General features: G+C 74.0%; 50 protein-coding genes and 1 tRNA gene (1 of these 51 running past the window's edge). 19 read left to right on the top strand and 32 right to left on the bottom strand.

Annotated features, from left to right (window positions below):
* The 3 genes in view from AW16_RS0107105 to AW16_RS0107095 are tightly spaced (each overlapping or abutting the next) and all read right to left on the bottom strand, a layout consistent with a single transcriptional unit that may run on beyond the window.
* On the bottom strand, window positions 1-1,396 hold the 5' portion of the coding sequence (locus tag AW16_RS0107105) for a glycosyl hydrolase (RefSeq protein ID WP_051681744.1). Its footprint begins 680 nt before the window's first position; 1,396 of the gene's 2,076 nt are visible here — the first part of the coding sequence; the start codon lies at window positions 1,394-1,396; the stop codon falls past the left edge of the window.
* Window positions 1,393-2,118: an HlyD family secretion protein gene (locus tag AW16_RS0107100; protein ID WP_029289265.1), complete on the bottom strand. Its 726-nt coding sequence runs from the start codon at window positions 2,116-2,118 to the stop codon at window positions 1,393-1,395. The genes AW16_RS0107105 and AW16_RS0107100 overlap by 4 nt, the downstream gene beginning before the upstream one ends.
* Window positions 2,115-3,797 carry a glycosyltransferase gene (locus AW16_RS0107095; RefSeq protein WP_029289264.1) on the bottom strand — a complete coding sequence of 561 codons (1,683 nt, stop codon included), beginning with the start codon at window positions 3,795-3,797 and terminating at the stop codon, window positions 2,115-2,117. The genes AW16_RS0107100 and AW16_RS0107095 overlap by 4 nt, the downstream gene beginning before the upstream one ends.
* 234 nt (window positions 3,798-4,031) lie before the next feature.
* On the opposite strand from AW16_RS0107095, the gene AW16_RS0107090 reads away from it, so the two are divergent.
* Both AW16_RS0107090 and AW16_RS0107085 read left to right on the top strand, forming a co-directional pair.
* Window positions 4,032-4,952: an LLM class F420-dependent oxidoreductase gene (locus AW16_RS0107090; RefSeq protein WP_029289263.1), complete on the top strand. Its 921-nt coding sequence runs from the start codon at window positions 4,032-4,034 to the stop codon at window positions 4,950-4,952.
* Between the two features lie 49 nt (window positions 4,953-5,001).
* Entirely contained in the window at window positions 5,002-5,610 is a 609-nt protein-coding gene (locus AW16_RS0107085; RefSeq protein WP_029289262.1) for a DUF1684 domain-containing protein, read from the top strand.
* Between the two features lie 15 nt (window positions 5,611-5,625).
* Here AW16_RS0107085 and AW16_RS0107080 read toward each other — a convergent pair whose 3' ends face one another.
* The 3 genes from AW16_RS0107080 to AW16_RS0107070 all read right to left on the bottom strand — a co-directional run bounded on the left by AW16_RS0107080 (window position 5,626) and on the right by AW16_RS0107070 (window position 9,311).
* Complete coding sequence (locus AW16_RS0107080) at window positions 5,626-6,552, bottom strand: Fpg/Nei family DNA glycosylase (protein WP_029289261.1); 927 nt, start codon at window positions 6,550-6,552, stop codon at window positions 5,626-5,628.
* A gap of 45 nt (window positions 6,553-6,597) precedes the next feature.
* On the bottom strand, window positions 6,598-8,433 hold the full coding sequence (locus tag AW16_RS0107075) for an AAA family ATPase (protein WP_051681743.1): 1,836 nt from the start codon (window positions 8,431-8,433) through the stop codon (window positions 6,598-6,600).
* 95 nt (window positions 8,434-8,528) lie between these two features.
* A complete protein-coding gene (locus AW16_RS0107070) occupies window positions 8,529-9,311 on the bottom strand; it encodes a tyrosine-protein phosphatase (protein WP_029289259.1) in 783 nt (260 codons plus the stop codon).
* 575 nt (window positions 9,312-9,886) lie between these two features.
* Here AW16_RS0107070 and AW16_RS0107065 point away from each other — a divergent pair.
* Window positions 9,887-10,789: a L,D-transpeptidase gene (locus AW16_RS0107065; protein WP_029289258.1), complete on the top strand. Its 903-nt coding sequence runs from the start codon at window positions 9,887-9,889 to the stop codon at window positions 10,787-10,789.
* A 1-nt stretch (window position 10,790) separates the two neighbouring features.
* On the opposite strand, the gene AW16_RS0107060 is transcribed toward AW16_RS0107065, so the two are convergent.
* The 3 genes from AW16_RS0107060 to AW16_RS0107050 all read right to left on the bottom strand — a co-directional run bounded on the left by AW16_RS0107060 (window position 10,791) and on the right by AW16_RS0107050 (window position 14,799).
* A complete protein-coding gene (locus AW16_RS0107060) occupies window positions 10,791-13,334 on the bottom strand; it encodes an FtsX-like permease family protein (protein ID WP_156044092.1) in 2,544 nt (847 codons plus the stop codon).
* Window positions 13,335-13,477: 143 nt separating this feature from the next.
* Window positions 13,478-14,215 (bottom strand): ABC transporter ATP-binding protein, encoded by a 738-nt coding sequence (locus AW16_RS0107055; protein ID WP_029289256.1) that lies wholly within the window; start codon window positions 14,213-14,215, stop codon window positions 13,478-13,480.
* Window positions 14,212-14,799 carry a PadR family transcriptional regulator gene (locus tag AW16_RS0107050; RefSeq protein ID WP_369794766.1) on the bottom strand — a complete coding sequence of 196 codons (588 nt, stop codon included), beginning with the start codon at window positions 14,797-14,799 and terminating at the stop codon, window positions 14,212-14,214. Before AW16_RS0107050 ends, AW16_RS0107055 begins: the two co-directional genes overlap by 4 nt.
* Before the next feature lie 116 nt (window positions 14,800-14,915).
* Here AW16_RS0107050 and AW16_RS0107045 point away from each other — a divergent pair, with 116 nt between their 5' ends.
* From AW16_RS0107045 to AW16_RS0107035, 3 genes are read left to right on the top strand one after another with little or no spacing between them, the layout of a single operon-like run.
* A complete protein-coding gene (locus AW16_RS0107045) occupies window positions 14,916-15,518 on the top strand; it encodes a hypothetical protein (protein WP_156044091.1) in 603 nt (200 codons plus the stop codon).
* Window positions 15,519-15,564: 46 nt separating this feature from the next.
* Window positions 15,565-16,245, top strand: a complete 681-nt coding sequence (locus AW16_RS0107040; protein ID WP_029289253.1) for a phosphatase PAP2 family protein — start codon at window positions 15,565-15,567, stop codon at window positions 16,243-16,245.
* Complete coding sequence (locus tag AW16_RS0107035) at window positions 16,242-16,952, top strand: phosphatase PAP2 family protein (RefSeq protein WP_029289252.1); 711 nt, start codon at window positions 16,242-16,244, stop codon at window positions 16,950-16,952. The genes AW16_RS0107040 and AW16_RS0107035 overlap by 4 nt, the downstream gene beginning before the upstream one ends.
* On the opposite strand, the gene AW16_RS0107030 is transcribed toward AW16_RS0107035, so the two are convergent.
* A complete protein-coding gene (locus AW16_RS0107030) occupies window positions 16,936-17,697 on the bottom strand; it encodes an HAD-IIB family hydrolase (RefSeq protein WP_231495973.1) in 762 nt (253 codons plus the stop codon). The two genes, AW16_RS0107035 and AW16_RS0107030, sit on opposite strands and share 17 nt — an antisense overlap.
* 139 nt (window positions 17,698-17,836) lie before the next feature.
* On the opposite strand from AW16_RS0107030, the gene AW16_RS0107025 reads away from it, so the two are divergent.
* Window positions 17,837-18,265 carry an ATP-binding protein gene (locus AW16_RS0107025; RefSeq protein WP_156044090.1) on the top strand — a complete coding sequence of 143 codons (429 nt, stop codon included), beginning with the start codon at window positions 17,837-17,839 and terminating at the stop codon, window positions 18,263-18,265.
* A gap of 37 nt (window positions 18,266-18,302) precedes the next feature.
* Here AW16_RS0107025 and AW16_RS0107020 read toward each other — a convergent pair whose 3' ends face one another.
* A complete protein-coding gene (locus AW16_RS0107020; protein WP_029289249.1) occupies window positions 18,303-18,998 on the bottom strand; it encodes a DUF4352 domain-containing protein in 696 nt (231 codons plus the stop codon).
* 220 nt (window positions 18,999-19,218) lie between these two features.
* On the opposite strand from AW16_RS0107020, the gene AW16_RS0107015 reads away from it, so the two are divergent.
* From AW16_RS0107015 to AW16_RS17620, 3 genes are read left to right on the top strand one after another with little or no spacing between them, the layout of a single operon-like run.
* Window positions 19,219-20,487: a sensor histidine kinase gene (locus tag AW16_RS0107015; protein WP_156044089.1), complete on the top strand. Its 1,269-nt coding sequence runs from the start codon at window positions 19,219-19,221 to the stop codon at window positions 20,485-20,487.
* 15 nt (window positions 20,488-20,502) lie between these two features.
* Entirely contained in the window at window positions 20,503-21,174 is a 672-nt protein-coding gene (locus AW16_RS0107010) for a response regulator transcription factor (RefSeq protein WP_029289247.1), read from the top strand.
* A 9-nt stretch (window positions 21,175-21,183) separates the two neighbouring features.
* Window positions 21,184-22,365 (top strand): hypothetical protein, encoded by a 1,182-nt coding sequence (locus AW16_RS17620; RefSeq protein ID WP_051681742.1) that lies wholly within the window; start codon window positions 21,184-21,186, stop codon window positions 22,363-22,365.
* 11 nt (window positions 22,366-22,376) lie between these two features.
* Here the strand turns inward: AW16_RS17620 and AW16_RS0107000 are convergent, their stop codons facing one another.
* From AW16_RS0107000 to AW16_RS0106970, 7 genes are read right to left on the bottom strand one after another with little or no spacing between them, the layout of a single operon-like run.
* Window positions 22,377-24,467: a transketolase gene (locus AW16_RS0107000; protein ID WP_034648307.1), complete on the bottom strand. Its 2,091-nt coding sequence runs from the start codon at window positions 24,465-24,467 to the stop codon at window positions 22,377-22,379.
* A gap of 31 nt (window positions 24,468-24,498) precedes the next feature.
* Window positions 24,499-25,518, bottom strand: a complete 1,020-nt coding sequence (locus AW16_RS0106995; protein ID WP_029289244.1) for a class I mannose-6-phosphate isomerase — start codon at window positions 25,516-25,518, stop codon at window positions 24,499-24,501.
* On the bottom strand, window positions 25,515-26,282 hold the full coding sequence (locus AW16_RS0106990) for an SDR family NAD(P)-dependent oxidoreductase (protein WP_029289243.1): 768 nt from the start codon (window positions 26,280-26,282) through the stop codon (window positions 25,515-25,517). Before AW16_RS0106990 ends, AW16_RS0106995 begins: the two co-directional genes overlap by 4 nt.
* Window positions 26,279-26,932: a nucleoside/nucleotide kinase family protein gene (locus AW16_RS0106985; protein ID WP_051681741.1), complete on the bottom strand. Its 654-nt coding sequence runs from the start codon at window positions 26,930-26,932 to the stop codon at window positions 26,279-26,281. Before AW16_RS0106985 ends, AW16_RS0106990 begins: the two co-directional genes overlap by 4 nt.
* Complete coding sequence (locus AW16_RS0106980; RefSeq protein WP_034648303.1) at window positions 26,929-27,756, bottom strand: ATP-binding cassette domain-containing protein; 828 nt, start codon at window positions 27,754-27,756, stop codon at window positions 26,929-26,931. Before AW16_RS0106980 ends, AW16_RS0106985 begins: the two co-directional genes overlap by 4 nt.
* A complete protein-coding gene (locus tag AW16_RS0106975) occupies window positions 27,753-28,766 on the bottom strand; it encodes an ABC transporter permease (protein WP_197021581.1) in 1,014 nt (337 codons plus the stop codon). The genes AW16_RS0106980 and AW16_RS0106975 overlap by 4 nt, the downstream gene beginning before the upstream one ends.
* Window positions 28,763-29,806 (bottom strand): substrate-binding domain-containing protein, encoded by a 1,044-nt coding sequence (locus AW16_RS0106970; RefSeq protein ID WP_029289240.1) that lies wholly within the window; start codon window positions 29,804-29,806, stop codon window positions 28,763-28,765. Before AW16_RS0106970 ends, AW16_RS0106975 begins: the two co-directional genes overlap by 4 nt.
* A 185-nt stretch (window positions 29,807-29,991) precedes the next feature.
* Between AW16_RS0106970 and AW16_RS0106965 the strand changes: the two genes are divergently transcribed.
* On the top strand, window positions 29,992-31,218 hold the full coding sequence (locus tag AW16_RS0106965; RefSeq protein WP_034648301.1) for an ROK family transcriptional regulator: 1,227 nt from the start codon (window positions 29,992-29,994) through the stop codon (window positions 31,216-31,218).
* Between the two features lie 4 nt (window positions 31,219-31,222).
* On the opposite strand, the gene AW16_RS0106960 is transcribed toward AW16_RS0106965, so the two are convergent.
* Window positions 31,223-32,662 (bottom strand): MDR family MFS transporter, encoded by a 1,440-nt coding sequence (locus AW16_RS0106960; RefSeq protein ID WP_029289238.1) that lies wholly within the window; start codon window positions 32,660-32,662, stop codon window positions 31,223-31,225.
* Window positions 32,663-32,732: 70 nt separating this feature from the next.
* On the opposite strand from AW16_RS0106960, the gene AW16_RS0106955 reads away from it, so the two are divergent.
* The 3 genes from AW16_RS0106955 to AW16_RS17615 all read left to right on the top strand — a co-directional run bounded on the left by AW16_RS0106955 (window position 32,733) and on the right by AW16_RS17615 (window position 37,485).
* Window positions 32,733-33,341, top strand: a complete 609-nt coding sequence (locus AW16_RS0106955; protein ID WP_029289237.1) for a TetR/AcrR family transcriptional regulator — start codon at window positions 32,733-32,735, stop codon at window positions 33,339-33,341.
* A 76-nt stretch (window positions 33,342-33,417) separates the two neighbouring features.
* Window positions 33,418-33,942 carry a DUF3592 domain-containing protein gene (locus AW16_RS0106950; protein ID WP_029289236.1) on the top strand — a complete coding sequence of 175 codons (525 nt, stop codon included), beginning with the start codon at window positions 33,418-33,420 and terminating at the stop codon, window positions 33,940-33,942.
* A 189-nt stretch (window positions 33,943-34,131) separates the two neighbouring features.
* Window positions 34,132-37,485 carry a hypothetical protein gene (locus AW16_RS17615; RefSeq protein WP_051681740.1) on the top strand — a complete coding sequence of 1,118 codons (3,354 nt, stop codon included), beginning with the start codon at window positions 34,132-34,134 and terminating at the stop codon, window positions 37,483-37,485.
* Between the two features lie 517 nt (window positions 37,486-38,002).
* On the opposite strand, the gene AW16_RS0106930 is transcribed toward AW16_RS17615, so the two are convergent.
* From AW16_RS0106930 to AW16_RS0106890, 9 genes are all read right to left on the bottom strand, one after another.
* Window positions 38,003-39,160 carry an alpha/beta fold hydrolase gene (locus tag AW16_RS0106930; RefSeq protein WP_197021580.1) on the bottom strand — a complete coding sequence of 386 codons (1,158 nt, stop codon included), beginning with the start codon at window positions 39,158-39,160 and terminating at the stop codon, window positions 38,003-38,005.
* 68 nt (window positions 39,161-39,228) lie between these two features.
* Window positions 39,229-40,041 (bottom strand): ABC transporter ATP-binding protein, encoded by an 813-nt coding sequence (locus AW16_RS0106925; RefSeq protein WP_029289234.1) that lies wholly within the window; start codon window positions 40,039-40,041, stop codon window positions 39,229-39,231.
* The gene (locus AW16_RS0106920) at window positions 40,038-41,138 is read right to left on the bottom strand and encodes an iron chelate uptake ABC transporter family permease subunit (RefSeq protein WP_231495972.1); all 1,101 of its coding nucleotides are present in this window, start codon (window positions 41,136-41,138) and stop codon (window positions 40,038-40,040) included. The genes AW16_RS0106925 and AW16_RS0106920 overlap by 4 nt, the downstream gene beginning before the upstream one ends.
* Entirely contained in the window at window positions 41,135-42,199 is a 1,065-nt protein-coding gene (locus AW16_RS0106915; RefSeq protein ID WP_034648333.1) for an iron ABC transporter permease, read from the bottom strand. Before AW16_RS0106915 ends, AW16_RS0106920 begins: the two co-directional genes overlap by 4 nt.
* Window positions 42,196-43,152, bottom strand: coding sequence for a hypothetical protein (locus AW16_RS0106910; protein ID WP_051681739.1), 957 nt, complete (start codon window positions 43,150-43,152; stop codon window positions 42,196-42,198). Before AW16_RS0106910 ends, AW16_RS0106915 begins: the two co-directional genes overlap by 4 nt.
* The gene (locus AW16_RS0106905) at window positions 43,149-45,593 is read right to left on the bottom strand and encodes a hypothetical protein (protein WP_156044088.1); all 2,445 of its coding nucleotides are present in this window, start codon (window positions 45,591-45,593) and stop codon (window positions 43,149-43,151) included. The genes AW16_RS0106910 and AW16_RS0106905 overlap by 4 nt, the downstream gene beginning before the upstream one ends.
* Window positions 45,594-45,621: 28 nt before the next feature.
* Entirely contained in the window at window positions 45,622-46,662 is a 1,041-nt protein-coding gene (locus tag AW16_RS0106900) for an iron-siderophore ABC transporter substrate-binding protein (protein WP_029289229.1), read from the bottom strand.
* 91 nt (window positions 46,663-46,753) lie between these two features.
* Window positions 46,754-47,437 carry a FadR/GntR family transcriptional regulator gene (locus tag AW16_RS0106895; protein WP_051681737.1) on the bottom strand — a complete coding sequence of 228 codons (684 nt, stop codon included), beginning with the start codon at window positions 47,435-47,437 and terminating at the stop codon, window positions 46,754-46,756.
* Window positions 47,438-47,570: 133 nt separating this feature from the next.
* Window positions 47,571-47,660 (bottom strand) — tRNA-Ser (locus AW16_RS0106890).
* A gap of 94 nt (window positions 47,661-47,754) precedes the next feature.
* Between AW16_RS0106890 and AW16_RS0106885 the strand changes: the two genes are divergently transcribed.
* On the top strand, window positions 47,755-48,573 hold the full coding sequence (locus AW16_RS0106885) for an NAD-dependent protein deacetylase (RefSeq protein WP_029289227.1): 819 nt from the start codon (window positions 47,755-47,757) through the stop codon (window positions 48,571-48,573).
* Between the two features lie 78 nt (window positions 48,574-48,651).
* On the opposite strand, the gene AW16_RS0106880 is transcribed toward AW16_RS0106885, so the two are convergent.
* A complete protein-coding gene (locus AW16_RS0106880) occupies window positions 48,652-49,122 on the bottom strand; it encodes a nucleoside deaminase (protein ID WP_051681754.1) in 471 nt (156 codons plus the stop codon).
* A gap of 230 nt (window positions 49,123-49,352) precedes the next feature.
* Here AW16_RS0106880 and upp point away from each other — a divergent pair, with 230 nt between their 5' ends.
* Window positions 49,353-49,988 (top strand): uracil phosphoribosyltransferase, encoded by a 636-nt coding sequence (gene upp, locus AW16_RS0106875; RefSeq protein ID WP_029289225.1) that lies wholly within the window; start codon window positions 49,353-49,355, stop codon window positions 49,986-49,988.
* A gap of 372 nt (window positions 49,989-50,360) precedes the next feature.
* On the top strand, window positions 50,361-50,720 hold the full coding sequence (locus AW16_RS0106870; protein WP_029289224.1) for a hypothetical protein: 360 nt from the start codon (window positions 50,361-50,363) through the stop codon (window positions 50,718-50,720).
* Here the strand turns inward: AW16_RS0106870 and AW16_RS17610 are convergent.
* On the bottom strand, window positions 50,717-54,703 hold the full coding sequence (locus tag AW16_RS17610; protein WP_051681736.1) for a sigma-70 family RNA polymerase sigma factor: 3,987 nt from the start codon (window positions 54,701-54,703) through the stop codon (window positions 50,717-50,719). The two genes, AW16_RS0106870 and AW16_RS17610, sit on opposite strands and share 4 nt — an antisense overlap.
* A 156-nt stretch (window positions 54,704-54,859) precedes the next feature.
* On the opposite strand from AW16_RS17610, the gene AW16_RS0106860 reads away from it, so the two are divergent.
* Entirely contained in the window at window positions 54,860-55,624 is a 765-nt protein-coding gene (locus AW16_RS0106860) for a hypothetical protein (RefSeq protein ID WP_029289222.1), read from the top strand.
* 206 nt (window positions 55,625-55,830) lie between these two features.
* Window positions 55,831-56,598 carry a phosphotransferase gene (locus AW16_RS0106855; protein WP_231495971.1) on the top strand — a complete coding sequence of 256 codons (768 nt, stop codon included), beginning with the start codon at window positions 55,831-55,833 and terminating at the stop codon, window positions 56,596-56,598.
* Window positions 56,599-56,701: 103 nt separating this feature from the next.
* Here AW16_RS0106855 and AW16_RS0106850 read toward each other — a convergent pair whose 3' ends face one another.
* Window positions 56,702-57,001, bottom strand: a complete 300-nt coding sequence (locus tag AW16_RS0106850; RefSeq protein ID WP_029289220.1) for a DUF1540 domain-containing protein — start codon at window positions 56,999-57,001, stop codon at window positions 56,702-56,704.
* Window positions 57,002-57,140: 139 nt separating this feature from the next.
* Window positions 57,141-57,671, bottom strand: a 531-nt coding sequence (locus AW16_RS18740) for a hypothetical protein (RefSeq protein ID WP_231495970.1), incomplete at its 5' end; no start/stop codon positions are given.

Genomic DNA, 57,671 nt, shown 5'->3' with positions numbered 1-57,671 from the left:
CGTCGGCCGCCAGCACGCCCGCCGCGGACAGCAGGTAGCCGTAGTGGAAATGGTGGTCGTTGAGCTCGTCGGAGCCGAACGACGCCGTGAGGCCGAGGGCCGTGCGCGCCTTCTCGTCGTACACGACGCACCGGGCGTCGCGGCTCTCGCACCCGTCCGGCTGCGCCCACTCGCGCAGCGCCGCCACGGTCCTCGCGCGCAGGTCCGCCACCGCGGAGGACTGCCCGAGCGCGTCGCCGATCGTCACGAGGTCGGCCGCGCGCAGCAGCGACTTGCCGCCGAAGTAGGTGTCGGACGGGAACGCGGGCGTCGCCGCGACGTCCTGGGTCAGCGACGCCGTCATGGTCGCGCGCTGCGCCTTCGTCAGGCCCGACAGGTCGAACGTGCCCGCCGGTCGCTGCGTCGGGGCATACGACGACAGGGCCGATCCGGCGCACAGCTCGAGGTCCCCGTACACGCTCGCGTACGTGCCCAGCCCGCAGCCCGTGCGCGCGGGCTGGGTGCCCGTGCGGTGGTGTGGCATGAGGACGTAGGCGCTCGCCCCGCCGTCGGTGCGGTAGGTGAGCGTGGTGCGGGCGACGTGGTCGTCGACGCCGTAGGTGATGCCGACGCCGGTCACCGGGTGCGCCGCGGCCGTCGCGAGCGTGGCCGCGGCCGTGGGTGCCGGGTCGTCGGGGAGCGCGTACCAGGTGGCGGTCGCGCCCGCGTGCAGCTGCGTCGCCCCGTCGTCGTACCCCGGGCCGACGAACGCCCAGCGCTCCCCCGCCGCGGTCGCCGGGCCGCCTGCGGTCGCGGCGAGCGGGCCGTCGGTGCGGACCGAGACGTCGCGCGTGGCCGTGAACGACACGAACGGCGAGCCCTCCGCCAGCACCACGTGTCCCAGGACGGCGCTCCCGTCCAGCAGGTCGACCGTCACGCTCACGGGGTCGGCCTCGCTCACGCGCGCGCTCGTCGCGCCCACGTCCACCGTCACGGCGGGCACGTGAGGGGCGGCGATCGTCGTGTCGCTCGTCGTCGGCGTGGGCAGGCCCAGCGTGAAGCCCGACGGGGTGAGCGCGAACGAGAGCGGTTCCGCGAAGACCGGCTGCGGCTGGTCGCCGAACACGAGGCCCGAGTACCAGCGGTTGGTCGGCGGGACGACGCCCGGGGCGAGGCGAACCGGGTCGATCTTGGCGGCCTCGCGGTGCGGGACCGCGGCGACGAGGGCCGCGGTGTCGACCTGCGGGAGCGTGGCGTCGGGCGGGCCGGGGGCGACGGCCGGCGATGCCTCGCCCGTCGCACCCGCGCCGCTGGTCGTACCCGCGCCGTCCCAGGGCGCCGCGAGCGCGAGCGCCGCACCACCCCCGACGACGAGCGCCGCGGCGACCCCCGCACCGACCCACCGGCGGCCCGTCACCCGACCACCCCCCGCACGTAGCTCTTCACCGCGTCGGAGACGGTCGTCACCACCCCGTCGTTCTCGAGGTGCAGCTGCGCCTCGACGGGCGTGCCGGCGGACACGAGCCCGTCGTCGTCGCCCTGCACCAGCCCGTCGCCGACGATCGTCATCACGGCCTGCGCGGTTCCGGCGACGGTCTCGACCTTCACACGGTCCACCGTGCCGTCGATCGTGCGCTTGTCCGGCAGCGTGATCGTCACCTTCGCGTGCGCCGGGACGCGCGCGTACTCCTTCGGCGACAGCGTGTACTCCGCCTGCACGTACAGCGTGCCGTCGCGCTGGACCGTCGCGAGGTCGGCGGCGGACTGCACGAACGTCCCCTGCGTGCCGTCGACCTGCGTGACGACGCCGTCGCCCGCGGCCGTGATGACCAGGCGGCCCTCGTCGTCCAGGTGCGTCGTCTCCGGGACCGCCTTCTCGATGCCGTTGCCCTGTCGCAGCGCGGCGGCGTCGACGACGAACAGCGACTGCCCCTCGTGCACCTCGTCGCCCACCTCGACGTACTGATTGACGACGAGCCCCGCGTACGGCGTCCCCACGGCGTACGACCTGGCGAGGATCTGCGCCGAGTCGCTCGTCGCCTGCCCGCGCCGCTCGTTGAGCGCGTACGTGGCGAGCGCCGCGACGACGAGCACCACCAGCAGGCCTGCGACCAGTCGCAGCCTGCCCGCCCACGTCATGCCGCACCTGCCAGTGCCGGGGCGGCGGTTCGTCGGCCGCGGACGGGTCGCGTCGCCTGCTTCGCCGCGCGTCCCTCGCGCCATGCCGTGAGCACGAAGCCGCCGAGGATCAGCGTGTTGGTCGCGTTCCACGCGAGCGCGAGGCTCGGGTAGCCGTTGCTCAGGTCCTTCCAGGTCCCGACGACCGTCGTCAGCGCGAGCAGCGCGAAGACGAGCACCTGCGGCTGGATGAACGCGAACGGCGAGCGGTACGCACCCTTCGAGCCGGTCACGTGCCAGGCCTGCTCGCGCTTGAGCGCGGCGTTGACCAGCGCGCGCACGTAGATGGGGAACGACACGGCCGCGAGGAGCAGCGTCTGCCAGCGGAACGAGCCGAGCGTGTAGAACGCGACCAGCACCTGCAGGCCGTAGAACCCGAGGTAGTACAGCGCCCACGTCCACACCGTGATGTGCAGGTTCATCGGCGTCAGGTCGAAGTAGATCTGCAGCGGCGGTACCAGGATGAGCAGCCCCGGCGCGATGCCCGTGAGGTAGAAGGTGGCGGTCACCAGGTACTGCAGGCGCTGGTCGAGCGTCAGGTTCCTCCGCGGGGACATCGGGTTGTGGGTCAGCATGATCTCGAAGCCGCCGGTCGCCCAGCGCAGCTGCTGCTTGGTGTACGCCTCGACCGTCTCCGGGGTGTCGCCCACCGCGAGCACCTTCGGGATGTAGATCGTGCGCCAGCCCTTCTCGTGCAGCATGAGCGAGGTCCACACGTCCTCCGACTTCGAGTCCGAGCAGATGCCGCCCACGTCGTCGATCGCCGCGCGACGGAAGATGACGTTGGTGCCCACGCAGAACGCCGCGTTGAACCGGTTCCGGCCCGGCTGGATGAAGCGGTAGAACACCGCCTGCATGTACCCGGCGCCCTTGCTGACCACCGTGTGCAGGTTCCCGTAGGCCTGCGGGGTCTGCACGAACGCGACGTCGTCGGACGCGAAGAACGGCACCGTCTCGTGCAGGAACTCCGGGCGTGGCACGAAGTCCGCGTCGAAGACGACGAACAGCTCGCCGCGGGTCAACGACAGCGCGTGGTTGAGGTTGCCCGCCTTGGCGCCGTTGCTCGACAGCCGCCGCACGTAGCGCGCGCCCAGCTCGGCGGCGAGGTCGCGGACGGCGTCGGACCGCCCGTCGTCGAGCACCCACGTCTCGTGCCGACCCGTCATCGCGACGGCGGCCTCGACGGTCGCGCGGATCGTCGCGAGGTCCTCGCCGTACGTCGTGACGAAGACGTCGATCGAGACGGGCCAGTCGTCGAGGTGCATCTGCCAGTCCTGCGGCCGGTCCTCGGCGCGCTCCCCGATGATCTCGCCGATGCCGTACAGCCGGTCCTGCGCGTGGTGGAACGCGAACCCGCGCGGGTCGTACCCGGCCGACAGGACGGTCCACATGGCCAGCAGCGCATGCACCACGAGCACGGTCTCCGCGGCGATGACCATGCCGTACGGCAGCCAGTCACCGCGGTTGGCCGGGTTGAGCAGGAAGATCGCGTAGACGACGATCCCCGCGCTGGCGAGCAGCACCAGCATCACCATCGAGGGGCTCTGCGCCGCCTCGGTCTCCTTGGTGCGGGCCGGCTTGGCCTGCGGCTGGTCGGTCCTGCGTGGCTCGAGCACGAGCCTGTCGAACGTGGTGGTCATCGTCTGGCCCCCGTCGCCGTGCGGTACGCGGACCGCTCGGAGCGGGCCCACGTCTGCCGTGGTGACGGCGTCGGTGGCGCCAGGTGCGTCGCGCGTCCCTGGCTGGGCCGGCGGCGGATGTCTTCGACGGTAGGGAGCGTCGCGCGGGGCTGTCCACCAACTCGCGGTGTGGGGCAGGTCACACCGGGGTGAACTCGCGCCGCTCGTCGTCGTCGCCGTGTGAGGGTGGTCCGCATGGACCTGCGCATCTTCACCGAGCCCCAGCAGGGGGCCACGTACGACGACCTGCTCGCGGTCGCGCGCGCCACCGAGGACCTCGGCTTCGACGCGTTCTTCCGCTCCGACCACTACCTGTCGATGAGCGGCGACGGCCTGCCCGGACCGACGGACGCGTGGACGACGCTCGCCGGCCTCGCGCGCGAGACCTCCCGGATCCGGCTCGGCACGCTCGTCTCGTCCGTGACCTACCGGGTCCCCGGGATCCTCGCGATCCAGGTCGCGCAGGTGGACCAGATGTCCGGCGGGCGTGTCGAGCTGGGGCTCGGGACCGGGTGGTTCGAGAGGGAGCACGAGGCGTACGGCATCCCGTTCCCCGCCAAGCGGTTCGGGATCCTCGAGGAGCAGCTCGAGATCGTCACGGGGCTGTGGTCGACGCCGCTCGGGTCCACGTACTCGTTCTCCGGCTCGCACTACTCGCTGGTCGACAGCCCGGCGCTGCCCAAGCCGGTCCAGCCTCGGATCCCGGTGATCGTCGGCGGGTCCGGTCCCGTGCGGACGCCCGCGCTCGCGGCGCGGTTCGCCGACGAGTTCAACCTCGTGTTCCCCGACGCCGACGCGGTGGACGGGCGGATCGCGACGATGCACGCGGCGCTCGACGCCGCGGGGCGCGAGCGGTCGTCGCTCGTGCTGTCGATGGCGCACATCCTGTGCGTGGGGACGACGGAGGCCGAGGTGGCGCGGCGGGCTTCGGCGATCGGGAGGGATGCCGCGCAGATGCGTGCGCACGGGTTCGCCGGGACGGTCTCCGAGGTGGTCGACCGGTTGGGCGCGCTGCGCGAGAAGGGGATCACACGGGTGTACCTGCAGGTCCTCGACCTGCAGGACCTCGAGCACCTCGACCTCGTGGCGCGCGAGGTGGTGCCGCAGCTGGGGTGAGCTGCGGGGTGAGCGGGCGCGTGTCGGGCCCGGCTGGTTGGGTGAACGGATGACGGAGGCGCAGCAGGCATTCTCGACCCTCGATCTCGTCGACTGGCGGCGGCGGGTGGCCGCGATCTACGCGGACGTCCGTCGCGCCGCGGACCCCGCCCGGGCGCACGCCGGATGGGTTGCCGCGCGCGAGTCGCTCATGCAGACGCACCCGGCGTCGCCGCTGCGCTCGCCGGCTCCCGTGCGCGTGCGGCCGTACGATCCCGCGTTCCGGTTCGTCGTCGACCTCGAGCCGGCGGAGCCGACGACGATCCAGGTGCCGACCGGCACCGACGGGACCGTGCCGTTCTCGCAGGTCGGCGTCGTCACCCTGCCCGGGCTCGGGTCGCTCGCGGTGTGGGCGCTGCGGTCCTACGGCGGCGGGCTGTTCCTGCCCGTCCGGGACGCCACGTGCTCGTCGGGGGACTCCTACGGCGGCGGCCGGTACCTGCTGGACACCGTCAAGGGAGCGGACCTCGGGGAGGCCGACGGGCGGCTCGTCGTCGACCTCAACTTCGCCTACAACCCGTCCTGCGCGTACGACCCGGCGTGGGCCTGCCCGCTGCCGCGGCCCGAGAACACTCTCGACGTCGCCGTCACCGTAGGCGAGGTGGCGTTCGAGGGGTGACGGCTGCGTCGTGGCTCAGCGCTGGCAGCTCGGGCAGCGGTACAGCTTGCGCGACGCCATGTCCTCCACCAGCACGGGCGTCCCGCACACCCGGCACGGCAGGCCGGTGCGGCGGTACACCCAGTGCCGCTGCTCGGGGTCGACGAGCGCCGCGGCCCGCCCCTCCGCGTCGAGGTCCTCGCGCGTGATCATCACGCCGTCGCGGATGCCGTCGGCGAGCAGCCCGGCCCAGTCGTGCCACAGCGCGCGCACGACGTCGCGCGGGACCCGCTTACCGGGCGTCCACGGGTCGAGGCGCGCGCGGAACAACAGCTCGGCGCGGTAGATGTTGCCGATGCCGGCGACCACCGACTGGTCCATGAGCAGCTGCCCCACGGGGACACCGCGCGCGGTGACCCGGTCGGCGACCACGTCGGCCGCGGCGTCGAGGTCGTCGGTGCTCGCCGGGTCCGGGCCGAGGCGGTCGACGACGGCCTGCACCTCGTCGGGGCCCAGCACCTCGCACGCCGAGGGCCCGCGGAGGTCCGCGACCGACTGGCTCGTCGCGAGCCGCACCCGCACCGCGCCGACGGGCGGCGGTGGGAACACGAGGCCACCCTCGTCGGCCGGCTGCTCGCGCTCGTCCTCGCCCATGCGTACCGCGCGCCGCAGCCGCGGGGCGCCCATGCTGCCGCGCGCCGCCTGACCCTCGACGATCGGGGTGATGCGGCCGTAGAAGTCCCACGCGCCGTACAGCCCCAGGTGCACGCGCAGCACGTCACCGGACGTGAACTCGCAGAACAGCTGCTTGCCGACGGCTGTCGCGCGCTCCATGACCTGCCCGTCGAGCCGGGCCGCACCGGCGGCGAACCGTCCCTGCGGCGAGCTCACGGCGAGGGGCTCCCCGACGAGGTCGGCGCTCAGCTGCCGCGCGATGCGGTGGACGGTATGACCCTCGGGCACCGCGCCACGCTACCGGCCGCGACCAGCGCTCGCCCGCGCGTGCGGTCAGGCGACGTACAGCGTCGCCGCGGGGGTGCCGGCCGGCGGGGTCGCGGGAGCGGGGGTCGGGGTCTGGGCCGCCGCCTCGAGCACGTCGGTGATCTCCGGGCCGATGAGCTCGTGGCGCTCGAGCAGCGCGTCGCGCAGGGCCTCGACGAGGTGCCGGTTGCGCGAGAGCAGCCGGCGCACGTGGCTGCGCGCCTCGTCGAGCACGGTCTCGAGCTGCTCGCGCGCCGAGGCGTCCGCGAGCACCGACTGCACGAAGTCGCCGCCGGCCGCCATGAACGACACGAGGGAGCCGGTCATGCCCGCCGCACCGACCATCTGCGCGGCGGTGCGCGTCGCGGCCGCGAGGTCGGAGGCCGGACCGGTCGACGTCTGCCCGAAGAACAGCTCCTCGGCCACCCAGCCGCCCATCGCGATCTGCACGAGCGCCTGCAGGTCGTAGTGCGAGTGGGTCCAGACCTCCTCGCAGTCGTCGTGCGCGAGCAGGCCCAGCGCGTCGCCGCGCCGCACGATCGTCAGCACCTCGAGCGTGCGGTTGGGGGCGACGAGCCACGCGACCGTGGCGTGGCCCGCCTCGTGCGTCGCGATGAGCTCCTGCTCCGCCGCGGTGTACCGGACAGGCTGGCCGATGCCGACCATCTCGGTGATGCGCGCGTGCTCGATGTCCGCGAAGGACATGGTCAGGGCCCCGCGACGCAGCGCGTTGACCAGCGCCTCGTCGAGCAGGTGCTCGATCATCACGGGGGTCCAGCCGTTGGTCGCGGCGGCGATCCGGTCGCGGGCCGTGGCGTCGTCGAGCTCCTCGTCGTGCGCGCGGCGCGTCAGGAAGTGGTCGACGAGCTCGCGGCGGCCCAGCGCGTCGGGGGTCGCGAACGTGAGGTGCCGGTCGAAGCGGCCGGGCCGCAGCAGCGCGGGGTCGAGCTGGTCCGCACGGTTGGTCGCCGCGATGAGCAGGATCGGCGCGCGCCCGGGCCGGCGCTGGCGGATCTGCCGGTGCGCGGGGAGCAGCAGGTTCATGCGCGAGACGACGCGGTTGTAGAGCTTGTCGCCGCCCGTCGGCTCGTCGAACGACTGCATCTGCACGAGCAGCTCGTTGACCACGCCGCCGGTCCCCTCGGACACCACGGCGTTGGTGACCAGCCCGGGGACGCGGCTCGCGAACGGCGAGACCGTCGCCGCCGACACCATGCCGCCGCGGCGCATCGCGATCGCGTCGATCTCCTCGATGAACCCGATCGCCCCGCCCTCGGCACGCGCGGCCTTGCGCAGCGCCTTGAAGTACGCACGGATCTTCTTGGCCGTCGCGCCGTAGTACATCGACTGGAACGACGTCGCGGAGACGAACAGGAACGGCACGCCCGCCTCGGCCGCCATCGCCTTCGCGGTCATCGTCTTGCCCGTGCCCGGCAGGCCCTCGAACAGCAGGCCGCGCCGAGGCGTCCCACCCATCTGGTCCGCGAAGCGGCGGTGCGTCTGGAACAGGTCGATGGACCGGCGCACGTCCTCCTTCACGGGGTCGATGCCGACGACGTCGTCGAGCCCCACGTCCACCTGCTCGGGCCGGTACACGACGTGCGGCGAGCGGCCGGAGCCCAGCTGCGTGCCGGCGACGAGGAGCAGCATGAGCCCGAAGAACAGCACGATCGTCAGCAGGAAGGGGTCGACGTGCGGCACCGGGAGCACCCGCCAGCCCTGCACCGCCGCCAGCACCACCCACGCCTCGAGCGCGATGACGACGGCCGCCGCGCGGTACACCCGCCGACGGCGGACACGTTCACGCTCGAGGGCGATGTCGTGGGCTCCCTGGCGGATCGGGGAGGCGAGGTCGTCGGGCATGCGGGGGCCCCTTCCGGCTGGTCAGGCGGTCCCTGCCATCGTCGGGCCGGTCCGCCTCACCCGCAAGATCGGACATATCGGACCACCCGAACGGGCTAATCCCCGCGCATCGTCCGACGAAGCGCGCCGATCTCGAGATCGCTCAGGCCGAGGCCGTCACCGAGGTACGCGTCGAACGACCCGTACGACTCGCTCACCTGCGCGAGGGCTGCGGCGAGGTAGTCGGCCCGCACCTCCAGCATGGGCGCGACGAGGTCCGCGTGCTCGCCGAGCTGCGCGAGCAGCGGTGCGAACGTCGCGCGCACCGCGGGGTTCACGGCGAGGAACTCCTCCGCCACCGCCGCCTCGTCGGCCCCCGCCGCGAGCAGCAGGATCGTCGCGGCCCAGCCCGTGCGGTCCTTGCCCGCGGTGCAGTGGAACAGCACCGGCGTGCGGTCGGGGTCGACGACGACGCGCACGAACGCCGCATACGCCCGTCGGGCCGAGTCGCTGACGACGAGCTGGCGGTACGTCTCGCGCATCTGCTCGGCGAGGTCCACCCCGCCGAGCGCCCGCGCGAGGCCGCCCGGGTCGCCGAACAGGGCGTTGACCCGTCCCGCGGCACTGGTCGGCATGTCCGCGAGCACGTCGAGCACGACGTGGTCCGCGCCCGCGGGGACGTGGTCGGGCCGGGTGTCGCGCTCGGCCGCGGTGCGCAGGTCGACCACGGTGCGGACCGCGAGCCGCGCGAGGTCGGGATCGTCGACGATGCGCTCGTCGGCCAGCTCCGCGGACCGGTACGCCACCCCGCGCGCGACCGTCCCCCCGTCGCTCGTCGGCCCGCCCCCGACGTCCCGCAGGTTCCCGAGGTGCGCGTTGGCGATGGCATGCAGATCCATGCGCCCGAGCCTCCCACGCCTCCCGGCGAGCGGGCTGCCCGTGCTGCTGGCCTTCGCCTGCCGCCCGCCCGTGCCCCACCGGCCACCTTCTCCCGAGCGCAACCCTTCGGCCCGAGAGTCGAACGTCAACGGCGCGCTCTCGCCCCGAAGGCGCGCTCTCGCGAGCGAGACGCGGCCCGCCGAGAGGACCCGGCCCGCGAGTGCGCGGATTTCCGACGAGAGACGAGGTCTGGACTGGCGCGCTCGTCCGAAACTGGCGCGCTCGTCCGGAACGAACGCGCGACGGCTGGATCTCGCTCGAGCGCGACCCTTTGGCCCGAGAGTCGAACGTCAACGGCGCGCTCTCACCCCGAAGGCGCGCTCTCGCGAGCGAGACGCGGCCCGCCGGGCGCCTCGCGCCGCGGACCCGGCCCGCGAGTGCGCCGGTTTCCGACGAGAGACGAGGTCTGGACTGGCGCGCTCGTCCGAAACTGGCGCGCTCGTCCGGAGCCGGCGCCCGTCAGGAGCTGGCACGCTCGTCCGGGGGAGGTGCGGCGCGCGATGATGGGGGCCGGGCCGACGAGCGGAGGTGGACCGTGGCGCGATCGCTGCCCCGCGGCGCGGTGGCGATCGCGTGCCTCGTCGGGATCGCCGGCGGGCTCGTGGGGTGCTCCGCGGCGCAGGCCGAGGCCCCGGCCGCGAGCGGGCCGACGAGTCCCGAGCCGGTCGTCGTCCACGCCCCCGTCGACGCCACCAAGCGCCCCGCGCCACTGCCGGACGCACCCGACCTCGACGGCCTGACACCCCTCGACCCGCTGCACGTCGTCCCCGGCCTGCCCGGGCTCGACGGTCGCACCCAGCTGCGCAGCGACGACCAGTCGCTCGGACGCTGGCGCACGGCGGTGCTCACCGCGGACACCGCCGCGTACGACTCGCCCGACGGTCGCGTCGTCGGCGTCCTGCCCCTGACGACGCTCGGCATCCCGACCACCGTCCCCGTCGTGCAGGCCACCCCGAGCGGCTGGCTGCGCGTGATGCCCGCGGTCCGCGGCGCGCTCCCGAGCGACGACCGCGCGCAGGTCAACGGCCGGACGGTGTGGATCCGCGCGACGGACACGCGCACGGCGGGCACCGACTGGCGCATCGTCGTCGACCGCAAGAAGCAGACGATCACGGTCGACGAGGGCGACCGCACGCGCACGTTCCCGGTCCTGGCGACCGGCTCGCGCGCGACGCCGACGCCGGTCGGCGCGCAGTTCGTCGTCGGCACGTTCTGGGACGAGCCGGGGACGACGACACCGCGCGTCGTGCTCCTGTCCACGCAGAGCGAGGCGCTCGACGACTACGACAAGCGCACCGGCACCTCCGTGACGGCGATCCACACCACGACGCTGCGCGGACGCGGCGAGGTGTCGACCGGGTGCGTGCGCGTGTCCGACGAGGTGATGGACGAGCTGTGGCACCGCGTACCCGCGGGGACGGTGGTGGTGGTGCGGTAGGTCAGGCGTCGACCCGGCGGGTCATGGGGAGCCTGGAGCGGGTCAGCAGGTAGGCGCCGGCCATCGTCAGCGCGGGGACGCCGACGAGCACCGCCACGACCTGCGTCCACGGGACCCACATGCCGTGCAGCAGGGGGTCCAGCTGCCGCTTCTGGAGCCACAGCACGCCGCCGAGCACGAGCCCGGCCGCCGTCCCGACCGTGACCCCGAGCACCGAGATCACGCCTGCCTGCGCCGCACCCACCCGTCGCCGGACCGAGGGTGCCGCGCCGACCGCCGCGAGCGTCGCCAGATCGGGCCGGAGCTCGTTCGCCGCGAGCGCCACGGCGAGCCCCGCGGACCCGAGACCGACCACGAGGGCGACCAGGACGAGTACCCACAGCGTCGACGAGACCGAGCGCTCGTAGCCACGTTCGACCTGGGCGTAGGCGCCCGTCCCGAGGGCCTTCGCCAGCCGCGCCTCCTGGGCGTCGTCCAACGCCCGGGCGGGGAGCGCGACGGCCCCGATCGGCGTGGACCCGATGCCGAGCTCGGCCGCGCGGGACGGCGGGACGACGAACCCGAACTGCGAACCCGGGGCGACGAGCGTCGCCGGCATCGTGACGGTCACCGGATCGCGCTTCACGGTCAGGGTGGTGAGGCGCACGGTGCCGTCGGCCGCGACCATCCTGGGGTCGTCGACGACGATCCGGCCCTGCCGTAGCGCCGTCGTGGCCGCAGCCGGGAAGCCGAGCAGGGGCGCGACGGTGCCGTTGTCGACGAGCACGTTCGGCACCATGTCCCCATTCCCGCGGAAGAACGACTGGCGGTCGACGATCCGGCACCGCGGGTCGGACTGCTTGCCTCCGTCGGGGCACACGTTGCCGGCCGTTCGAGCACCGTCGAGCCACAACGCGGTGCTGCCGTCGACGCTCGCCGCGCGGACGAGGGCGACGTCGGCACCCGTCGCCTCGCGCACCCGGTCTGCCACGTCGGCGACCGTGAGGTGCTCGCTCAGCTCCTCGTCGTCGTCCTGCCCGGGCTGGGCGACGACCGCCCCCACCGCGGCGACGGGGACGTAGGACTCGCGTCCGTCGTGGTTCTCCGAGCTCATGAAGACGATCCCCGCGACGATGCCGGCGACGCCCGCGAGCACCGCCGCGACCGCCGGAGCCGTCCGCCCGCGCTGCCGTGCGGCGTCCCGCACGGCGATCCGCCCCGCGACCGGGAGGAACGGCGCCGCCAGCCCCGCGAGCTGGACGAGGCCTCCCGACGCCGCCACGGCCCCGACCTGCAGCGCGACCACCCCGCCGACGAGCATCGCGGTGTGCCCCGTCGCCGCACCGGCCACCGCCGCAGCGACGCCGGCGAGTGCGAGGACCGTCCCGACCACGGGCACTCTGCGGCGGGGCGCGGCCTCTGAGCGACGGCCCGACAGCACCGCGACCGGGTCGATGCGACCGGCGCGCCGGGCCGGCAGCCACGCGGCGCCGACGGCGACGACGAGACCGAGGACCGCGACAGCCGCGACAGCCGCCCAGGGGAACCGGAGCTCCGGGAACCCTCGTGACCCGGCGGCGACCAGCACCGCCCTCAGCGCCACAGCACCGACGAGCCCGACGACGACACCGACCGACGACGCGAGCACGCCCACCACGGCGCCACCGAGGAGCGTGATCCGGCGCAGCGTCCGACCGTCGCCCCCGGCCACGGCGACGAGCGCCAGAGCTCGGGACGACCTACGCGCGCCCACCGCGAACGCGGGACCGACGAGCAGGACGATCTCGAGCACACCCATCGCGCACACGGCCGCGACCAGGGCCGCCGTGGACGCGGTGGGCCCGCTCTCGGCCGGCAGCCCGCGCGGTCTGGGCGGCGGGTCCGCGACGACCGCCCTGCTCGTGGCCATCAGGCCGGAGTGGTTGAGCTTCTGCACGTCGGTCCACGACACCGGCTCGGGACCCGTCACGAACCAGCGGCTCAGATCCGACGGCGTCGTCGGGACCGACCCGTCGGCGACCACGATCGCGTGGGACGACCCGTCCGCCACCGCGGTGAGCGCCGTGACGGTGACGTCGTCGGTCCGCGTCGGGGACGTGCGGACCTCGAGCCGGTCCCCGATCCGGACGCCGAGCGCGCGCGCCACGTCCTGGCCGACCACGGCCTGCCCGGCCGTCGTCGGCAGCGCACCCTCGACGACCTGGCCTTGGGGCAGGGCACCGATGCCGTCCGCCGGCACCGACCAGACCCTCCCGCGGACGGAGCCGGACTCGCTGGTGGTCCGCGCGTCGAGGAAGTGCGCCGGGACGACGCTGTCGGCCACCGGGACGGCAGCGGCGATGGCCTCGGTCACGCCCGAGAGCAGCGGCGGCGCGTCGGGCGTCCCCGGGAGCAGGCGGTCCTCCATCCCGAGGCCGTCCTGCACGATGGGTCCGGCCGCGACGGCTCGGACGACCGCCTGCGCCTGAGGTCCGATCCGTTCGCGCGCCTGGTGCTCGAGCGACGGCAGGGACGACTGGAGCAGGACGCCACCGCCGACACCCATCGCCACCGGGAGCGCGATCATCGCGACCACCAACGCCGTCCGGCCCCTGCTCCGGACGGCGTCCCGCCACGCGATGCGCGCCGCCGCCGACCAACGCGGCCAACGGCTCCTCGGTCGGTCGACGACAGGCTCGTCGTCGAGTGCCACGGGGCGCATCGTGGCCATCACCGCGTCCCGGTCAGCAGCGACTCCGGCTCGGCGCGCCGCCCGGTCCCGTCCACCACGACCCCGTCTCGCAGGAACACGGTCCGGTCTGCCCAGGCGGCGAACCGCGGCTCGTGCGTGACCAGCAGCCCCGCGGCGCCGGCGTCGATGCGTGCGCGCAGCACCCGCATCACGTCCTCGCCCGTGGTGGAGTCGAGCGCGCCGGTCGGCTCGTCGGCCAGGACCAGGCGGCGCGGGCCGACGAGCGCACGCGCGATCGCGACGCGCTGACGCTGGCCGCCCGACATCTCGTCGGGGAACCGGTCCGCGAGATCCTCGATGCCGACCTCCCGCAGCGCGGCGCGGGCCTCCCCGCGGGCAGCCCGGCCACCGACGCCGTCGAGCTCGCGCGGCAGGGAGACGTTCTCCGCGGCGGTGAGCGCGGGGATGAGGTTGAAGTCCTGGAACACGTACCCGACGGACCGGCGGCGCAGCCGGGCGCGTGCCCTGGCGTCGAGCCCGCTGAGCTCCTCGCCCGCGAGCGTGATCGTGCCGCTCGTCGGGACGTCGAGCCCGCCGACGATGTTGAGCAGCGTCGACTTGCCCGAGCCCGAGGCGCCCATCACGGCGACGAGCTCCCCGAGCCGCACGTCGAGGTCCACGCCGTCGAGCGCGCGCACAGCAGAAGGCCCCTCGCCGTGCACCCGGGTCACGCCGCGGGCGGACAGCAGCACGGGACCGACGGCCCGCGGGCTCACCGGGTCACGTCCGCACGGGTGTCGACGGGCGACGGGGCCGACGACGGCGTGGCCGGCCGCAGCGCGGCGCGGGCGACCCGCACCTCCACGTGGTCGAGCCAGCGCACCTCGGCCTCCGCCGAGAACACCAGGTTGTCGAGCACGAGCGACCACGCGAGGTCGTCCGCGCTCTCGACCTGGGCGGGGAGATCGGCCTTGAGCCGCGTGAGGTCGGTGAGCGCGCGCATCGTCTCGGTGCGCTGCGCCTGCACGATCTCGCGCACGTCGACACCCGGGGCGGTCACCGCGAGCGCGAGCTTGATGCTCAGCTCGTCGCGCTGCGGCGCCGAGCGCACCACGGGGGTCGACCACCAGTGCGCGAGCTCGGCGCGTCCGTCGGCCGTCAGGCGGTAGGCGGCCGGGTCCGACGACGGCACCTGCTCGACGAGCCCGTCACGCACCAGCCGGTCGAGCGTCGTCGAGACCTGGCCCATGTTCAGCGGCCAGGTCCCGCCGGTGCGCTGCTCGAACTGCTGGCGCAACTGGTAGGCGTGCATGGGCTCGCTGGCGAGCAGCGCGAGCATGCCTTGACGGACGGACATCATGACCCCCGATAATGGTTACGCGGTAACCGGTTGCCATTGAAGTTACTCAGTAACCTCCTGCGCGTCAATCCCTCGTCCGCTACGTTCGGGCTCAGTGGACGAACGAGGGGGACGGGATGGCAGTCATCGAGGCAGCGCCGCAGGTCGCGCCGCCGGCGAGAAGACCACGGAGGATTCGAACGGCGATCGTCGCCGCGCTCCTCGTCGTGGTCGTCGGCCTTCTCGCGACGTGGCTCCGGATCGGTCTGACGAACCACCTCGCCACGGGCTCGACCTTCGCGACGGATCCGCAGGCCGAGACCGTGCCCATCGGCTTCGACGTGGGCGAGCACACCCCCGTCGTCGTGGTCGATCCGGCCGACCGGTCCAACGACGGCCTGTGGTCGTTCCGCAACACCGCGCGCGTCCCCGTCACCGTACGGGCGGGGGACATCACCGAGATCGAGGGGCTGCAGCACCTGCAGCTCTTCACCAGCCCGCTGGGTGACGCTGCCGACCCCGTCGACGCCGCCACGCTCGCCCCGGGCGACAAGGTCACCGTCGGCTATTCCTACGGCCCCGGGTGCGCCCCGTACGCCGACGCGGAATCGATCTCCATCGACCACCTGCCGCTGCGGGTCACGACCCTCGGACTGAGCCGGACGTTCGACGTCCCGGTCCGGCCCATCGTCTACGCGTTCCGCTCCGACTACACGCCCCCCGCCACCTGCACCGACTGACCCGTTCGCCGCGCGCAACCGCGCGCGGCCCCCTAGCCTCGCGGGGATGCGCCGCACCCCGCTCCCCTGGCGCGCCCTGCTGCGCGCGGGCGCGCTCGCTCTCGGCGTGGGCATCCCTGTCGCCGCGCTGGCTTATGTCGTGCGCGCGGACGTCGGGCCGGTCGCCGGCTGGGACGAGCACGCGATCCGCGAGACCACCGACTGGACCCGCGCGCACCCGGCGGTGCACCAGGCCGCGCTCGTGTGGCAGGAGCTCTCGCAGCCGCGGTGGGTGTACCTCGCCGGGTCGCTCGTGTGCGTGTGGGTGTGGCGTTCGCGGCGGGCTCCCGGGCGGGCGGCGTGGGGGTTCGGGACGCTCATGGCGTCGTGGCTCGTCGCGAACCTGTCCAAGGAGGCCGTGCAGCGCGCGCGGCCCGTGGTCCAGGACGCGCTCGTGCACGCCGGTGGCACGAGCTTCCCGTCGGGCCACGCGTTCGCGTCCGCCGCGACCGGCACCACGGTGACGCTCCTGCTGTGGCCGTGGCTCGGTCGCCGCGCGCGGGTCGCGGTCCCGGCAGGAGCCGCGGCGTTCACCCTCGTCACCGGTGCGGACCGGGTGCTGCTCGGCGCGCACTACCCGTCCGACGTCGTCGGCGGCATCCTGCTCGGCGCGACCGTCGCAGGCGCGTCCTACCTCGGCTACCACGGCTTCACGAGCCGATCGGCGACACCCCTGGAGACCGCGTGAGCACCTTCGTCCACCGCTACGAGCTGGACACCACCCGCCCGACGTTCGGCTCCGCGCTGCGCGACGTCGCGCTGCGCGGGCTGGTGCCCGCGGCGGTCGTGTGGTGCGTCGTCGTCGGCCTCGGCCTGCTCATCACCGGGCCGCTCGACGACCTGCCGCGCGAGAAGGCGGTCAACGACTGGTTCGTCTCGGTGCGGACGCCGACGATGAACGACGTCACGGCCGTGGTGTGCGAGATCGGGAACACGCCGATCGTCGTCGCGCTCGCGGTGCTGACGTTCCTGCTGCTGTGGTGGCGCACGCGGCAGTGGTGGTTCGCGGTGGTGCCGCCGCTCGCGATCGGGCTGCAGGCGGCGGTGTTCCTGACGTCGTCGCTCCTCGTCGGCCGCGAGCGCCCCGACGTCGACCACCTCGACGACGCCCCGCCCACCTCCAGCTACCCGAGCGGGCACACGGGCGCGTCGACAGCGCTCTACACGACGCTGCTGCTCGTCGCGCAGCGCGTGCGCACGCCGTGGCTGCGCGTGCTGCTGTCGACGCTGTGCGTGCTCGCACCGATCGCGATGGGATCGGCGCGCCTGTACCGCGGCATGCACGCGCTGTCGGACGTGCTCGTCGGCCTCGCCAACGGCGTGGTCTGCGCGCTCATCGCGTGGGGCTACCTGCGCCGCGACGTGAGCCGGGGCGAGGTCACGCCTCGGGCGTGAACGCCTCCGGGACCGCGGCCCGCACCTTGCCCGGCGTGTCGGTCCACCCGGTCACCGCGATGCACGGGACACCCGTCGAGATCACCGGGTAGTCGTTGCCGCCCTCGTCGAGCCTGTCGCCGAAGAACACGGCGTCACCCGGCTCGAGGCCCAGCCGGTCGAGCAGGCGGTTCACGCCGTACGCCTTGTCGATGCCCTTGCGCGTGATGTCCACGGACGTCGAGCCGCCCGAGCGCACCTCGAGCTCGGGCAGGTCGGCGGCGACGAGCGACCGCAGCCGCTCCTTCTTCGACCCGTCCGGGTCCCACGCCGCCTTCGCCGCGACCGGCGCCTCCTGCCCCAGCGCCGAGAACGTCACCTGGCTGCCGCGCCGCTCGATCCGCTCGCCCCACGTGTCCGCCTCCCACAGCCCGAGCTCGCGCGCACGCGTCTCGAGCGCGGCGACGGCCGCCTCGGTCTCGTCGGCGCTCAGCGGCTCGGAGTAGACCTCCGTCCACGCGGTGCCGTCGTGCACCAGGTACCGCGTGCCGCAGGTCGGCAGCACGTGCAGGCGTGCGAGAGCCGCGGAGTCGTCGATCGACGACAGGAGCTGCGTGTCGAACTGCTCGAAGATGCCGCCCGAGATGATCCCCACCTGCGCGACCCGCGTGAGCGCGACGATCATGTCGACGATCTCGGGCGCGACCTTGCTCTTCGACGGCGCGAGCGTGTCGTCGAGGTCGAACAGGGCGAGCTGGTAGGTCACGGGCTCCTCCGATGGCTGCTCGTGCATGGGCGTGGGCGCGGGCGCGCGCCACGACGCCGACGACCGTACCGCCTCGCGCCGGCGTCCCGGTCTGCGTGCCGCGCGGCGCCGGACGAGACACCCCGCGTAGGTTGCGCACGTGCACGCTCCCCCGCCCGACGACGCGCACCGGCCCACGCCGGAGCCCGTCGTGCGCGAGGTGCGCTCGTGGACGCTGTCGACGCTCGACGAGCTGACCGGTCTGCGCGCCGCGGTGCGCGACGACCCGCTGGTGCGCCCCCTGCCCGCGGAGACGAGCGACGCGGTGCTCCTGGTCACCACGGAGCTTGCGACGAACGCGCTGCGGCACGGTGCACCGCCCGCCGTGGTCCGCGTCGCCCTGCTCGACGAGCTGCTGCTCGTGGACGTCGCCGACCAGGACCCCGGCTCGCGGCCCGTCGTCGCCGGCACGCGTGCACCCGGCGCCGGCGGGTTCGGGCTGCGACTCGCCTACCGGCTCGCGACCGACGTCGGCTGGTACCGCATCGGCGGGTCGAAGCACGTGTGGGCGACGTTCGCGCGCTCGTGACGACGCGGGCGAACGTCGCCCTGGGTCGGCTCAGACGTCAGAGCCGGACCTTCACACCACCCGAGAACACCGAGTCGTGCAGCTCGAGGCTCGTCAGGTCGACGCTCTTCGGGACGTCGAACACCACGGTCCCCTTGACCGTGTTCCCCGGGTTGATGTCGTTGAGGAACGAGTTGGAGTCGTCGAGGTAGATCGCGGCGCCCGAGTCGGCCGAGAACTCGCGGTCGTCGGCGTCGAACGCCTTCTGCGACGAGCCGTCGAACATCTGGGCCTCGTCGCCGATGTTCGTCACCTTGAGGTGGACGAGCACGAACTGACCCTGAGCCTTCTGCTCCAGCCCGGCGGAGCCGACCTTCTTCACGCCCGGCTCGACCTTCGTCACGACGAACTCGAACTTGCCGTCGCGGACCTTGTCGCCGACGCCAGGCTGCTTCTTGTCGGACTTCGCGTCGTCGGCCTTCTTCTCGTCGGACTTCGCGTCGTCAGCCTTCTTGTCGTCGGCCTTCTTGTCGTCGACGTCCTGCGTGCCGCTCGTCGCCGTCGTCCCGGCGGCGGGCGTGTCGCTGCCGCCTGACGACAGCGCCGACACCACGACCACGAGCACCACGACCGCGCCGAGCGCGGTGAGCACCTTGTGCCGTGCGAACCAGCTGCGCCGCGCGGGCACGTCCTGGGGCACGGGCTGTCCGGGGTACGGGCCCTGCGTCCCGTCGGGGCCTGCCTGCGTGGTCATCGCCGATCTCCTGTCGTCTCGAGGTGCACCGCCCGCTCTCCTCGCGGGCCGGTGCGGCGCCCGCTACCGGGCGGCACCGGGGACGACGATGGCGCCCGGGAGCCGGCGCGCGGATCGCCCGGGCGGGCACGGACGGCTGCCCGATCGGGCGATCCCCGGGCCTCGGCGCCGACCGATCGGCCGAGGCGCCGTGTCGGTGGCCGGCGCTACCGTCCTGCGCATGTCGACCACCACCGGGCCCGGGTACCCCGCGCCCACGCAGGTGGCGCACGCACCGGCGTCTCGGCCCGGGCCGCAGCGCGCCGAGTCCTGGCGCCGCGCGGGGAACCTCGCTGCGGTGACGACGGCGGTGCTGACCTCGCTCGTGGCGACCAGCTTCGCGGCACCGTCGCCCGACGACGACGCGGGCATGGCGTACGCGATCCTCGGGACGCTCGTCGGCCTCGGCGTGGCGGTCTCGCTCGTGTGGCGGCGCCGCTACCCGGTCCGGCTCGCGCTCGCCGCGTCCGCTGCGACGCTCCTGCTGCCGCTCGACGCGTTCCCGGCGCTGCTCCTGCTCACCTGGGTGCTGGCGTCCGCGCCGCGGCGCACGTGCGCATGGGTCGGGGGCGTCGTCGCCGCCGCCACGGGCGTCGCGCTGCTGCGCGACGCGATGCGCGAGCCCGCAGACCGTGTGCTGTCCTCGAGGGACGCCGTCACCGGCGCGCTCTCCTACGCCGGCCCCGCGGCGTACTGGACGCTGTGGGTCCTGCTGCTCGCGGTCGCTGTCGCCGTGGGCCTGTGGCGCCGCCAGTCCGGCGTCGCAGCCGCCGCCACCGCAGCCAGCCGGGCGCAGCGCGCGACGACTGCCCGGCTGCGTGCAGAGATGTCGCGCCAGGAGGAGCGCGAGCTCATCGCGCGCGAGGTGCACGACACCGTCGCCCACCACATCTCGCTCATCTCCCTGCAAGCCACGGCCCTCGAGGTGGACCACGCCTCGAGCGGCCCGGCGGTCCAGGCCGCGGCCCGGCAGATGCGCTCGTCGGCGCAGCAGGCGATCGGCGAGATGCGGGGACTCGTCGAGACGCTGCGCACCGGCGCGGAGGGCTCGCTCCCCGGCGCGACGCTCGAGGACCTCGCGACGCTGCTCGACGGACTTCGCCGCCAGGGCCGGTGGTTCACGAGCACGGTGTACGTCTCCGACGCGCACGAGGCCTCACCTGCGCTGACCCGTGCGGTCTTCCGCATCGTCCAGGAGTGCGCGACGAACGCGATGAAGCACGCACCCGGGCAACCGGTCGAGGTCGAGGTCCGTGCGGGCCGCGCCAGCGGCGTCCTGGTGCGGGTCGCCAACCCCCTGGCGCCGCCTTCCGCTGCCGCGCCCGGCGCACGCGCGGGTCTCGTCGGCATGCGCGAACGTGCGCGCCAGCTGGGCGGGACGCTCGATGCGGGCACGCACGACGGCTGGTTCGTCGTGACCGCGCACCTGCCCTGGGTGACCGGCCGCTGACCCTAGACTCACCGCGTGACCAGGGTTCTCGTCGCGGACGACGACGCGCTCGCGCGACGGCTGCTCGCCACGATCCTCACCGCCCAGGGGTTCGACGTCGTCGCGCAGGTGACCGACGGCGACGAGGTCGTGGACGCCGTCCTTGCCCACCGCCCGGACGTCGTCCTGCTCGACCTGCACATGGCGCGCATGGACGGCCTGGCCACGCTCGCGGAGCTCCAGCGCCTGCCGAGCCCGCCTCCGGTGCTCGCGCTGACGGCGTTCGGCACCGAGGAGACGACTCTCGCCGCGCTGCAGGCGGGCGCTCGCGGCTTCCTGTCGAAGGATGCGGACCCGGAACGCATCGCGGAGTCGGTCCGTGACGTCGCGGCCGGCCACGGCGCGCTCGACCACGCCGCCGCGGCGATCGCGATCACCCGGGTCGCGGACGGAGCCGACCACCGCCGCGACGCGGCCCGCGACGCGCTGGCCGCGTTGACCGAGCGCGAGCTCGAGATCGCCAGGCTGCTCCCCTCGGGCCTGTCGAACGCCCAGATCGGCGCCCGCACCTTCTGCTCGGACTCGACCGTCAAGGCGCACGTGTCGAGCAGCCTGACCAAGCTGGGGCTGTCGACCCGCACCGAGCTCGCGGTGCTCGTCGACCGCGCGGGCTGGACCGCGGACGTCGGCTCGGGACCTCGCGGCTAGCATCCGCGCATGGCCCACGCGTCGACCGCCGACTGGGTCGTCCTCGTGCTCGTCGTCGGCGCGCGTCTGCTCGTCCCGCTGCTCATCGGGCGCTGGCCGCTGCCGGCGATCATCGCGTCGCTCGTGATCGACGGGGTCGACAACTCGCTCTTCCAGGCGTTCACCGACCTGGACCTGACGAACTACCAGTCGTACGACAAGGCGCTCGACGTCTACTACCTCGCGATCACCTACCTCGCGGTGCTGCGCAACTGGCGCGACCCGTTCTCGGTGAAGGTCGTCGCGGCGCTCTGGTACTACCGCCTGGTCGGCGTGCTGGCGTTCGAGCTGACCGGGGCGCGGTGGCTGCTGCTCGCGTTCCCCAACACGTTCGAGTACGTCGTGATCGCGATCGAGGTGGTGCGCACACGATGGGACGCGCGCCGCCTGTCACGCTCGGCGGTGCTGTGGCTCACCGCCGCGGTGTGGGTGGTGGTCAAGCTGCCGCAGGAGTGGTGGATCCACGTCGCACAGCTCGACTTCACGGACGAGTTCAAGAGCCGCGTCCTGGGCGTCGACCCGGACGACGGCTGGGCCGCGGGCTTCGCGCACCGACCCTGGGTCGCGGTCGTGCTCGTGGCGCTGGTCGTGGTGCTCGCCCTCGTCGCTCGATGGGTCTGGCCACGGCTGCCGCGGCCGGACTGGGCGTTCACCGTCGACGCCGACGAGGTCGCGCGGCGCACCGACGCGCTCGGCCCGTACCGCCCGGAGCCCGGCGCTCCGTCCCTGCGCGCCGGGGCAGTCACCGCGTGGGCGGTCGTCGAGAAGGCGCTGCTCGCGGGCCTGGTGACGACGATCCTCGTCTCGAGCTATCCCCGCATCGACGCCCGCTGGTGGGCCGCGCTGCTGGTCGTCTCGGCGACCGTCCTGGTCCACTGCGGCATCCAGGTGTGGCGGCTTCGGGCCGGACGCCCCGGCCCGACGAGCCTGGGCCGTCAGCTCGCGCTCAACACAGCGGTCAGCCTGGTCGCGATGGGCGTGCTCACCGCGCTGGTGAGCGGGTCACGGACCACCGGGGTGGCGCTCGGCGACGCGATCCTGTTCGCGTACGTCGTCGCACTGGTCACGACGCTGTACGACCGGTGGGCGCCGGCCGGGTGGGCGCGCGCGACCGGGACGACCGCGCGCCGGGTCCCGGCACGGGCCGCCTGAGTCGACCGATCTCAGTCCTGGAGCACCTCGAGAGCGGCCTCGACGACGTGGTCGGGCGTCAGGCCGAACTGCTCGAACAGCTCCTGCGCGGAGGCCGAGGCGCCGAACGCGTCCACGCCGAGCACCCGCCCGTCGAGACCGACGAGGTCGTACCAGCTCTGCCGGCTCGCCGCCTCGACGGCGACGCGCGCGCGGACGCCCGGCGGGAGCACGAGGTCGCGGTACTCGGCGTCCTGCTCGTCGAACCACTCACGACACGGCATCGACACGACGCGGGTCCGCACCCCGGACGCGGCGAGCCGCTTGGCCGCCGACACCGCCACGTGCAGCTCGGAACCCGTCGCGAGGAGCACCAGCCGCAGCTCGTCGCCCGGCCCGCCCTCCCACCGCACGTACCCGCCACGGACGGCGAGGGCGCTCGTCGAGAACCCGTCGCGGTCCTCCGGGAGCACGGGGAGGTCCTGGCGGCTGAGGCTGAACGCCACGGGCCGACCCCGATCGGACAGGACCCGCCACAGCAGCACCGCGGTCTCGTTCGCGTCGCCCGGCCGCAGCACGTCGAGGCCCGGCATCGCACGCAACGAGGCCAGGTGCTCGACCGGCTGGTGCGTCGGGCCGTCCTCACCGAGGCCGATGGAGTCGTGCGTCCACACGTAGAGCGTCGGCAGACCCATGAGCGCCGCGAGGCGCACCGCAGGGCGCATGTAGTCGCTGAACACGAGGAATGTCCCGCCGTAGGGCCGTGAGCGGCCGGAGAGCGCGATGCCGTTCATCGCGGCACCCATGAAGTGCTCGCGGATGCCCCAGTGGATCGTCGAGCCGGCCGGGTCGGCACCGGGCAGGGTGCTGCTCGCCGGCAGGAACGAGGTCGGGGCGACATTCGTCCCGTTGGACTCGCCGAGGTCCGCAGATCCGCCCCACACCTCGGGCAGCAGCCCGGCGGCGACGGCGAGCCCGCGGCCGAACGCCTTGCGCGTCGCGATCGTCGTCCCGGGCTCGAACCGCGGCATCGCCCCCGCGAACGACCCGGGGACCTCCCCCGCATCGAGCCGGGCCAGCAGCGCGGCCTCCTCGGGACGGGCCGCGGCCCACGCCTCGAATGCCTCGTCCCACCCGGCTCGCGCCTCGGCGGCACGCGCACGGGCGTTCGCCTGCGTCCGCGCGACCACCTCGGGCGGCACGGCGAACGTCGCGTCGGGGTCCGCTCCGAGCACGGACTTCGCCAGCCGGACCGCATCCGCCCCGAGCGCTGAGCCGTGCGACGCGGCCGTGCCCTGCGCGCCCGGCACGGGCCAGGCGATGATGCTGCGCAGCAGCACGATCGACGGCCGCCCGGTCTCCGCGGTCGCCGCGTCCAGGGCCGCCGACAGCGCGACGACGTCGACGTCGCCGTCGGGCGCCAGGTCGACGGTCTGCACGTGCCACCCGTATGCCTCGTACCTCGCGGCGGTGTCCTCCGTCGACGCGAGCGCCGTGCTGCCCTCGATCGAGATGCGGTTGTCGTCGTAGACCACCACGAGGTTGCCGAGCGCCTGGTGTCCCGCGAACGCGCTCGCCTCGGCCGTCACGCCTTCCTGCAGGTCGCCGTCGGAGCAGAGCACGAACACGCGGAAGTCGAACGGGCTCTGCCCCACAGGCGCGTCGGGGTCGAGCAGCCCTCGCTCGCGGCGCGCGCCCATGGCAATCCCGACGGCGGTGGCGAGCCCCTGCCCGAGGGGCCCCGTCGTCGTCTCCACGCCCGCCGTGTGACCACGCTCCGGGTGCGCCGGGGTGAGGCTGCCGAGCTTCCGGTAGGCCTTGATGTCGTCGAGCGTCAGCGGGTATCCCGCGAGGTAGAGCTGCGTGTAGAGGGTCAGGCTCGTGTGCCCGCAGGAGAGCACGAAGCGGTCCCGTCCGCGCCAGTCCGGGTCGGCGGGGTCGTGGCGCAGGTGGTGCTGGAACAGGAGGTGACCGACGGGGGCGAGGCTGACCGCCGTCCCGGGGTGGCCGTGGCCGGCCGCCTCCACCGCGTCCATGGCGATGAGACGGGCCGCGGTCACAGCCTGGGTGTCGTGGTCGGTCCAGTCGAGCGTGGGCAGGTCGAGGGCAGGGGTGCTCGTCACGGCGTTCTCCGGTGCTGGGTGTGGGTGGTGGTCAGGCCGGTGCGCAGCGGACGACGAGCACGTCGCCCGTGAGGGTCGTCGGGCCGGCCGCGTGCGGCACGAGCCAGGTCTGGCCGGCGTGCACGTCCTGCGGCCCGGACCAGCGCCCGGTGAGGCGGCCGGAACCGGCGAGCACGACGAGCACCGCGAAGCGCTGGTCGAGCAGCGCCCCGTCCGGCCCGGGCCGTACCTGCTCGGCGCAGAAGAACGGGTCCGCCGCGGGAGGCAGCAGCGCGACGACCCCTCGTTCGGCGTCCTCGACGCCCTGCAGCGCACGTCCCCGCAGGGTCTGCAGCCGCGCGTCGTCGCACGCGCCGCGGTCGGCTGCAGCGAGCGCCTCGTCCTGGTCGAGCCCGAGGAACACGTCGTCCGTCTCGATGGGGTAGCCGGCCCACTCGAGCATGATCGACAGGTCGGTCGCCTCCTGGAGCTCCACGACGAACACCCCCGCCCCGATCGCGTGCGGCACCCCGGCCGGGCACAGCAGCACGTCGCCGCGGCTGACCGGGACCCGCCGTGTCGCGTCGAGCAGCTCGTCGACCGACTGCGTCCGGACCCAGGACTCGAGCTCGTCGGCGGTCACGTCCCGCGAGAACCCGAGGTGCACGTATGCACCGGGGTCCGCGTCGAGCACGATCCACGCCTCCGTCTTGCCGGCCGGGCTGCCCAGGTGGGCGCCCGCGAACGAGCGGTCGGGATGGACGTGCAGGGGCAGCCGCCGCCCTGCGTCGAGCAGCTTCACGAGCAGCCCGTTTCTGTCCCGGCCGGGGCCGAGCCACGGGTGCGGGTCGTCCGCGAGCGCGTCGACCAGCCGGGTCCCGTCGGGCAGCGTCGACAGCCCGCGGTCCCCCATGCCGGTGCGACGAGCGGTCGACGCGATCCAGTCTTCGGGGTCGTCGGCGGGCAGCGTCGGGTCTCGCCGGAGCGCGCCGATCCGGCCCGTGCCGGGGTAGAAGGACGGCACGGTGTTGGGGGCGAGCAGGACGGGCGACGCGGCGGCGGCGCCCGTCACCACAGCGTGTAGCCGCCGTCGATGACGAGCACCTCGCCCGTGACGAAGGACGCCGCGGGGCTCGCGAGGTAGAGCACCGCGGGCGCGATCTCCTCCGCCTGCGCGTAGCGCTGCATCGGGACCTCGTCGACCCAGTAGTGCCGGTACTCGGGCTTGTCGATGTCAGCGATCCCGGTCTTCGTGTACCCGGGAGCCAGCGCGTTGACGCGCACGCCGTGCGGCGCCCACTCGGCGGCGAGCGACCGCGTGAGGTGGTGCACCGCGGCCTTCGAGATCGCGTACGGCGAGTGCCACTGCGGGCGGTTGACGATCATCCCGGACATGGAGCCGATGTTGACGATCGACCCGGTCCCCCGCGCGACCATCGACGCGCCGACCACCTGGCTCGCGGCCCAGACGGCGTCGAGGTTCGTGGCCATGACGCGCCGCCAGTGGTCCTCGTCGATCTCGAGCGCGTTCCCGTGGAACCCGATGCCGGCGTTGTTCACCAGCACGTCGACCGGCCCGAGCTCGCGCGTGACCTTCTCGTTCATCGCCACGAGCGCCTCGCGGTCGGTCACGTCGGCGCGCACCGCGAGGGCGGTCGCCCCGAGCCCGCGGAGTCGCTCGACGGCGGCCTCGTTGCGCTCGTCGTCGCGCCCGACGACCGCGACGGCCGCACCGGCCTCGGCGAACGCGACCGCGGTCGCGAGACCGATGCCGTGGTTGCCACCGGTCACGACGGCGATCTTGCCGTCGAGGCGGAACAGGTCGAGCACGCTCATGCGGTGGCCTCCGAGACCTCGGTGCTGGGAGCCGGCCGGACGACCCGGTCGGCGGACTGACGGGTTGCTGCGATGAGCTCCGCGTTGCGCTGGTCGGAGCCGAGCGAGCGTTCACGCGCCTCCTGCGGGGACCTGCCGAACCGCATATGTCGCGCGACGAGGCGCTCGATGCGGACGTCCTCACCGGGGTCGACGTACCAGCAGGCGTCGAGCAGGGGCCGCACGTCGCGCCACACGGGGGCGTCGACGAGCAGGTAGTTCCCCTCGGTGACGATCAGCGGCACGTCCGTGCCGACCGCCACGCTGCCGGCGATCGCGGCCTCGAGCCCGCGGTCGAACACCGGCGCGTAGACCACCTCGGTGCGGGCCCGCAATCGGCGCAGGAGGTTGACATACCCCGCGGCGTCGAACGTGTCCTCGGCGCCCTTGCGCGGGTGCCTGCCCAGGCGGTGGAGCTCGGCGTCGGCGAGGTGGAAGCCGTCGAGGGCGACGAACGCGGCGTCGTCCCCGAGCGCACTCGTGATCGCCTCGGCGAGGGTCGACTTGCCCGAGCCGGGCGCCCCCGTGATGCCGAGCACGTGGCGCTCGCCCGGGACGACGAGGGAACGGGCGGCCTCGACGAGCTCGCTGAGCTCGACCTCGGCCGTCATGCGGCTCCCTCCCCGGCCGTGTGCTCCCACTCGTCGGGCGCGGTCTCGACCTGCTCGATCGTGTGCGCAGGACGAGCGCCGGTCATCACCGCGACCGCGTCGTCCATCGTGAGCGACGACGTGTCCGCGAGTGCGACCCGCCGTCCGAGCCGGTGGATGTGCACACGGTCGGCGACCTGCCACACGTTGGGCATGTTGTGGCTGATCAGCACGACCGGGAGCCCGTTGTCCCGGACGCGCTGGATGAGGTCGAGCACCTGGTTCGTCTCGCGGACACCGAGCGCGGCGGTCGGCTCGTCCATGATCACGAGCCGCGTGGCCCAGGCCGCGACGCGTGCGACCGCGACGGCCTGACGCTGGCCGCCGGAGAGCGTCTCGACGGTCTGGCGGATCGACTGGATGCGGATGCCGAGGTCGGCCATCTGACGCGCCGAGCCCTCTCGCATCGCCTTTTTGTCGAGCTGCCGCAGGACCGTCCCTCGCCATCCGGGGACACGCTGCTCCCGGCCGAGGTAGAGGTTCTGCGAGATGTCGAGCGCCGGTGCGACACCGAGCTCCTGGTACACGGTCTCGATCCCGGCGCGGCGTGCGTCGAGCGGGCTGTGGAACGTGACCTGCTCGTCGTCGAGGTACAGCGCACCGGAGTCCGGCACGACGGCGCCGGTCAGCGCCTTGATGAGCGTGGACTTGCCCGCGCCGTTGTCGCCGATGACAGCCAGGATCTCGCCCGGTCGCAGGTCGAAGGACGAGCCGTCGATCGCGACGACGTGCCCGTAGCTCTTGGTGAGACCCCGAGCGCGCAGGATCGTCGGTTCGATGCTCATCGCGTCTGCCTCCTGCGCACGATCCGGTCGACGAGCACCGCGACGATGACGAGCGCGCCCGTAGCGACCTGCTGGTAGAGCGAGTCGATCCCCGCCTGGGTGAGACCGTTCTGCAGCACGACCACGATGAGCGTGCCGATCAGCGTCCCGTAGACGCCACCGCGACCGCCGAACAGGCTGGTCCCGCCGATGACGACGGCCGTGATGCTGTCGAGGTTCGCCGTGGAGTACCCGCTGGGGTCGGCCGTGGGCGTGCGCCCGAGCGCCTGCCAGGCCGCGAGCCCGTAGACGATCGCGGCGACGACGTAGACGCCGAGCAGGACGCGCTTGACCTTGATGCCCGCGAGACGGGCTGCGGGCGGGTTGTCGCCCACCGCGTACACGCGCACGCCCCACGCGGTCTGGGACAGCACGTAGCCGAGCCCGACGGTCAGGAGCACCCAGAGCATCACGCCGTAGGTGACGGTGAACCCGCCGATCGTCGGGCCGTCGCCGAGCACGGTGAGCAGCCCGTCGGCGATCGGGTAGCTCGCCGAGTCGGTGTACAGGCGGGACGCGGCGGTCACCACGGTGAGGACGCCCAGGGTCACGATGAACGGTGGCAGCCCGGCCCGGGAGACGAGCAGGCCGTTGACGGCGCCGACGACCGCGCAGGCCACGATCCCGAGGACGAGCGCGAGCACGACGTCCCCGTCGAGCGCCGCCTTCCCGATCACGACCGTGCCGAGGACCATGATCGCGCCGTTGGCCAGGTCGATCCCGGCGGTCAGGATGACGAGCGCTTGCCCGAGCGCGAGCGTCCCGACGACGACCGACTGCTGCGCGATGAGCGAGAGGTTGCCCGGCTGCAGGAACCTGTCGGTGAAGACGGAGAACACGACGACCGCGACGAGCAGCGCCGCGAGCGGGCCCGTGACCTGGTGGCTCAGCAGCGATCGGATCCCGCGGCCGTGGCCGACCTCCTTCTGGAGGTCGGCCACGGCTTCCTGCCGCAGGGTCGCCTGCGTCACTTCTCGCCCCAGCAGTTGTCCAGCCCCCAGCTGGAGTCCTGCGACTCCAGGCCGTCGGCCGGCTTGTCCGTGATGAGCACGGAGCCGGAGTCGGTCAGGCCCGAGGCGGGCTTGGTGCCGTCCTTGATGTAGGCCGCGATGGCGTCGACCGCCATCTCGCCCATCTTGCTGGGGAACTGCATCGCGGTGGCGCCGATGATGCCGTCCTTGACGTCTTGCACGCCGGAGCACGCACCGTCGACCGAGACGAGCGTGACGTCGGTCCCGTGGTTCTTGATCGCCGTGTACGCGCCGTGAGCCGTGGGCTCGTTGATCGTGTACGCGAGGTTGATGTCCGGGTGCGCGGACAACAGCTGCTCCATCGCGGACTGGCCCGTATCGACCGTGCCCTTGGTGAGCGCGGTGCCTGCGATGAGCGGCGAGCTGTCGTCGATCCCGTAGCCCTTCAGGAAGCCGACGTGGCGACCCTTGGCCGGGCCGTCGGACAGGTCGTAGTCGAGCATCGCGATCGACGGGTCGGCCGGGCCGTTGGCCTTGGCCCACTTGCCGATGAGGACGCCCGCCGCCTCGTTGTCGGTCGCGAACGTCGCGTCGGCCGCATCGATCGGCGTGAGTGTCGCGTTCACGGTGACGACGAGGATTCCCTTGTCGCGCGCCTTCTTGACGACGTCGACGAGCGCCGTCGGGTTCGCGGGGTCGAGCACGATGCCCTTGACGCCGGCGTTGATCATGTTCTCGATCGCGGTCACCTGCGTCGCGGAGTCGCCGGGCACCTTGGCCTCGGCCTTCATGACCTTCCAGCCGTTCGCGGTCGCGGCCGCCTCGGTCGCCTTCTCGAGCGTGCCGAAGAAGGGGTTCGAGAGGTTGAGCTCGACGATGCCGATGGTGACGTCCCCGCCGCCTGCGGAGGACGTCGACGTGCCGTCGCCAGCCGCGCCGTCCGAGCTGTCGCTGCTGCACGCGGTGAGCAGCGCGGAGGCTCCCAGCAGGGCTGCCAGGCCAGCGGGGACGGAGCGGTGGGTACCTCGGATGATCCTCATTGACGCCTCCTCTGGTCGCTGGTGCGGAACCAGCGGGCCGGCTGTCGCCACGTCGCGCTCAGGGGCCGGTACGACGATGCTCATACGCCGTTTCGTCGACTGTCAACGTTCAATTGCTTCATTACGTAGTTTCGCCGACGGAAGTGTGGTTCACTGACGACGTTGAACGAGGGGGTGGAGGAGAAGTGGAGCAGTCGACACCGGCGTCGGCCAGCCCGTGGCGCGTCGACGACGGACCGGGTGCGGTGCTGCGCCTCATCACGACCGGTCAGGCGCGCACGCGCACGGCGATCTCGGAGGTCACGGGCCTCGCACGGTCGACCGTGGGGCAGCGCCTGGATGCGCTGGCCGCGGCTGACCTGGTGGTCGAGACCGACGAGCTCGTGTCGTCGCGCGGCCGCCCGTCGCGCGCGCTCCGGCTCAACCCCGCAGCGGGCCTCATGATCAGCGTCGACTTCGGCGAGGAGCGCACGCGCATCGCCGTCACCGACCTCGCCACGACGATCCTCACCGAGCGGGTCATGCGGCTCGCCCTTGACGACGGACCGGAGACCTTGCTCGACATCGTCGGGGCCGCGATCCGCGACGCGATCACCGGCGCAGGCCTGGACGACGTCCCGGTCGCAGGCGTCGGGCTCGGTCTCCCGGCACCCGTCGACTTCGGCGCGGGCCAGGTCCGCGGCTGGTCGATCATGTCCGGCTGGGACGGCTACGACATCCGCAGCCACCTGCAGCAGCACTGGCGCGTGCCCGTCCTCATCGACAACGACGTGAACCTCCTGACGCTCGCGGAGCAGCGGCGGCACTGGCCGGACCAGACCCACCTCCTGTACATCAAGGCGGGCACGGGGGTCGGGAGCGGGATGGTCATCGACGGCGCGATCAACCGGGGCGCCCAGGGGGCGGCCGGCGACATCGGGCACGCGCACATCAACGGCTACGGCGACCCGCAGTGCCGCTGCGGGAACCTGGGTTGCCTCGAGGCGCTCGTCGGCGGGTGGGCCCTGGCGCGCGACCTGCGGGAACGCGGCCGCGAGGGCATCCACGACGCCCGCGACGTGGCGGACCGCGTCAAGCGCGGCGAGCTCGACGCGGTCGCGCGGCTGCGGTCGTCGGGACGCATCCTCGGCGAGGCCGTGGCCTACGCGACGAGCCTGCTCAACCCGGACGTCATCGTCCTGGGTGGCCTGCTGAGCGTGACCGGCGACCACCTGCTCGCCGGGGTGCGCGAGGTGATCTACCAGCGCGCGCTCCCGCTCGCGACGCGCCAGCTGAGGATCGTGCCGACCCGGTTCCGCTCCCGCGCGGGCATCGCCGGGGCGGGTTACCTGGTGCGCGACCACGTCTTCGATCCCGCGACCCTCGACCGAACGCTGGCGACCGGCGGCTCACCGTTCGGCACGCTCGACTGATCGGCTACCTGTTCGCGCCCGCCACGACCGGCCGGGCACGCCCCGGCAGCAGCAGCGAGAGCACCGCAGCCAGCGCGGTGAACCCGGTCGCCCACCAGAACGCGTGGTCGAACCCGAGCGCGACCTCGTGCACGGAGCCGGCCCCGGCGACCGCGCCGACCAGCACCACCGCGAGCACCGCGGTGCCGAACGACCCGCCGAGCTGCTGAGCCACGCGCGTGACGATGCTGGCGTGCGGCACCTCGTCGCGCTCGAGGCCGACGAACGCGCCGGTCATCAGCGGGATCGTCACGGCACCGAGCCCGAACCCGCGCACGAGCAGCACGGCCATGAGCCACACGGTGCTCGTCGTCTCCGTGGCGAGCGCGAACGGGACGGTCGCGAGCGTGAGCAGCGCGAACCCCGTGACCGCGACCCACCGCCCGCCGATCGCGTCGGTGAGGCGTCCCGCGACGGTCCGGGACAGCAGAGCGCCGACGCCCTGGGGCACGAGCAGCAACCCGGCGCCGAGCGCGTCCTCGCCGCGGACCTCCTGCCAGTAGAGCGGCAGCAGGAGCATCGCGCCGTAGAGGGCGATGCCCGTGAGGAACAGCAGGGCGGAGGACGCGGACAGCGCGCGGTGGCGGAACAGGCGCACGTCGATCAGGGCGGTGCCGCCGCGCAGCAGCGCCCAGCCGACGAACGCGGCGAGCAGCACGAGCCCGGCGACGAGCGGCACGAGGACGCGCGCGTGGCCGAACCCGCCGAGCTCACCGACCTGCGTGAGCCCGTAGATCACACCGACCGTCCCCGGCGAGACGAGCAGCAGACCCACGACGTCGAGGGGCACGCGGCGCCGGAGCGTGTCCGCGGGGATCATCCGCACCGCGAGCACCAGGCCGACGGCACCGAGCGGGAGGTTGACGAGGAACATCCACTGCCACGAGAGCCAGTTCAGGATCACGCCTCCGAGCACCGGTCCGAGGATGGGACCCAGAGCGGCCGGGAGGCTGACCGTCGCCATCAGGCGGCCGAGGTTCCGGCCGTGCGCCGCCTGCATGATGATCGTCGTCATCAGTGGCATCATCAGGCCGCCGCCGAGTCCCTGGACCGCGCGGAACGCGATGAGGCTCGAGGCGTCCCACGCGACTGCGCACAGTGCGGAGCCCAGCAGGAACGCGCCGAGCGCGACGAGCCAGAGCCGCTTGCTGCCGACGCGTGCCTGCGCCCAGCCGGACAGCGGGATCGTCACGAACATCGCGAGCAGGTACGCGGTGCTGACCCACTGGATCGTGCCGACCGTGGCGCCGAGCGCGCCGCCGAGCTGGTGCAGGCCGACGCTGACGATCGTCGTGTCGAGGATGACCGCGATGCCGCCGACGACGACCGCGGTGGCGATCCGCCTGAGCTCGGGGTCGAGCCCGTCGGGTGGCGGCGCGGGGTCGAGGGTCGCGGTCCGGGTCATCGGGTCTCCTTCATAAGATGCAGAGTCGCTTCTTAACGGCACGATAGGCACGGTGAGTTAAGATGCGCAAGTGCATCTAGAAGAGCCGGACGCCGGCCGACGACGACGCGGACCGGCACTCGAGGCCGCGCTGCTCGACGCCACGTGGGCCGAGCTCGTCGAGGTCGGGTACGGCGCGCTCACGCTCGACTCGGTCGCCCAGCGCGCCGGCACGAGCCGCCCCGTGATCGCACGCCGGTGGGCGACGAAGCCCGAGCTCGTGCACGCAGCGGTCGCGCGGGTCCTCGCGCACGACCGGACCGAGGCGCCCGACACGGGGTCGCTGCGCGGCGACGTCCTGGCGCTCATGCGACGCACCAACGAGACCCGCATCGCGTCGTCGGCCCTGCTCGTCTCCTACCTCGGCGGCTATTTCATCGAGACCGGGACCAACATCGCCGACCTGCGCCGCGACGTGTTCGGCGACCGGCGCTCGGGCGTCGACGACATCGTCGACCGAGCCGTCGCCCGCGGAGAGATCCCGTCGGCGGACGTCCCGGCCCGGATCCGCACGCTCGCGTTCGACCTGTTCCGGCACGAGGCGCTCATGCGACTCGGGAAGGTCCCCGACGAGGTGCTCGTCGAGATCGTCGACGAGATCTACCTGCCGCTGATCACCCGCCGGGACGCCCCCGCCTGAGGCCTCACGCCGCTACGCTCGGCCAGCAGCCCGGTCGCCAGCCGCACCGGAGCGCCGCAACTCAGGGGGAACGAGCATGGAGCAGCACACCGGAAGCGCACCGACGGCCGCACCGGTCGACCCCACGCAGGGGCGCCCGCGACGCGCGGTCGGGTGGGTCGTGGCGGCTGTCGCGCTGCTCCTGGGCGCACTCGCTGCGTTCGCCGTGGCGTGGGGCGCCGCTGTCGGCGTCGCGATGTCGACCCTGCCGACGTACGGCGAGCACACGACCGCCGTGGTGACGAGCCTCAGCCGCGAGCACTACACCGAGCCGCGGTACGACCCGTGCGGTCCTTCCTACACGTTCGTCGTGCTCGGCACCACGTACTCGGCCACCAGCCCGAACGTCGACGAGGCGTACTGCACCTTCGAGCCGGGCGGTGCGATCGACATCACCTACGACGCCGCCGACCCGCAGCAGAGCGCTCCGGCCGCGCACTACACGAGCAGCACGACCGCCGTCGCGGTGCTCGCGGGCTCCGGGGCGGTCCTCGTCGTGGGTGCGCTGGTCTGCTCCGTCGTCGCGTGGCGCCGCCGACCGGGCCGCCGCGCGACCGTCTGACGACGGGCGGCCGTCCTTCCCGCGTCACCGAAGCACGTCACACCGCGAGCGCCCCTCGCGGTGTGACGCACGCCTCCCTCCTCGGGCGTCCATCGGCTGATCACCTCCTTGTCTCAATAGGCAAGCCTCTCCTAAGTTTCATCCGATGAAGCCTCGCGCACCGCGAGGTGGACAGGCTCAAGGAGTGTCATGAGTTCCACGATCTCGGGGTACGCCGGCCGCACCGCGGCCGTGATCGTCGCCTCGGCGCTGACAGCGTCAGCGCTCACCATCTCCCCCTGGGCGGTCGACGCCGCCCACGCCGACACCGTGACCGCGTCCGACGGCGCGAGCGCGACGGTCGCCGACGTCGTCTCGAGCGGCAACGCGATCCACCTCGAGGGCAGCGGCTGGACGACGACGCCGACCTCGCACAACGGGTCGACGATCGGCGTGAAGCTCGGCGACGCGCTCACCACCGAGCCGAAGTCGGGCCCGGTCACCAACCCGGCGACCGGCACCTCGGCCGACGCGTTCGACATCTGGGCCGCGATCGAGGCCGAGGACGACGGCACGTTCAGCGCCGACATCCCCTTCCCGACGCCCGACAACACGGCGCCGGCGCTGGAGACCGCATGGGCGGTCGGGTCGACGCACACGCTGCGCCTGCTCACCGGCTCGCTCGAGAACGGCGACACGCCGCGCTCGGTGCTGCTCACGTTCACGATCGGCGCGGGTCTCGTCTCGTCGGCCACGACGGCGGCGGACGGCCAGGTCACCGTCAGCTTCTCCGGCGGTGCGTTCCCCGCCGGCGAGGTCCTCTCGGTCGCGCAGGGCGGCACCGCCCGTCAGTGGACCGTCACGTCGGGTCGTACGTCCACGACGAGCCCCACGTACACCGTCCCGGCGAGCGGGGCCCTGACGGCGAAGGTCGTGCTGCCCGCGGGCGCGGCGACCGCCGGCACCCTGCGCCTGGACATCACCGGCGACAAGGGCACCACCAAGGCCGCGTCCGTCGTCGTGCCGCCCGCCGCAGTGCTTGACCCGGGCGCGACGCTCGGCACCTCCGGCACGCTGACGCTCAGCGGGCTCGCGGCCGGCGCGACGCTGTCGTCGGTCAAGCTCGGCAGCGCGGTGCTCGGCACCGACCGCACGGCCGACGACCAGGGCAAGGTCTCGCTCCCCTACGCGATCGCCGCGGACGCGCCGAGCCCGCTCGACCTCGTCGTCGTCCAGGCGACGCCCGAGGCGCTGACCTTCACGCTCCCGCAGACGGTCTACCCCAACGAGGCCGCGTCGGGCACCGGCCGGTTCGACGTCACGTCGACCACCGCTGACCAGGGTCTCTACCAGGGCTTCTACCAGTCGGCGTACAGCGCCGCGCAGGATGCGCTGTACGTGACGGCATCCGACCGCGGCACGGGGACCAAGGGCTACATCTACAAGCTCGACCCCGTCACGCTGCAGGTCGAGGCCTCGCACGAGACGGTCGACCACGACGGCTTCACCAAGACCGGCGCGTTCGGCATCGCGGTCGACGACGAGCACGGGAACGTGTGGGTGTCGAACACCGGCTCCGCGTCGGTTGCCGTCTACTCCGAGAGCGACCTGAGCCTGGTCAAGCAGTTCCCCGCGAACACGATCACGCACCCGCGTGACGTCGTCGTGGACCCGAGCACCGGCCTGGTGTTCGTCAGCTCCGCGAGCGAGGGCTCGTCGGCTACGGCCAACGGCTACATCTCGGTGTTCGAGGCCGACGACAAGGACGGCGACGGCACGAAGTACGAGAAGGTCACGGACATCCAGACCGGGACCCGCGACTTCTTCAACCCCGTGTCTCTCTCGCTCGACGGCGGCACGCTGGTGTCCCCGAGCCTGCAGGGCAACCGCGTCGCCAAGATCAGGACGGCGGACGCGACGACCGAGGGCTACCAGCCCACGTTCCTCACGGTCGACGGCCTCAACGGGGTCAACGGTGTCCGCGGCTCGGGCGGCTCGGGCATCGCGTACGACGCGAAGAGCAACCGCGTGTTCGTCGCCTCCCAGTCGGGCAACGAGGTGGTGATCGCCGACGCGACCACCGGCGAGACGCTCCGCGAGGTCCCCACGGGCCGCGGCGCGCTGAACACGGTGATCGACCACGTGCACGGTCTCGTCTACGTCTCCAACCTCACGGGCACGTCGGTCACGGTCCTGGACCTGGCCGGCAACAAGGTCGCGTCCCTGCCGATCGCGAGCGTCAACCACGTCTCGGTCGACGTCAAGGGCAACGCCTTCGCGGTCGACAAGGCCTCGAGCAACAAGGTCTGGCGGATCGTGCCGCGCATCGAGGCGATCGGCGGCGTCGACGTCCTCGACCCGACGGCGTCCTCCGCCACCGGCGCGCCGGCGACGACCCCGCTGAAGATCAGCGTCACCTACGGCGAGAAGTTCCACGTGGAGGGCGCCAACTTCCGCGACAAGACCGGCGCGAACGGCTCCACCCTGGCGGTCAAGCTCGACGGCGGCGCCGCGGAGCCCAAGGCCGGCAAGGCCACCAACCCGAGCAACGGCGACGCCCCGGTGAGCGGCGTGTACGCCGTCGCGGCGGCCGACCAGGACGGCACGTGGTCGCTCGACCTGCCGTTCCCGACCGCGGCCGCCGTGAGCGACGCGTCGCTCGCCTGGGGCGTGGGCAGCACCCACTACCTGCGGTTGCTCTCGGGCAGCCTGCGCAGCGGGGACACGCCGCGCTCGATCGCGGTCGCCGTCACGGTGACCCCGGCCGGCTCGACGGCGGGCACCGTGAAGGTCGAGGGCACCGCGAAGGTCGGCCAGACCGTCCGCGCCGGCACGTCCGGCTGGGCGGCGGGCACCACGCTGGCCTACACGTGGCTGCGTGGGGGCGCGACGATCGCGGGCGCGAAGGGTGCGACCTACGCGCTGACCCCGTCCGACGTGGGCACCAAGGTCTCGGTGCGCGTCACGGGCACGCTCGTCGGCCACACGGACGCGAGCACGACGAGCGCCGCCGTGACCGTCGCCGCGGGCACGCTCACCGCGGGCACCCCGAAGGTCTCGGGCACGGCGAAGGTCGGCAAGAAGCTGACCGCCTCGGCGGGGACCTGGACCAAGGGCACCACGCTCGCGTACCAGTGGAACCGCTCGGGCAAGGCGATCAGCGGCGCGAGGTCGTCGTCGTACACCCTGACCTCCGCGGACAAGGGCAAGAAGATCACCGTCACCGTCACCGGCTCGCAGCGCGGCTACACCACCGCGTCGAAGACGTCGGCGGCGACCGCGGCGGTCGCGGCGGGCACGCTCACCAAGGCCACGCCGAAGGTCTCCGGCACCGCGAAGGTCGGCAAGACCCTCAAGGTCAAGGCGGGCACCTGGACGTCCGGCACGCGGCTCACGTACCGCTGGTACGCGAACGGCAAGGCGATCAGCGGCGCGACGGGCACGTCGCTCAAGCTGAAGTCCTCGCTGGCGGGCAAGAAGATCACCGTCAAGGTCACCGGGAAGAAGTCCGGCTACACGACGGCGACCGCGACCTCGAAGTCGACCGGGAAGGTCAAGCGGTAGCGCAAGGCTGCGCGCGACGAGAGGCCCTCGCTCACCATGAGCGAGGGCCTCTCGGCTTCTGCTAGCGCGGGCGAGCGGTCGCCCGACGCCTGGCGAGCGCCTGGTTGACGGTGATCGGGATCGCGATGATCACGAGGAACGCGACGGCGGACACCAGAATTCGGGACTGATGCACGAATAGGAGACAGGGAACTCAGGCGGCGTCTGCGGCCTGAGTGGTCTCGATCGTCTCGTATTCGATGGGGGTGAGTCGACCCAGGCGGGCTTGCCTGGGGTCTGCTGCACAAGGAGCGGTACGCGCACGCCAAGCAGAAGGCACACCAAAGAAATTCATGCCACGCAACCCGAGCCTCCAGCAGCCACGACGTGCTAGACGTCGACCAAGAACCCACACCCCCATAGGCGGGCCCCGCGAGTACTGGTCTGTCGATCGGCCTTGCGTGGTGGCGAGAGACTATGCCTCCGTCACGCTTTCGGGGAGTAGCGGCCGAGCACCAATTCAGCGAAACGAGCCGATTCACCCGTTTGGGTGCAGGTGGCGCAGGGCGTCGGCGATGCCGCCCCGCCAGCACGCGTAGTCGTGCCCGCCGTCGAACTCCGTGTACGCCACGTCGCACCCCGCGTCCCGCAGCAGCCCCACGGCCGCGGGATGGCGCGGCTGCAGCACCCACTCCTGCCGCCCGACCTCGACCCACGCTCGCGTCCCCGCCAGGTCCGCCGACGGGAGCGCGGTGAGGATCTCGTCCTGCCACAGCGAGGCCGACTGGCTCACGACGGAGCCGATCCGATCAGGGTGCCGCACCAGCGCCCACAGCGCGGTCAGCGCCCCGAGGCTCTGCCCCACGACGGTCACGTCCGAACGGTCCGGCCCGACGGGCAGCACGGAGCGCGCCCAGTCGAGCAGGTCGGTCGCGAGGTGGTCGCGCAGGTCGGCGCGCTGGTCCAGCTCCGCCCACCGGTTCTCGCGGCCCCCCGAGTCGACGAGCACGGCGCACAGCGGTCGGATCGCACCGTCGTCGAGCAGCGCGTCGAGCGTGGCGGGCAGGTCCTGCGGACCGGTCCACACCTCGCCGTCGAGCGCGACGACGAGCGGCACCCGCTCGCCCGCGCGCAGACCCGGCGGCTCGTACAGCCACACGCGGCGGCCGCCCGGTTCGGTCGCCTCACGCACGGTCCCCCGCGCGGCCCCCGGCCGACGACGGAGCCAGGACTGCGCGGGCGCAGACGGCAGCGCCGCGACCGACTGCGCGACGCCCGCACGGTTGCGGCTGACTTCGGGGTTGAGCGGGTCGGCGCAGCCGTGGTCGAGCGCGGCGCGGATCGCGACCTGGTCGCTCGCGTCCCGCCACGGCTCACGCTCCCCGCTGCGATGCGGGAGGAACGCGTAGGACGCGCGCCACGACGGCCCCATCCGGTACGACAGGTGCCACACGTCGGTCCCCGGCACGCGCCGCATGAGGCTCGCCGCGAGGTCGCGCTCGTCGGTCAGCCGGTTGACGAACAGCAGGACCTGGTCCGCGTCGCCGTCGCGCCAGAGGAAGGTGACGACGAGCTCGTCGGTCCCGTCCAGCCTCTCGACGAGCGGCGTGCGCGCCACGCCCGCCCAGAACCCGGCGACCACCTCGTCGGCCTCACGCCGCGACGACACCGAGACCTGCCGTTCGAGCGCCGCCACACGCTCGCTCCGAGCGACCGGCGCCGGGTGCGGCCGCGGGATCTTGGGCGGCGTCGGCCGAGCGCCGGTCACCGATCGGCCCGACCTAGAGACCGACCGCGCGCCAGCGGGATCACCATCGGCGTCCCCGTCTCGGGGTCCGCGACGACACGGCACGGCAGGTCGAACACGTCCTCGACGAGCTCCGCGGTCACCACGTCGACCGGCGCACCCTGCGCGACCACGCGCCCGCCGCTCATCACCATGAGGTGCGTGGCGTACCGGAACGCGAGGTGCAGGTCGTGCAGCACCGCGACGACGGTCCGCCCGTCCCGCTGCAGGTCGCGTGCGAGGTCGAGCACCTCGATCTGGTGGGCGATGTCGAGGTAGGTCGTCGGCTCGTCGAGCAGCAGCACCGGCGTCTCCTGCGCGAGCGCCATCGCGATCCACACACGCTGGCGCTGGCCTCCGGACAGCTCGTCGACCGTGCGGCTCGCCAGGTCCGAGACGCCCGCGGCGGCCATCGCTGCGGTGACCGCGCGCTCGTCGGCCGACGACCACTGGCGCAGCAGACCCTGGTGCGGGTGTCGGCCGCGCGCGACGAGGTCGGCGACGAGGATGCCGTCCGGCGCGGTCGGGGACTGCGGGAGCAGGCCGAGGCGCCGCGCGACGACCTTCGGCGCGTAGCCCTCGATGGGGCGCCCGTCGAGCAGCACCTGCCCACCGCGCACGGGCAGCACACGTGCGAGCGCGCGCAGCAGCGTCGACTTGCCGCACGCGTTGGGGCCCACCACCACGGTGAGCTCCCCGTCGAGCACGTCGACGTCGACCTCGTCGAGCACGGGTGCCCCGGCGCCGTACCCGACGGTCAGCGCGCGCCCCGCGAGCATGGTCCCGCTCATGTGCGGCTCCTCCTCCACTCCAGCGCCAGGAGCGCGACGAGGTACGTGCCCCCGAGCGCGCCGGTGACGATCCCGACGGCGAGCTGCGTCGGGGCGAACAGCCGTTGCGCGGCGACGTCGCTCACGAGCACGAGCAGCGCGCCCAGCAGCGCGCCGCCGGTCAGCGCGACGCCCGCGTTACGCGTGAGCCGCCGGACCAGGTGCGGGGCCGCGAGCGCGACGAACGCGATAGGGCCGGTCACGGCGGTGGCGAGCGCGACGAGGGCCACGCCGACGAGCACCGCCACGAGCCGTGCGCCCTGCACGCGCGTCCCGAGCGAGCGCGCGAGGTCGTCCCCGAGCGGCAGCACCGAAAGCCCGCGGGACACCGCCGCCGCGACCGGCACGAGCATCGCCAGGGCCACCGCGAGCCACGCGAGCTGCGCCCAGGTCACCCCGTTGAGCGACCCGGCCTGCCACTGCGCGGCGCTCTGCGCGCGGTCCAGCGGAGCCTCCACGACGAGCAGCGCGTTGGCGGCGTGCAGCGTCGCCCCGACCCCGATCCCGACGAGCACCAGCCGGAACCCGGCGACCCCGTGCCGCCACGACAGCAGGTACACGACGAGCGCCGCGACGAGCCCGCCGACGACCGCGCCCAGCGAGGTCCCGGCCGGCGACGCCCCCACGAGGATGATCGCCACGAGCGCACCCGTCGCCGATCCCGTGGTGAAACCGATGACGTCGGGGCTGCCCAGCGGGTTGCCGGAGATCGTCTGGAAGATCGCGCCCGACACGCCGAGCGCGGCCCCGACGAGCACCGCCGCCGTCACGCGCGGCAGCCGCACGTCGGTCACGAACCACGCCGCGAGCGGGTCGTCGGCGTGCCCGCGCAGCGCCGCGACCACCTGCCCGACGGGGATGCCGTAGTCGCCGAGGGTCAGCGCCCACAGCGCGGCGGCGGCGAGCGCGACGACGAGCACGAGGTGCACGACCGCGGTCCGCCGCTCGAACCGCACGCTCAGCCCACCGACGCGCCAGACGACGTGCCGGGAGTGCCGCTCCGCGGGCCGGGCGGCAGCCTCCACCGTCTCCGGCGCACGGTCCACGACTGCCCTCACGGCGCCGCCACCGAACGGCGCCGGACCAGTGCGACGAAGAACGGCGCACCGACGAGCGCCGCGACGACACCCACGGGCACCTCCTGCGGTGCGACCACCACGCGCGCCAGGACGTCCGCCCCGAGCAGCCACGCCGGGCCGAGCAGCAGGCACAGCGCACCGACCCAGCGCTGGTCGGTGCCGACGAGCGCGCGGGCGACGAACGGCACGGCCAGCCCGACGAACGACACGGGCCCGATCGCCGCGGTCGCCGCCCCGCACAGCACCGTGATCGCGACGATCGTCAGCGCGCGCGTGCGCGCGACCCGCACGCCGAGCGCGGTCCCCGCCTCGTCGCCCAGCGACATCGCGTCGAGCGACGGGCCCAGCGCGAGCGCGAGCACCGCACCGACGCCGATGAAGGGCACCACCGATCCGAGCACGGGCCAGCCCCGGCCCTCGAGCGAGCCGACCACCCAGAACCGGAACTCGTTGAACGCCGTCTGGTCCGCGAGGACCACGGTCTGCGTCAGCGCCGTGAGCGCCGCGCCCACGGCGACGCCCGCGAGCGCGAGCCGCACCGGCGTCGCTCCGCGGCCCCCGATCGCGCCGAGCACCGTGACCGCGACCGCCGCGAGCGCCGCCCCGCCGAACGCGAACCACACGTACGAGCTCACGCCGTGCACCCCGAGCAGCGCGACCGCGAGCACCACCGCGAACCCCGCGCCCGCGTTCACGCCGAGGATCCCGGGGTCGGCGAGGGGGTTGCGAGTGAGCTGCTGCATGAGGCTGCCGGCCAGGCCGAGGGCGGCGCCGACGACGAGCGCGACGAGCGTGCGCGGCAGCCGCAGGTCGTGCAGCATCGCGGACTCGGCGCTGCCGTCGGGGTGCAGCAGCAGCGACCACGTGCGGCCCAGGGGCATGGCGTGCGAGCCGACGCTCAGCCCGACGAGCACGAGGACGACGAGCAGCACGGCGGCACCGACGAGCGCGGCCCATCGCGTGGCACGGCGTGCGGCGCGGGGACCCGCCGGTGCGCCGCTGGGCCGGGGCGCCGCGCGCTCGAGGAGAGGCGCGGTCACGCTCCGCCGGCCGGTGGCCGCGCGCCGCGGGACGCTCCTCGTGGCGCTCCTCGTGGGCGGCGCAGCGCGAGCCACGCGCCCAGCCCTCCGAGCACGACGACGCCGGCGAGCGCGCCGAGGCCGAGCACGGGCGTCTGCGACCCGGTCGACGGGTCGGTCGCCGCGAGGGCGGGCGCCGCCGTCCCCAGCGTCTGCTCGGCGGTGGGAGACATGGTGGGAGACGTGGTGGGTGCGGCTGTCGCCGGTGCCGTCGACGCCTCGATGCGCGGGCGGGCCGTGACGACCGCTCCCGGCTCGGCGGCGGCGGACTCGTCGCCCGCGTCCGCGCCCTGCTCCGACCCGGACGTCGCCGACTCCCCCCGCGACGCGGCGTCCGGCGCGCCGTCGCGCCCGCCCGTCGCGTCCTGCGAGCCCTTCGACGACCCCGTCGTCGTCTTCCCGCCCGAGGTCTTGCCACCCGTGCTGCCGCTCGTCGTGGCCGCGACGACCGTGAACTCGGGGCTCCGGTTGGTGTACCCCTTCACGCCCAGGTTGCCCTTCGCGTCGGTGAACTCCTCGCTCGCGAGGAACCGCAGCCAGTGCCTGCCCGCGCTGAGCTTCGCGGGCAGCGCGAACGACCCCGACACGGTCCCGCCTGCCGCGATCTTCTGCTGGTAGACGACTCCCGAGCCCTGGATCGTCTGGTCGCTGTAGCCCGCGCCGTCGTCGATCTTGACGTTGACGGTCTCGCCGGCCGGGAACCCGCGCAGCGTGAAGCGGATGGTGTCGCCCGCGGACAGCCGCGTGGGGGACACGGTCGACGACGTCCCTGGCGTGCTGGACCCGGCGCCCCCCGGCGGCAACGCGGCGGCCGGGCCGAGGCCGGACCCGACGAGCGCCGCGACGCCCGCGAGCGCGAGCACCACCCGCGCGGCGACCCGCGAACCGGACCCTGCGTGCCTGCCCGTGCTCATCGCGCACCCCTCTCCCCGGACCGACGCCTGCGGACCACGACGACGACCGCGCCGCCGACCACCAGGAGAGCGGCCGCGGCGACGAGGAGCGCCACGTCGGCCGAGCCGAGCAGCTCGTCGCCGGCCGCCTCGACCCGGGCGGCCGGAGCCTGCGCCGCGACAGGCGCCGGGGCCGGCTCCGGATCGACCGCCGCCGGGGCCGGCTCGGCGGGCGGCTCGCGCACCGTCGCGGGAGCCCACCCGATCGTCGAGCCGTCCGCGTCGAGGAGCAGCACCCGGTGCTCACCCGGCTCGAGCGCCCCGATGTCGACGCGCACGTGCCGGTCGGCGTCGACCTGGACCCAGCCGACGGGCGTCGGCTCGGAGAAGACGTACACGTACACCCAGTCACCCGGCGCGACCGCCGTGGGCACCGTGAGCGTCACCACCGTCCCGTCCGCCGATGCGGTCACCCCGCCGCGCGGCACAACGGTGAGCTCGGAGCCGTCCGCGACGGGCGCCGCGGGCGTCGTCGTCGGGCGCGCGGCCGGCGTCGGGCTCGTCGTCGCCGCCACCGGCTTCGCTCGCGGGGCCGCGGGCCGGTCCGCACGCACCCTCGCGGGCTCGTCGGACCCGGGGTCTGCCGCGGGCGGCGCCACGGCGGGCTCGTCGTCGCCGTCGTCCACCGCGGCCTGCGGCACGGACACGGCTGCCCACCCGATCAACGTGCCGTCCGGCCGCTGCGCCGCGAGCTTCCAGCTTCCGGTGGGCAGGTCCACGCCGTCGAGCGGAGCGCGGAACGACCCCGCCGAACCCGGGCGGAACCACGTGTCGCCCCACGGGTAGCGCACCGAGCCGTCCGGCAGGTACGCCGTGAGGAACGCCCAGTCCTCGTCGCCCCGGACCGTGACGCGGACCGCCGACGCGCCGAGCCTCGCGGCGAGGCCGTGCCGCGACGCCGACGTCAGGTCCTCGCGCGCCTCGACGAGGTCCGGCAGACCGTTGGGTCGGTAGGTGCCGACCGTGAAGGGGCCGGTCTCGAGCGTCCGGACCGGGTCACCCGGCTTGAGCGAGCCGGTGAGCAGGCGGAGCGTGTGCACGCCGTCGGGGAGCGCCGGGACGCTGCGACCGCCCGTCGGCAGCGTGATCGCCGCGTCGAACGAGCCGTCCTTGCTGCTCACCTCGACGACGGCCCAGATCGTCGCGTTGGACGTCACGAGCTCGTCGGGGCGGTGGGAGTACGCGCCGTCGTCGATCTTGACCGCGATCGTCGAGCCGCCCGCCGACGCCTTCGTCGCGCACCAGCCCGTCCCCACGAGGTGCAGCACACCGCCGCGCGCGAGCACCGGCCCGGTCGTCGAGTTCTTCGCCTGCCCGGTCGGGTACGCGACGTGCGCCTCCGCCGCACCAGCGGCCGTGCACGCGACGGTCGGCGCCGAGCCGTCGTCGTCACCCGGGTAGGCCTTGCCGTCGACCCGCAGCGACGCGGACTCGAGCGTGTGCGCGGTGTCGCCCGCGCGCGACCCGCTCTGCGCCCGCACCGTCAGCTTGTGCCCGGCAGCCGGCGCCCCGGCCGCGCCGACCTTCGCCGGGACGTTGGCCGCCGTCGGCACCGGGACCGTGACGGTGAAGTCGCCGTCGCGGTCCGCGGTCGCGAGCGCCCAGATCGTCGCGTCCTTGCCACCGTCGCCCGGCCGGCCGAGGACCGCGTCCCCCGCGGCGCCGGTGTGCACGAACTGGAAGTCCTCGCCCGACGGCGTGGCCCGGCTCGTGAGCTTGATCGCGACGACCGACCCCGCCGACCCGTCGCGCGTCAGCCACCCGTGGCCCACGAGCGTCAGGGTCGACGACGCCGCCGACGAGACGTCGCGCTGCGCGCACACCGTCGCGGTCTGGTCGCCGGTGGTCCCCGACGCGAGGACCTGGTCCGACGAGCACCCGTGCCCCGGGGCGACGACGTCGAACGTCGCGCTCTCGCTGCGCACCACGTCGTTCGGCAGCAGCGAGCCCGTGAGCAGCGTGATCGAGTGCTGCTCGCCCGCGGCCCAGCTCGCGTTCGTCGTCGCGCTCGTCGGGAAGGGGACGGTGAGCGTGAAGGCGCCCGACGAGTCCGCCTGGGCCGCCGCGACCACGGTCTTGTTGCCGATCGTCTGACCGGTCGCCGGGTTCTTCACGACGCCGGTGGTCGACACCGCGCCCTGGTCGAGCTTCACCGCGACGACCGAGCCCGCGGTGCCGTCGGCGCTGAGCCACCCCGTGCCGCGCACGACGAGGTCGTCGCCCTTGGTGACCTGGTCCGGGACGGTGAACGTCACGGCGGGGTCGCCGGCTCCCGTGCGCGTCGTGCCCTCGTCGCCCGCCGTCGCGGGGGCGGCCGGGCCCACGACGAGCGCGAGCGCGATCGCGCCGAGCACGGCGGGCAGAGCGGCCGCGAGCACGCGACGCAGAGGTGGGTGGCTCATCGCAGGTCCTTGCCGTAGGTGGTGGGGCTCAGCTGCCGAGCAGCGCTGCCCGCACGTCGTCGACGATGTCGTTCATGAGGATCGGGCCGCCCGTCGAGGTCCACGTGGACCCGTCGACGGGGATGACATGGCCCGCGCGGTATGCCGCGAGGCTGGTGAAGCCAGGGGTCTTCTCCGCGTCGAGCAGCGCGGATCGCGCCGCGTCGTCGTCGGCCGCGCCGCCCGCTGCCGGGTTGTCCACCGACGAGCCGCCGAGCGTGCCGAGGAACAGGTAGTCGGCGTCGATCCGCGCGAGGTTCTCGAGCGAGACCGGCTCCGCGTGCCCACGCCCCCGCACGTCCTGCCCTGCCGGCCGCTTCAGGCCCAGGTCGGTCAGCGCGACGCCGGGCGGGAGCTCGGTGAGGATGAGCGCCGCCGACGTGCCCTGCCACCGCACGATCGAGAACGTGTCGTCGTCGAAGCCGGCCGCGGCGAGCTCCGCGCCGACCTTCTTGGCGTGCGCGTCGTACTCGTCGAGCACGGTCTGCGCCTCGTCGGCCCGGCCCAGCGCGTCCGCGACCGTGCGGAAGTTGGTGCGCCAGTCGCCGCCCGCGTAGCCCGTGTAGACCGTCGGCGCGATGCGGCGCAGCATCTCGACGGACTCGGCGTCGTTGTTGATGCTCGTGCCGTCGACCAGGATGAGGTCCGGCTTCGCGCGCCCGATCGCCTCGTAGTTGGGCTGCGCCACACCGCCCAGCAGCGGGATGCCCTGAGCGCGGTCGGCGAGGTAGTGCGAGACGGTGCTCTGCCCCCGCCCGCTCACGACGCCGACGGGCTCGATGCCGAGCGCGAGAACCGCGTCGGTCGTCGGTTCGCTGAGGGTCACCACGCGCTGAGGCTCCGCCGGGACCGCGACCGGGGTGCCGTCGACGTTCTCGACCGTGCGCGTGCCCGTCGCGTTCTGGCCCGTCGCGCTCTGGCCCGCCCCGCTCGCGTCCGTCGAGCCGGGCGCACCGGCGCTCGTGCACGCGGCGAGGGCGGCGCAGCACGCGACGGCGACCACCGCGCGTGCCCATCGTCTGACGGTCACAGCAGGCTCCAGCTCCCGGGGATAGGTGAGCCTAAGCATAGTCAGACGAACATCAGACGAACTGTGACACCGGCCACGTCCGGGACAGGCGTCAGGCGGGAGGGGCGACGACCAGGTCCCGGCCCGCGTGAGCGAGCATCGCGCGGGCGGTGCCCGGCGCGTCGGCGGCCTCGAGCGCCGCGAGGATCGCGGCGTGGTCGTCGTGCCGCACGTCCGGCGACGCCGCGTCGACAACCGCACCCGTGGCGATCGCCGACCGCAGCGCGGCCATGATCCCGCCGTACAGCCCCGTCATGAGGCGATTCCCCGCGGCCTCGACGACGAGATGGTGGAAGTGCCCCGGCAGGCGCCCCCGCTCGACCGCGTCGCCCCGCCCGCCCGCCACGCGCGCGTCCGCCGCGAGCGCCGCGCGCATCGCCTCGAGCTGCGCGTCGGTGCGCCGGGTCGCGGCCTCGAACGCCGCATCTACCTCGAGCGCACGCCGGAAACCGAGGATGTCCTCCAGGTCGTACCCAGCGACGAAGTCGGCCAGGACGTTGCTCACCGGCAGCCGCGAGCGCACGTACGTGCCGCGGCTGACCATCGACTCGAGCATCCCCACGCTGGCCAGCGAGCGCACCGCCTCGCGCACCGTCCCGCGGCCCACGCCGATGAGCTCCATGAGTTCGGGCTCCGTGGGGATCCGCGAGTTCACCGGCCACTCGCCCGACGTGATCTTGGTGCGCAGGAACGCGAGCGCGACCTGCGCGCGTGACCCGCTGGGTCCCGTCACCATCGTCGAACCCCTGTCGTCGTCGCCAGCGGGTGGCAGTGCGGGTGGTCGGACCCTGCGGGTGGAGCGATGCAGGTAAAGCAACAGGCCGGACCCGCGCGGGGTCCGGCCTGTCGGGACGTCTTGCGACATCTCGTGGCGGTAGCGGTGGGATTTGAACCCACGGTGGACTTTCACCCACACACGCTTTCGAGGCGTGCTCCTTAGGCCGCTCGGACACGCTACCTCGCCGAGAAGGGTACCCGGTCGGAGCCGATGCTCCGAATCGCCTCCGGCGCACCCGTCCAGTCCTCGGCCGACGCGAGACGTACGGTGGCCGGGTGACCGCAGCGGACCCGTACGACGAGCTCGTCGCCGCGCTCGCGGGCCGCCGCCTCGCGGTGCTCACGGGCGCGGGCGTGTCCACCGACTCCGGCATCCCCGACTACCGCGGACCCGACTCGCCGCCTCGCACGCCGATGACGTACCAGCAGTTCGTCGGGGACGAGGCGTTCCGCCGGCACTACTGGGCGCGCAACCACGTGGGCTGGCGGCGGGTCGGCGCGACGAGACCCAACGAGGGGCACCGGGCGCTCGTACGGCTCGAGGCACGCGGCGTCGTCGTCGGGGTCATCACGCAGAACGTCGACCTGCTGCACGAGCAGGCGGGCTCCAGGAACGTGATCGACCTGCACGGGCGCTACGACCGCGTCGTGTGCCTGGGCTGCGGCCAGTTGATCGCCCGCGCCGAGCTCGCCGCGAGGCTCGACGACCTCAACCCCGGCTTCGACCAGGACGTCGCCGACGCCGAGACGGCCCCCGACGCCGACGCGGTGATCGAGGAGACGTCGCACTTCGTCGTCGCCGACTGCGAGGTGTGCGGCGGGATGCTCAAGCCGGAGATCGTCTACTTCGGCGAGACCGTGCCACGCGAGCGCGTCGACCGGGCGTACGCGATGGTCGACGCCGCCGACGCCCTGCTGGTCGCCGGGTCGTCGCTCACCGTGCAGTCGGGGCTGCGGTTCGTGCGGCACGCGGCGTCGACCGGCAAGCCCGTCGCGATCGTCAACCGCGGCGAGACGCGCGGGGACCGCTACGCGGCCGTGACCGTGCACGCGGGGACGTCGGAGACACTCGCGGCACTGGACGCACGGCTCTGACGCCCGGAGCTGCCACGCTCGGACCTGTCGCCCTCGACGCTGCCCGCCTCCGAGCTGCTGCGATCGACGCGGCCGCCCTCAGCGCTGCCGCTCGAAGAACTCCACGAGCAGCGCACCGCACTCGTCGGCCCGCACGCCGCCGACCACCTCGACGCGGTGGTTGAGCCGCCGGTCACGCACGACGTCCCACTGCGAGCCGCACGCCCCGGCCTTCGGGTCCCACGCGCCCAGCACGAGCCGCGGCACACGTGCCAGCACCGTCGCGCCGGCGCACATGAGGCACGGCTCGAGCGTCACGACGAGCGTGCAGTCGTCGAGCCGCCACCGGCCCAGCGCTGCGGCGGCCGCACGCAGCGCGACGACCTCCGCGTGGCCCGCCGGGTCGTGGTCCGCCTCGCGCACGTTGTGCCCGCGGCCCACGACCGCCCCGTCCGGCCCCAGCACCACCGCACCGACCGGCACGTCCCCGCTCGCGAGCGACGCACGCGCCTCGTCGAGTGCGACCCCCATCGCCGCGTCGTCGGCAGGCGAGGGCGGACGCAGGCTCATGCGGCCCATGATCCCGCACCGCCCGCCCGATGCACTCGGCCTCTTCGCCGACCGGCTCTCACGCACAACCAGCGGCTCTTGGGACACGAGTGCACGCGGACCGGCCCGATCGCGCCCCACCAGCCACACGCGTCACAAGTTCCGCTGGTCGTGATTCGACCGGAACGCGCGAGGCCGGCCGGCGTCCAGCAGGTGGGACGGCGGGCCGCGGCGGCGGGTAGGTTGTGCGCATGCGCCTGCACGTCGCGGACCACCCGCTGGTCGACCACAAGCTCACCGTCCTGCGGGACGAGAACACGCACTCCGCGACGTTCCGCCTGCTGGTCGACGAGCTCGTCACGCTCCTTGCCTACGAGGCGACGCGCGACGTCCACACCCGCGAGGTCGAGATCCGCACGCCGGTGACCGAGACGACCGGCCGCAAGATCGCGTCACCGCGCCCGCTCGTCGTGCCGATCCTGCGCGCGGGCCTCGGGATGCTCGAGGGCATGACGCGCCTGCTGCCCACGGCGGAGGTCGGCTTCCTCGGCATGCAGCGCGACGAGGAGACGCTCGAGGCGGTCACGTACGCGAACCGCCTGCCCGACGACCTCTCGGGCCGCCAGTGCTTCCTGCTCGACCCGATGCTCGCGACGGGCGGCACGCTCGTCGCCGCGATCGACTACCTCCTGCAGCGCGGCGCGCGTGACGTCACCGCGGTGTGCCTGCTCGCGGCCCCCGAGGGGCTCAAGGTCGTCGAGGAGTTCGTCGGGGACCGTGCGGACGTCTCGGTCGTGGTGGCCGCGGTCGACGAGCGGCTCAACGAGAAGGCGTACATCGTGCCGGGCCTGGGCGACGCGGGCGACCGTCTGTACGGCATCGTCTGACCGAGCCCGACGACGCGGCGCCCGCACGCGCGGCCGGTCCGGCGCGCGCCGCCGACGTGGCGTGCGCCACGCCCGATAGGTGAGACACGTCCGGCAATGCCCTGGTCAGCACCGGGGCACGCGTGTGAGCATCGACGCATGACCCACCACGCGTATCCCTGGACGGCGGCCACCGTCGTCGTGCGCGCGTCCTGGGTCCCCTGTCCGGCCTGACTCGCCACCTCGCGGCCATCGCGGAACACCCACCGCACGGCCGCACCGGCCGCCGCACGGCGACGGACCCAGCGCACGGCTTCACGCCGACCGGTCCCGCCGCACCCGTCAGGCCCGACCCCGTCGCCACCGAGCGGCCGCACACCACCGGAGCATCACATGGCCCTTCCCGCACCGTTGCCAGCACGGCTGCCCGCACCGCAGGCACACCCGTCGCAGACGCGCCCGCCGCAGGCGCGCGCCGGCTTCGTCCTCTACGTCGCGGCACCGCCGGACGCCTCTCCCGCCGACCTCGCGGACGTCGCCGAGTCGCTGCACGAGCTCGCGGTCGACGCGCTGCCCGGCGCGGAGACCGTCGTCGCGCTCTCGCTCGTCCCCGGGGGCTCGGACGAGGTCCGTCGGGTCGGTGAGCGCCTGACGGACCTGCGCCTCGTGGCGGCGAGCCCGACAACGAGCACGGCGGACAGCACGGCGGACATCAACGCGGCGGGCGCGACCCCGGACGGCACCCGAGGCTAGGACGGGTCGGCGGGCGGAAGCGTCCGGACGGTGATCACGCCGAGCAGGTACTGGTCCCCCGCGGTGGTCGGCGTGAGCGAGCTGACGTCGCACCCGAGCCGCACGTCGGCGAACTCCTTCGCGTCGACTCCCAGCGAGTTCGCGAGCCCCCACCCAGCGGCCGTCGAGTCGAACGCGTTGCTCGACGACCCGAGCGAGCCGTCGTACCGCCGCGGGACCAATGCGACGTCGGGCACCGAGCACAGCGGTCCGCCGAGCCTCAGCTGGTCCCCGGTCCCGGTCCGGTCGCCCTCCCAGGCCACGACCCCGATGCCGGCCGTCGTCCCGGCGGGCGCGGCGAACGTGAACACGGGCGGCGCCTGCGAGGTCCCGGCCCACACTCCACCGTCGTACACGCTCACCGTGCGAGCACCCGGCGCGGAGTACACGACGACGAGCGACCACCCGGCGTAGTACGTCGGGTCCTTGTCGTACCGCGTGGCGCTCACGGCGACGTCCGCGACGGACCACGCCCCGGACCCGCCGGCGGCGACCTGGTCGGTCACGTCCGCGAACGACTGGTAGTAGCTGCGTCCGGCGTTGTCGGTCCGCTGCGCGACGACCTCGCCGGTGACGTCCTGGTACGAGCCGCCCGGAGCCCGGAGCCGCGCGCTGGTCCGGTCGCCGCTGAGGCGGTCCGACGGCCCGGCGTCCGCCGACCAGTAGAGGCCGGCGAACTCGACCGCCGCACCCGAGGGCACGGTGAGCGTCGAGCTCGACGACACCGGGACCGCGGACCGCTCGCCGGGTGCGGGTGCGGCGTCGACGGGGACCATCGTCAGGGCGTTGTTGTCGGCGGTGCCCTTCTCCTGCGCGGTACGGCACGTGGTGTCCTTGGCGCCGCACCCGAGCAGCGGCGCACCCACCTGCGTGACGTCCGCGCCGGTGGTCGTGAAGCGTTCCGCCATCCCGGCGGAGGTCGCCGGGACGGCGGCCGTGACGGCGTCGGAGGTCGCGCCCGCGGCGCTCGCCGAGATCCTCACCGACGAGCGCTCGCTCCACAGCAGCTGCGCGCCCACCAGCAGGGGTCGCGCCGAGCCGGCGGTCACGTCGCCGAGCGCGCACTCGATCACGCGTGAGGCGGGCTCCGCCGTGCAGCCCGCGCTCTGCGAGCCCGTCGCGTCGGGTACCACGTTGCGCGGGAGCTCGACGCGCGCGACGACGTCCGCCGCGTCGGCCGCGTCGCCGACGTCGACCGCGAACGACAGCTGGACGCGGTCGTCGCCCTGCAGGATCACCGCGGTGGGGTCGAGCCGGACCGAGAGCTCCGGTGCCACGCCCTCGACGGGCACGGCGAGGTCATCGGTGCGGTCCGCGCCCGGCGCGGAGGCGCTCGCGACGAGGTCGCCGAGCGTGCCGGTCGCGCCCACGGCGGCGGTGAGCGGAAGGACGAGGTCGGCCGCCCGGCCCGCGGCGAGGAGGTCGCGCGTGCACGTGGCCGAGGCGTCCGCGACCGCGCACGCCCAGTCGTCGTCGCCGGGACCGTTCCCGGCCCACGCGACGCCCTTCGGGAGACGCACGGTGACGCGCGCGTCGGACGCGTCGAGGTCGCCGGTGTCGCGGACCTCGATCGTCGTCGTCGCCGTCCGGCCCGCTGCCACGCGCACGGCGTCGTCCCCGGACAGCGTCAGCCGCGCGGGGGTGTGCACCTGCACGGGCACCCAGGTGGTCGTCGCCGAGCCGCGCCCGCTGGGGGTCATCGTCATCCCGATCGACGCCCCGACGTCGGCGGGCTCCCCCGCGACGAGCGTGAGCGTGAGCGTGGACGCGGTCCTGGCGGCGAGCGCGGGAAGCGTGCACGTGACGGTCCCGCCGACGGCGGCGCGCGAGACCGCCCGCGCGACGTCGGTGGTGGGCGACAGGGTGGGCGCCGGCGCAGCGCTGCAGGTCCACGCGCCCGACGACCCCTGCCACTGGACGCCCGCGGGGAGCGCGACGTCCACCGCTGCTCCGTTCGCGGTGACGCCGCCCGCGTTGAGCACCTCGAACGGCACGTCGACGGGCCGACCGCTGAGCAGTCCGACCGCGTCCGGCGCGTCTCGCAGCGTGAGCCGCGCGGGGGCCGGTGCGACGTGCACCGGGATGGGCGGCGGGCGGTAGTCGGTCCCCGGCCCGGTGACGTGCAGCTCGACCGAGCCGTCGCTGCGGTCGTACGACTCGTCGACCGACACCTCCAGCACCAGGGTCGAGGTGGCACCCGGCGCGAGCGCGTCGAGCGTGCAGTGCGCGGCACCCGTCGATGCCCCGCCGGTGCACACCCACCCGGGGTCGCCCGCGCCGGCGAAGCGACCGGTGGTGCCGGGGCTCGTCACCGTGAGCACCTGGTCGAGCGTCACGCCGTCCGGGAGCGTGACGTCGGCCGCGAGGTCGCTCGCGGCGGTTCCGCCCGTGTTCTCGACGTCGATCCCGAGCCGCTGCGAGCCCGCGCCGGCGTCGAGCGCCAGGCCACCGTCCGGAGCGACCACCGACAGTGCGGCGGGGGACGCGGGCGGCGGCGTGGTGGGTGTCGGTGTCGGGGTCGCTGTCGGGGTCGCAGGAGGCGTCGTCGGGCCGTCGGTGGGATCGGAGGTGGGCTCAGAGGTGGGCCCGGAGGTGGGGTCGGGGTCGGGCGTCGGGTCGTCGCCGGGCCCGGACGTGCTCCCGGGGCTCGGGTCCGACGAGGGCGACGTCGGCGCGGAGCCGGGGTCGGACGACTGCGGGGCGCCAGGCGGCACGGCCCCGCCGGACGGGTCGGTCGAGGGCGCGGGCGACGACGACGGACCGGGCGTGGCGGGCAGCGGGCCGGTCGCGCTCGGCGTGGGGCTGTCGAACGCGGACGTGCCCGGGGGCTCCGGGTCCGGGCCCGCGACGCCGTCGTCCGGCCCGTGCAGCAGGCCGACGACGACGGCCGTCGCGACGCCGGCGAGCACGACCGTCCCCGCGACCACGGCGGCGACCCCCGCGGGGATCGCGGCCACGAACGCGGGGATCCCCGCGAGGAACGCACCGACGCCGGACGCGCCGCCCGCCGCCGCACCACCGCCCGCGGCCGCCCCGGCCGCTGCGCCACCCGCACCCGCACCGCCCGCAGCCTGGGCCGCGACGTGCGAGTGCCCGGCGGCGAGCGCCGCACCGCCCGCGGCGATGCCGCCGCCGACCGGGAGCAGGTACGCGAGCGCGCCGGTCCCCGCGAGGCCCAGCACGAGCGGCGCGACGACCGCACGCATGCCATGGTTGACGTCGCCGAGCTCGAGCACGAGCGCCCGGCAGTCGCCGCACCCGTCGAGGTGCTGCTCGACCTGGCCGGTCTCGCGCGAGCCGAGGCCGCCGCGCACGTACGAGCCGAGCTTGCCCACGACCGACCGGCAGCCGTCGTCGAGCGGGTCCTGCAGGTGCATCTGGAGGTACGCCTGCCGCAGCCCCTCGCGGGCGCGGTACGCGAGCGCGGCGACGCCGTTGGCGGTCAGGCCGAGGATCGGCGCGATCTGCGCGGGCGGCAGCCCCTCGACCTCGGTGTGCCACAGCACGGCCTGCCAGCGCTCGGGCAGCGAGTGGAACGCGCGCGCGACGACGCCTCGCTCGAAGCCCTCGAGCGCCGGGTCCTCGGCGGACCCGGCCCACGCGGTCCCGGCCTCGAGGGTCGCGACGTCGTCGGTGGGCTCGGCCCGTCTCCCCCGCGTGCGCTGCAGACCGGCCACACGGCGCACCACCGTGAACAGGTAGGCGCGGAACGCGGACTGGGGCCCGTTGCCGCGCCCGAGGGCCAGGAACACCGCGGCGAAGGAGTCGGCGACGACGTCCTCGGCGTCCTGCACGGAGTCCGTGTACCGCCGTGCGACGACGAGCGCCGCGCCCGCGTGCCGCGCGTACAGCGCCGCCGTCGCCGCGGGGTCGCCGGCACGCACGCCGAGGATGAGGTCGGCGTCGTCGCGGACGTCGTCCTCCGTCCCGGTGGCGGTCGTCACCCGGGCTCCTCTCGCAGATCCGCACGAAATCCCCGTTCACTGTGCCATACCGGACGAAGTGCATGAACCACTCGCCCTCCGGCCGGGCAGTGAGCCGACCGGGTGAAACCTCGCCGAGCGCCGTCACCGCGGCCGCGCTCGGCGCTCTCACAGGGCGTGACGACGTCAGCGCGCCCCGGCAGCGCCGCGCTCCCGCGGGAGCTCGCGGCACGCTGGCGCGCGCTCAGCACGGAGTCGGTGTGGTTGCGCGCGTCGGACTGGCACCATCCGGCGGTCGACGCGATGGCGAAAGCCGTCGTCGCAGGTCAGGACCTCGCCGCACCGGCCTGGGAGCTCGGGCGTGCGCGGGGTGACGTGGGTGTCGGCGTCGAGGAGGCGATCGACGACGTGGCCTGCCTGTTCCGGGCGGTCGGTGAGCATCCGCCCCTGCACGTGGTGCGCGCGCTGAGCGGTGGGTGGGCGGACGCGCAGGCGGGCACGTCTCTCGCCGGGGTGACCGACGCCGAGTCGGGGCTCCCGTCGGTCCGGTACCTCGCGGTGCGAGTGCGCGAGGCCGCGGTGCGCGAGCCCGGCTCGCGCCTCGTCGTCGTCGACGTCGCGGCCGGTCCGGTGCACCCGCTCGTGCGCGCGGCCCGTTCCGCAGCCGTCGGCACGGCGCTGCTCGCGACGTACGGCGACGGGCATCCCCTGGCGTCGCTCGGCGGTGGCGTGTTCGCGGCGCTCGTCGGCCCGGCCGGCGACGACGACGAGGGCCTCGCGCCCGGGGACCGCGTCGAGATCCTGCGACGCCAGATCGCGCGGCGGACCGCGCACGAGCCCGTGCACTCCGCGACCCGCTGCCCGGTGCGCGTATGGACGGTCGCCGTCCCGGACGGGCCCGACGAGGCGTCCACGCTGGTCGCGCGGCTCGCCCGGCCCTGAGCCACGGGCATCGTCGGACTCGGTCAAGAACTGGTCATCCCCACGGCGGGACAAACCCGGCCGGATGTGCTTACCGTCGTTCCATGACTCCCGCCGGACTTGCCCCTAGCGACCCGACCCCTGGGACGGATCCGGGCCTCGTCCCCGGGGTCACCCCAGGCTTGGAGCCGGGCGATGCCGCCGGCACGGAGGGCGCGGCGGACGACGTGCCCGGGGTCCCCGGCGCCGCCCTCCCCCACCCTCGCCGCACCACCGACCCGGCGTCGTACCTGCACGCCGAGGCCCCGGGCCCGCTCCTCGCGGAGGGCACGGCCGCGGACGTGTACGCCGTCGACGACGAGACCGTCCTGCGTCGGTACCGCACCTCGCGCGAGAGCTGCTCCGAGGTCGCCGTCGTCGGGCACGTCGTCGACCACGGCTTCCCCGCGCCGCGCGTGCTCGCGCACGGCGGTGCCGACATCGTCATGGAGCGCCTGCACGGGCCGACGCTGCTGCAGTCGCTCGCGGCGGGAGAGACGACGATCCCCGACGCGGGCCGCATCCTCGCGAGCCTGCACGAGCGGCTGCACGCCATCCCGGCCCCGCCGGGCGCGATCGACGACGGCTCCGCGGCCGCCGGACCGGTCGTCGTCCACCTCGACCTGCACCCGGGCAACGTGATCCTCACCGAGCGCTACGGCCCCGCGCTCGTCGACTGGAGCAACGCCGGCGCGGGCAGCGCCGCGGTGGACGTCGCGCTCACCGCGCTCATCCTTGCCGAGGTCGCGGTCGACGCCGGGGGCGTCTACTCGCAGGCGGCGCGCGCGCTGCTGGCGTCGTTCCTGACGGCCACGGCGGTACCCGTGCTCGACGCGCTCGACGAGGCGACGAGGTTCCGCACGGGCGACCCGGCGCTCGTCGTCGGTGAGCGCGAGCTGGTCCCGGCCGCCGCGCAGCTGGTCCGGGAGCTCGTCGCCGTCGCGGGCCGCGACTGACGCCGGCACCACCCGCCTACGCCGAAGGCCACCCCCGGCGAGTGGGGGGTGGCCTTCGAGTCGTCCGGCAGGGTGTCGGTCAGGCCGGTGCCGGTGGCGCCGGTCAGGCCGGCGAGAACGTGAGGCAGTCCGCGTGGTCGTGGCCCGCGCCGACCCGCACCGACGCCGCCGTGCACTCCAGCGAGGAGTTGTGCGTGCAGTCCTGCCGCTGGCAGGCACCCACGTGCGTGATGACCTTGTCCAGGCCGCCCTTGACGCTGAGCGGGATGAACGTCGCGCACGACGCGTCGCCGGCAGAGCCGCCGATCGTCACCGCTGCGGCGTGACAGCTGGAGTGGTCGTTGTACGAACAGCCCGCCACCGAGCACTCGGTCACCCGGGGCAGGTCCATCAGCGTGCTCATGTCGACCTCCGTGAACAGGGGGATCCAGCAGAGAGAACTGCGCTTCCTCGTCGACCGTAGACCCGTTCCGCCAGCCCTGCCTAGCAAGGCAGGGCTGGCTTACCTGCAGGTCAGAGGCGGTTTTGAGGGAAGGCTTGCCTCACTGGCCGGTGGTCTCGGACGTCGCCACCTGCGCCTTCACGCGCCGGCTGGTCGAGGCCGCGAGCAGCACGCCGCCGACAGCCGTCGTGCCGACGACCACCCACGCGAGCTCGGCGGCCGCCGTGCCGGTCGACGCGAGGACCTCGGTCTGCGCCTCGGCCTGGGCTTCCTCCGCCGAGCCTGTGGCGTCGAGCGTCTCGTCGGCCGCTACGCCACCGTCGGGCAGCACCGCGTGGTCCTCGACCTCTCCGGACTGGACGACCGGAGGGGTGGGCTCGGTCGGCAGCTCTGTCGGCGGGTCCGTCGGCTCCGTGGGCGGGTCGGTCGGCTCTGTCGGGGGATCGGTCGGGTCCGTCGGCGGGTCCGTCGGCTCGGTTGGCGGGTCCGTCGGGTCCGTCGGCGGGTCCGTCGGCTCGGTTGGCGGGTCCGTCGGGTCCGTCGGCGGGTCCGTCGGCTCCGTCGGCGGGTCCGTCGGCTCGGTTGGCGGGTCCGTCGGGTCCGTCGGCGGGTCCGTCGGCTCGTCGGCGGG

Origin of the sequence: Cellulomonas sp. HZM (assembly GCF_000708885.1) — a bacterium.
In the GTDB taxonomy this organism is placed as follows: Bacteria; Actinomycetota; Actinomycetes; order Actinomycetales; family Cellulomonadaceae; genus Cellulomonas.
Note: the sequence above shows the minus strand (reverse complement) of the source record. Positions and strands in the feature narration are given on the sequence as shown.

Coding starts and splice junctions, on each gene's coding strand:
- AW16_RS0107075 (WP_051681743.1), bottom strand. CDS start 8,433: ATGCCCGACGACCTCGCCTCCCCGATCCGCCAGGGAGCCCACGACATC.
- AW16_RS0106985 (WP_051681741.1), bottom strand. CDS start 26,932: ATGACGGCCGAGGTCGAGCTCAGCGAGCTCGTCGAGGCCGCCCGTTCC.
- AW16_RS0106910 (WP_051681739.1), bottom strand. CDS start 43,152: ATGAGCACGGGCAGGCACGCAGGGTCCGGTTCGCGGGTCGCCGCGCGG.
- AW16_RS0106850 (WP_029289220.1), bottom strand. CDS start 57,001: ATGAGCACGCTGATGGACCTGCCCCGGGTGACCGAGTGCTCGGTGGCG.
- AW16_RS0107050 (WP_369794766.1), bottom strand. CDS start 14,799: ATGATGTCCGTCCGTCAAGGCATGCTCGCGCTGCTCGCCAGCGAGCCC.
- AW16_RS0107020 (WP_029289249.1), bottom strand. CDS start 18,998: ATGACCACGCAGGCAGGCCCCGACGGGACGCAGGGCCCGTACCCCGGA.
- AW16_RS0107060 (WP_156044092.1), bottom strand. CDS start 13,334: ATGATCGCGCTCCCGGTGGCGATGGGTGTCGGCGGTGGCGTCCTGCTC.
- AW16_RS17620 (WP_051681742.1), top strand. CDS start 21,184: ATGGCCCACGCGTCGACCGCCGACTGGGTCGTCCTCGTGCTCGTCGTC.
- AW16_RS0106980 (WP_034648303.1), bottom strand. CDS start 27,756: ATGAGCATCGAACCGACGATCCTGCGCGCTCGGGGTCTCACCAAGAGC.
- AW16_RS0106990 (WP_029289243.1), bottom strand. CDS start 26,282: ATGAGCGTGCTCGACCTGTTCCGCCTCGACGGCAAGATCGCCGTCGTG.
- AW16_RS0107015 (WP_156044089.1), top strand. CDS start 19,219: ATGTCGACCACCACCGGGCCCGGGTACCCCGCGCCCACGCAGGTGGCG.
- AW16_RS0107070 (WP_029289259.1), bottom strand. CDS start 9,311: ATGGATCTGCATGCCATCGCCAACGCGCACCTCGGGAACCTGCGGGAC.
- AW16_RS0107095 (WP_029289264.1), bottom strand. CDS start 3,797: ATGACCACCACGTTCGACAGGCTCGTGCTCGAGCCACGCAGGACCGAC.
- AW16_RS17615 (WP_051681740.1), top strand. CDS start 34,132: ATGAGTTCCACGATCTCGGGGTACGCCGGCCGCACCGCGGCCGTGATC.
- AW16_RS0107085 (WP_029289262.1), top strand. CDS start 5,002: ATGACGGAGGCGCAGCAGGCATTCTCGACCCTCGATCTCGTCGACTGG.
- AW16_RS0107090 (WP_029289263.1), top strand. CDS start 4,032: ATGGACCTGCGCATCTTCACCGAGCCCCAGCAGGGGGCCACGTACGAC.
- AW16_RS0106895 (WP_051681737.1), bottom strand. CDS start 47,437: ATGGTGACGGGACCCAGCGGGTCACGCGCGCAGGTCGCGCTCGCGTTC.
- AW16_RS0106925 (WP_029289234.1), bottom strand. CDS start 40,041: ATGAGCGGGACCATGCTCGCGGGGCGCGCGCTGACCGTCGGGTACGGC.
- AW16_RS0107040 (WP_029289253.1), top strand. CDS start 15,565: ATGCGCCGCACCCCGCTCCCCTGGCGCGCCCTGCTGCGCGCGGGCGCG.
- AW16_RS0106950 (WP_029289236.1), top strand. CDS start 33,418: ATGGAGCAGCACACCGGAAGCGCACCGACGGCCGCACCGGTCGACCCC.
- AW16_RS0107100 (WP_029289265.1), bottom strand. CDS start 2,118: ATGACGTGGGCGGGCAGGCTGCGACTGGTCGCAGGCCTGCTGGTGGTG.
- upp (WP_029289225.1), top strand. CDS start 49,353: ATGCGCCTGCACGTCGCGGACCACCCGCTGGTCGACCACAAGCTCACC.
- AW16_RS0106880 (WP_051681754.1), bottom strand. CDS start 49,122: ATGAGCCTGCGTCCGCCCTCGCCTGCCGACGACGCGGCGATGGGGGTC.
- AW16_RS0106960 (WP_029289238.1), bottom strand. CDS start 32,662: ATGACCCGGACCGCGACCCTCGACCCCGCGCCGCCACCCGACGGGCTC.
- AW16_RS0106970 (WP_029289240.1), bottom strand. CDS start 29,806: ATGAGGATCATCCGAGGTACCCACCGCTCCGTCCCCGCTGGCCTGGCA.
- AW16_RS0106870 (WP_029289224.1), top strand. CDS start 50,361: ATGGCCCTTCCCGCACCGTTGCCAGCACGGCTGCCCGCACCGCAGGCA.
- AW16_RS0107045 (WP_156044091.1), top strand. CDS start 14,916: ATGGCAGTCATCGAGGCAGCGCCGCAGGTCGCGCCGCCGGCGAGAAGA.
- AW16_RS0106905 (WP_156044088.1), bottom strand. CDS start 45,593: ATGAGCCACCCACCTCTGCGTCGCGTGCTCGCGGCCGCTCTGCCCGCC.